At 68.3% G+C, this 56,712-nt stretch carries 48 protein-coding genes and 1 riboswitch (1 of these 49 only partly in view); of the genes, 12 read left to right on the top strand and 36 right to left on the bottom strand.

The features are described 5' to 3' along the window. Positions 1 to 299: 299 nt before the first annotated feature. From ACTCB7_RS04700 to ACTCB7_RS04715, 4 genes are read right to left on the bottom strand one after another with little or no spacing between them, the layout of a single operon-like run. Positions 300 to 3,161 carry an FAD-binding and (Fe-S)-binding domain-containing protein gene (locus tag ACTCB7_RS04700; protein WP_463005733.1) on the bottom strand — a complete coding sequence of 954 codons (2,862 nt, stop codon included), beginning with the start codon at positions 3,159 to 3,161 and terminating at the stop codon, positions 300 to 302. Next, complete coding sequence (locus ACTCB7_RS04705; RefSeq protein WP_163647820.1) at positions 3,158 to 3,838, bottom strand: LutC/YkgG family protein; 681 nt, start codon at positions 3,836 to 3,838, stop codon at positions 3,158 to 3,160. The genes ACTCB7_RS04700 and ACTCB7_RS04705 overlap by 4 nt, the downstream gene beginning before the upstream one ends. Next, complete coding sequence (locus ACTCB7_RS04710) at positions 3,835 to 5,277, bottom strand: LutB/LldF family L-lactate oxidation iron-sulfur protein (protein ID WP_463005734.1); 1,443 nt, start codon at positions 5,275 to 5,277, stop codon at positions 3,835 to 3,837. Before ACTCB7_RS04710 ends, ACTCB7_RS04705 begins: the two co-directional genes overlap by 4 nt. Further along, positions 5,274 to 6,029, bottom strand: a complete 756-nt coding sequence (locus tag ACTCB7_RS04715) for a (Fe-S)-binding protein (RefSeq protein WP_463005735.1) — start codon at positions 6,027 to 6,029, stop codon at positions 5,274 to 5,276. The genes ACTCB7_RS04710 and ACTCB7_RS04715 overlap by 4 nt, the downstream gene beginning before the upstream one ends. 370 nt (positions 6,030 to 6,399) lie before the next feature. Here ACTCB7_RS04715 and ACTCB7_RS04720 point away from each other — a divergent pair, with 370 nt between their 5' ends. From ACTCB7_RS04720 to ACTCB7_RS04730, 3 genes are read left to right on the top strand one after another with little or no spacing between them, the layout of a single operon-like run. After that, the gene (locus ACTCB7_RS04720) at positions 6,400 to 7,185 is read left to right on the top strand and encodes a GntR family transcriptional regulator (protein ID WP_463005736.1); all 786 of its coding nucleotides are present in this window, start codon (positions 6,400 to 6,402) and stop codon (positions 7,183 to 7,185) included. 23 nt (positions 7,186 to 7,208) lie between these two features. Beyond that, positions 7,209 to 9,473 carry an ATP-binding protein gene (locus ACTCB7_RS04725; RefSeq protein ID WP_463005737.1) on the top strand — a complete coding sequence of 755 codons (2,265 nt, stop codon included), beginning with the start codon at positions 7,209 to 7,211 and terminating at the stop codon, positions 9,471 to 9,473. Next, positions 9,466 to 10,851 (top strand): sigma-54-dependent transcriptional regulator, encoded by a 1,386-nt coding sequence (locus tag ACTCB7_RS04730; RefSeq protein ID WP_463005738.1) that lies wholly within the window; start codon positions 9,466 to 9,468, stop codon positions 10,849 to 10,851. Before ACTCB7_RS04725 ends, ACTCB7_RS04730 begins: the two co-directional genes overlap by 8 nt. Before the next feature lie 20 nt (positions 10,852 to 10,871). On the opposite strand, the gene ACTCB7_RS04735 is transcribed toward ACTCB7_RS04730, so the two are convergent. From ACTCB7_RS04735 to ACTCB7_RS04745, 3 genes are all read right to left on the bottom strand, one after another. Further along, entirely contained in the window at positions 10,872 to 11,543 is a 672-nt protein-coding gene (locus ACTCB7_RS04735) for a metal-dependent hydrolase (RefSeq protein ID WP_463005739.1), read from the bottom strand. Positions 11,544 to 11,662: 119 nt separating this feature from the next. After that, entirely contained in the window at positions 11,663 to 12,205 is a 543-nt protein-coding gene (locus tag ACTCB7_RS04740; RefSeq protein WP_463005740.1) for a gamma carbonic anhydrase family protein, read from the bottom strand. A gap of 21 nt (positions 12,206 to 12,226) precedes the next feature. Beyond that, entirely contained in the window at positions 12,227 to 13,567 is a 1,341-nt protein-coding gene (locus ACTCB7_RS04745; RefSeq protein WP_463005741.1) for a sodium-dependent transporter, read from the bottom strand. Positions 13,568 to 13,766: 199 nt separating this feature from the next. Between ACTCB7_RS04745 and prlC the strand changes: the two genes are divergently transcribed. Together prlC and ACTCB7_RS04755 are read left to right on the top strand one after the other, a co-directional pair. After that, positions 13,767 to 15,818 (top strand): oligopeptidase A, encoded by a 2,052-nt coding sequence (gene prlC, locus ACTCB7_RS04750; protein WP_463005742.1) that lies wholly within the window; start codon positions 13,767 to 13,769, stop codon positions 15,816 to 15,818. Positions 15,819 to 15,879: 61 nt separating this feature from the next. After that, entirely contained in the window at positions 15,880 to 16,122 is a 243-nt protein-coding gene (locus ACTCB7_RS04755) for a YheV family putative zinc ribbon protein (protein WP_224415946.1), read from the top strand. Between the two features lie 71 nt (positions 16,123 to 16,193). On the opposite strand, the gene ACTCB7_RS04760 is transcribed toward ACTCB7_RS04755, so the two are convergent. The 6 genes from ACTCB7_RS04760 to yddG all read right to left on the bottom strand — a co-directional run bounded on the left by ACTCB7_RS04760 (position 16,194) and on the right by yddG (position 22,399). Beyond that, positions 16,194 to 17,576, bottom strand: a complete 1,383-nt coding sequence (locus ACTCB7_RS04760) for a TRAP transporter large permease (protein ID WP_463005743.1) — start codon at positions 17,574 to 17,576, stop codon at positions 16,194 to 16,196. Beyond that, positions 17,573 to 18,133 carry a TRAP transporter small permease gene (locus tag ACTCB7_RS04765; protein ID WP_224415947.1) on the bottom strand — a complete coding sequence of 187 codons (561 nt, stop codon included), beginning with the start codon at positions 18,131 to 18,133 and terminating at the stop codon, positions 17,573 to 17,575. The genes ACTCB7_RS04760 and ACTCB7_RS04765 overlap by 4 nt, the downstream gene beginning before the upstream one ends. A gap of 65 nt (positions 18,134 to 18,198) precedes the next feature. Beyond that, complete coding sequence (locus ACTCB7_RS04770) at positions 18,199 to 19,197, bottom strand: TRAP transporter substrate-binding protein (RefSeq protein WP_463005744.1); 999 nt, start codon at positions 19,195 to 19,197, stop codon at positions 18,199 to 18,201. Positions 19,198 to 19,515: 318 nt separating this feature from the next. After that, complete coding sequence (gene metF, locus ACTCB7_RS04775) at positions 19,516 to 20,355, bottom strand: methylenetetrahydrofolate reductase [NAD(P)H] (RefSeq protein ID WP_463005745.1); 840 nt, start codon at positions 20,353 to 20,355, stop codon at positions 19,516 to 19,518. 149 nt (positions 20,356 to 20,504) lie between these two features. Next, positions 20,505 to 21,452: a cation diffusion facilitator family transporter gene (locus ACTCB7_RS04780; protein ID WP_463005746.1), complete on the bottom strand. Its 948-nt coding sequence runs from the start codon at positions 21,450 to 21,452 to the stop codon at positions 20,505 to 20,507. Positions 21,453 to 21,508: 56 nt separating this feature from the next. Then, positions 21,509 to 22,399 (bottom strand): aromatic amino acid exporter YddG, encoded by an 891-nt coding sequence (gene yddG / locus ACTCB7_RS04785; RefSeq protein ID WP_224415951.1) that lies wholly within the window; start codon positions 22,397 to 22,399, stop codon positions 21,509 to 21,511. A gap of 134 nt (positions 22,400 to 22,533) precedes the next feature. On the opposite strand from yddG, the gene ACTCB7_RS04790 reads away from it, so the two are divergent. Continuing rightward, complete coding sequence (locus ACTCB7_RS04790) at positions 22,534 to 23,466, top strand: AEC family transporter (RefSeq protein WP_224415952.1); 933 nt, start codon at positions 22,534 to 22,536, stop codon at positions 23,464 to 23,466. Here the strand turns inward: ACTCB7_RS04790 and ACTCB7_RS04795 are convergent. The 8 genes from ACTCB7_RS04795 to ACTCB7_RS04830 form a co-directional block, all read right to left on the bottom strand. Next, on the bottom strand, positions 23,463 to 24,194 hold the full coding sequence (locus ACTCB7_RS04795; RefSeq protein ID WP_224415953.1) for an AraC family transcriptional regulator: 732 nt from the start codon (positions 24,192 to 24,194) through the stop codon (positions 23,463 to 23,465). The two genes, ACTCB7_RS04790 and ACTCB7_RS04795, sit on opposite strands and share 4 nt — an antisense overlap. 54 nt (positions 24,195 to 24,248) lie before the next feature. Then, positions 24,249 to 25,070: a UDP-2,3-diacylglucosamine diphosphatase gene (locus ACTCB7_RS04800; protein WP_463005747.1), complete on the bottom strand. Its 822-nt coding sequence runs from the start codon at positions 25,068 to 25,070 to the stop codon at positions 24,249 to 24,251. A gap of 114 nt (positions 25,071 to 25,184) precedes the next feature. Continuing rightward, the gene (locus ACTCB7_RS04805; RefSeq protein ID WP_224415955.1) at positions 25,185 to 25,523 is read right to left on the bottom strand and encodes a cation transporter; all 339 of its coding nucleotides are present in this window, start codon (positions 25,521 to 25,523) and stop codon (positions 25,185 to 25,187) included. Positions 25,524 to 25,568: 45 nt separating this feature from the next. Then, positions 25,569 to 27,335: a DUF3141 domain-containing protein gene (locus ACTCB7_RS04810; protein WP_224415956.1), complete on the bottom strand. Its 1,767-nt coding sequence runs from the start codon at positions 27,333 to 27,335 to the stop codon at positions 25,569 to 25,571. Then, positions 27,328 to 27,555: a DUF2933 domain-containing protein gene (locus ACTCB7_RS04815; RefSeq protein ID WP_224415957.1), complete on the bottom strand. Its 228-nt coding sequence runs from the start codon at positions 27,553 to 27,555 to the stop codon at positions 27,328 to 27,330. Before ACTCB7_RS04815 ends, ACTCB7_RS04810 begins: the two co-directional genes overlap by 8 nt. Positions 27,556 to 27,557: 2 nt before the next feature. Continuing rightward, positions 27,558 to 29,873, bottom strand: a complete 2,316-nt coding sequence (locus ACTCB7_RS04820) for a copper-transporting P-type ATPase (protein ID WP_463005748.1) — start codon at positions 29,871 to 29,873, stop codon at positions 27,558 to 27,560. An 87-nt stretch (positions 29,874 to 29,960) separates the two neighbouring features. Then, positions 29,961 to 30,212, bottom strand: a complete 252-nt coding sequence (locus ACTCB7_RS04825; RefSeq protein ID WP_463005749.1) for an SHOCT domain-containing protein — start codon at positions 30,210 to 30,212, stop codon at positions 29,961 to 29,963. A 282-nt stretch (positions 30,213 to 30,494) separates the two neighbouring features. Further along, the gene (locus tag ACTCB7_RS04830; RefSeq protein WP_224415960.1) at positions 30,495 to 31,229 is read right to left on the bottom strand and encodes a DUF4396 domain-containing protein; all 735 of its coding nucleotides are present in this window, start codon (positions 31,227 to 31,229) and stop codon (positions 30,495 to 30,497) included. A gap of 182 nt (positions 31,230 to 31,411) precedes the next feature. Between ACTCB7_RS04830 and ACTCB7_RS04835 the strand changes: the two genes are divergently transcribed. Further along, positions 31,412 to 31,870 (top strand): hypothetical protein, encoded by a 459-nt coding sequence (locus tag ACTCB7_RS04835; protein WP_463005750.1) that lies wholly within the window; start codon positions 31,412 to 31,414, stop codon positions 31,868 to 31,870. Positions 31,871 to 31,879: 9 nt separating this feature from the next. On the opposite strand, the gene ACTCB7_RS04840 is transcribed toward ACTCB7_RS04835, so the two are convergent. From ACTCB7_RS04840 to metK, 4 genes are all read right to left on the bottom strand, one after another. Further along, on the bottom strand, positions 31,880 to 33,139 hold the full coding sequence (locus ACTCB7_RS04840; RefSeq protein WP_463005751.1) for a cation:proton antiporter: 1,260 nt from the start codon (positions 33,137 to 33,139) through the stop codon (positions 31,880 to 31,882). 105 nt (positions 33,140 to 33,244) lie between these two features. Continuing rightward, positions 33,245 to 34,648 (bottom strand): adenosylhomocysteinase, encoded by a 1,404-nt coding sequence (gene ahcY, locus ACTCB7_RS04845; protein ID WP_224415963.1) that lies wholly within the window; start codon positions 34,646 to 34,648, stop codon positions 33,245 to 33,247. 26 nt (positions 34,649 to 34,674) lie between these two features. After that, positions 34,675 to 34,757, bottom strand: a riboswitch (S-adenosyl-L-homocysteine riboswitch). Positions 34,758 to 34,948: 191 nt separating this feature from the next. Then, entirely contained in the window at positions 34,949 to 35,338 is a 390-nt protein-coding gene (locus tag ACTCB7_RS04850) for a hypothetical protein (RefSeq protein ID WP_463005752.1), read from the bottom strand. Positions 35,339 to 35,594: 256 nt separating this feature from the next. Continuing rightward, a complete protein-coding gene (gene metK / locus ACTCB7_RS04855; RefSeq protein WP_163647844.1) occupies positions 35,595 to 36,815 on the bottom strand; it encodes a methionine adenosyltransferase in 1,221 nt (406 codons plus the stop codon). A 532-nt stretch (positions 36,816 to 37,347) separates the two neighbouring features. Here metK and tkt point away from each other — a divergent pair. After that, positions 37,348 to 39,342: a transketolase gene (tkt, locus tag ACTCB7_RS04860; RefSeq protein ID WP_463005753.1), complete on the top strand. Its 1,995-nt coding sequence runs from the start codon at positions 37,348 to 37,350 to the stop codon at positions 39,340 to 39,342. 291 nt (positions 39,343 to 39,633) lie between these two features. Here tkt and ACTCB7_RS04865 read toward each other — a convergent pair whose 3' ends face one another. From ACTCB7_RS04865 to glnA, 10 genes are all read right to left on the bottom strand, one after another. Continuing rightward, a complete protein-coding gene (locus ACTCB7_RS04865) occupies positions 39,634 to 40,686 on the bottom strand; it encodes a class I fructose-bisphosphate aldolase (protein ID WP_163647846.1) in 1,053 nt (350 codons plus the stop codon). A 111-nt stretch (positions 40,687 to 40,797) separates the two neighbouring features. Beyond that, complete coding sequence (locus ACTCB7_RS04870) at positions 40,798 to 42,300, bottom strand: tripartite tricarboxylate transporter permease (RefSeq protein ID WP_224415967.1); 1,503 nt, start codon at positions 42,298 to 42,300, stop codon at positions 40,798 to 40,800. A gap of 13 nt (positions 42,301 to 42,313) precedes the next feature. Next, on the bottom strand, positions 42,314 to 42,775 hold the full coding sequence (locus ACTCB7_RS04875; RefSeq protein WP_463005754.1) for a tripartite tricarboxylate transporter TctB family protein: 462 nt from the start codon (positions 42,773 to 42,775) through the stop codon (positions 42,314 to 42,316). Positions 42,776 to 42,783: 8 nt separating this feature from the next. Beyond that, positions 42,784 to 43,779, bottom strand: a complete 996-nt coding sequence (locus ACTCB7_RS04880; protein WP_463005755.1) for a Bug family tripartite tricarboxylate transporter substrate binding protein — start codon at positions 43,777 to 43,779, stop codon at positions 42,784 to 42,786. Positions 43,780 to 43,801: 22 nt separating this feature from the next. Beyond that, positions 43,802 to 45,034, bottom strand: coding sequence for a CaiB/BaiF CoA transferase family protein (locus tag ACTCB7_RS04885; protein ID WP_463005756.1), 1,233 nt, complete (start codon positions 45,032 to 45,034; stop codon positions 43,802 to 43,804). Between the two features lie 5 nt (positions 45,035 to 45,039). Next, complete coding sequence (locus ACTCB7_RS04890) at positions 45,040 to 45,990, bottom strand: hydroxymethylglutaryl-CoA lyase (protein ID WP_463005757.1); 951 nt, start codon at positions 45,988 to 45,990, stop codon at positions 45,040 to 45,042. A gap of 274 nt (positions 45,991 to 46,264) precedes the next feature. Continuing rightward, a complete protein-coding gene (gene glnG / locus ACTCB7_RS04895) occupies positions 46,265 to 47,674 on the bottom strand; it encodes a nitrogen regulation protein NR(I) (protein WP_463005758.1) in 1,410 nt (469 codons plus the stop codon). An 85-nt stretch (positions 47,675 to 47,759) separates the two neighbouring features. After that, positions 47,760 to 48,803 (bottom strand): nitrogen regulation protein NR(II), encoded by a 1,044-nt coding sequence (gene glnL, locus ACTCB7_RS04900; protein ID WP_463005759.1) that lies wholly within the window; start codon positions 48,801 to 48,803, stop codon positions 47,760 to 47,762. A 192-nt stretch (positions 48,804 to 48,995) separates the two neighbouring features. Then, positions 48,996 to 49,592 (bottom strand): DUF4124 domain-containing protein, encoded by a 597-nt coding sequence (locus ACTCB7_RS04905; RefSeq protein WP_463005760.1) that lies wholly within the window; start codon positions 49,590 to 49,592, stop codon positions 48,996 to 48,998. A 130-nt stretch (positions 49,593 to 49,722) separates the two neighbouring features. Further along, entirely contained in the window at positions 49,723 to 51,132 is a 1,410-nt protein-coding gene (gene glnA, locus ACTCB7_RS04910) for a glutamate--ammonia ligase (protein WP_463005761.1), read from the bottom strand. A 559-nt stretch (positions 51,133 to 51,691) separates the two neighbouring features. On the opposite strand from glnA, the gene ACTCB7_RS04915 reads away from it, so the two are divergent. Both ACTCB7_RS04915 and ACTCB7_RS04920 read left to right on the top strand, forming a co-directional pair. Beyond that, positions 51,692 to 52,252 (top strand): glycosyltransferase family A protein, encoded by a 561-nt coding sequence (locus tag ACTCB7_RS04915; RefSeq protein ID WP_463005762.1) that lies wholly within the window; start codon positions 51,692 to 51,694, stop codon positions 52,250 to 52,252. Between the two features lie 81 nt (positions 52,253 to 52,333). Then, complete coding sequence (locus tag ACTCB7_RS04920; protein WP_463005763.1) at positions 52,334 to 53,323, top strand: polysaccharide deacetylase family protein; 990 nt, start codon at positions 52,334 to 52,336, stop codon at positions 53,321 to 53,323. 10 nt (positions 53,324 to 53,333) lie between these two features. Here the strand turns inward: ACTCB7_RS04920 and ACTCB7_RS04925 are convergent, their stop codons facing one another. Next, positions 53,334 to 53,954 carry a Spy/CpxP family protein refolding chaperone gene (locus ACTCB7_RS04925; RefSeq protein ID WP_463005764.1) on the bottom strand — a complete coding sequence of 207 codons (621 nt, stop codon included), beginning with the start codon at positions 53,952 to 53,954 and terminating at the stop codon, positions 53,334 to 53,336. A 179-nt stretch (positions 53,955 to 54,133) separates the two neighbouring features. Here ACTCB7_RS04925 and typA point away from each other — a divergent pair, with 179 nt between their 5' ends. Together typA and ACTCB7_RS04935 are read left to right on the top strand one after the other, a co-directional pair. Continuing rightward, positions 54,134 to 55,960 carry a translational GTPase TypA gene (typA, locus tag ACTCB7_RS04930; RefSeq protein ID WP_463005765.1) on the top strand — a complete coding sequence of 609 codons (1,827 nt, stop codon included), beginning with the start codon at positions 54,134 to 54,136 and terminating at the stop codon, positions 55,958 to 55,960. Between the two features lie 220 nt (positions 55,961 to 56,180). Further along, positions 56,181 to 56,712, top strand: partial view of an OmpW/AlkL family protein gene (locus ACTCB7_RS04935; RefSeq protein ID WP_463005766.1) — the 5' portion only. It continues 95 nt past the right edge of the window; only the first 532 of its 627 coding nucleotides appear in the window; it begins with the start codon at positions 56,181 to 56,183; the stop codon falls past the right edge of the window.

Below are 56,712 nucleotides of genomic sequence, written 5' to 3' on the forward strand. Positions count from 1 at the left end.
CCCGACGTGTCAAGCGGCGTTTTTCGTCGTGGCGATCGGTGAAAACCGATCCCGCGGCGGCCGCCGGCCTGCCGAATCGTGGGAGAGCATTCTAGGCGTTTCGAAGCGCTCTGGCAAGGGCGATTTTCATCGCCGCCTTCCAGAAACCTTCGAGGAAACAACCACTTGCTTCTCCTCTCCACCGCCGGCGACGTGTCCCGTCGTCGGCAGCGGATGCGTACTTTACGGATCACAACGGCGGGATGCAAGCCCTTTCTTGCGACCAGGGTCGAAAAAAATCGACCACCCCGCCACACGTCCTATTCTGCCGCGCTTTCCGCCGCCTCCCGCGGGCGCCCGACCTCGTCGACCAGCGACAGGATCGAACGGTAGGGAATGCCGCCGTGGGCCGCCAGGCCGATCTCGCAGGTCCTCGAGTTGGAGTAGCCCACCTCGCAGCCGGCGACCGCCTCGGCCAGCCCCGTCAGCGCCGAGGCATTGAGCTCCGGCACCTGCAGGCCCTTGTCACCGGCGAAGCCGCAGCAGGTGATCTCCGGCGGCACCACCACCTCCTCGGCACAGGCCCGGGCCAGGGCGATGAAGGTGTCGGCCAGCCCCATGCGCGTACTCGAGCAGGTGACATGCACGGCGACACGCGCCTTCTTGGGCGTGATGGCAAGCCGCGGCAGCACCTGGTCATGCACAAAGCCCACCGGCTCGTGCAGCGCGAGACGCGCATCCAGGGTTTCCTGCATGCGCAGCGTGCAGGGGCTGGTGTCACAGAGAACCGGATAGCGGCCGTTCTCGCTGGCGGCCAGCAGGGCGGCGTTGAGTTCACCCGCCTTGCGGTCGGCTTCCGCGAACTGCCCCTTGGACTGAAATGCCATGCCGCAGCACTGCCCGCCCAGCGATTCCGGCAGGATGACCTCGAAACCCGCCTTGTCGAGCAGCGACAGCGTCACCTCCATCACCGAGCGCGTCTCGTCATCGCCTCGCGAGCGACCGAACACCCGTGTCGCACACGAGGGCAGATAGACCACTCGGGGCGCCCCCGGCTTCTCGCGGCGCGGCCGGTCGAGCACGCGCACCGGTGCCGCGTCCGGCAGCGTCGGCAGCCACTGCGGCAGGCGCTGTCCGCTGGCCCGCCGCAGCGTGCCGGTGAACCGTGTCATCGCCGGCGTACCCAGTAGCCCATGCGTCATGTCGGCGGCCTTAAGCGCCCCGCGGGCCAGCTGCGTCACGCCATTGAAATGGGCACCGAGACGATGCGCCATCCCCGCCTTGCCGGCCTGGTGGTCGTGCCGCCACGCCCGCACCAAATCGCCAGTATTGATGCCCACCGGGCACTGGGTCGCACACAGCCCGTCGGCCGCACAGGTATCGATGCCGTCGTAGACATACCCCTCGCGCAGCGTTGCCAGCCGTTCGCGGGCCTCGGCGTCGGCCTGCTCGCCCAGGGCCTCGAGCCGGGCCATCTCGCGACGCACGACGATCCGCTGGCGCGGCGTCAGCGTCAGGGCCCGCGACGGGCACACCGACTCGCAGAAGCCGCACTCGATACAGGTATCGACAATCGGGTCGGCGGCCGGCAGCGGCTTGAGGTTCTCCAGATGCAAGGTCGGGTTGCGACTCAGGATCACCTCGGGGTTGAGCAGGTTCCCGGGGTCGAACAGTGCCTTGATCGCCCACATCAGGGCATAGGCCTCGGTGCCCCACTCGCGCTCGACGAAGGGCGCCATGTTGCGCCCGGTACCGTGTTCGGCCTTGAGCGAGCCGCCATACTCGACCGCCACGAGCTGCGCCACGTCCTCCATCAGCGCCCGGTAGCGCTCGGTCTCGCCCGGCTTCTCGAACCCCTGGGGGAAGACGAAGTGCAGGTTGCCCTCCAGCGCATGACCGAAAAGGATCGCCTGAGCGTAGCCGTGGCGGCGGAACACTTCGGTGAGCGCCAGCACGCCTTCGTCGAGACGCTCGACCGGGAAGGCGACATCCTCGATCACCACCGTGGTGCCGACCTCACGCACGGCCCCCACCGCCGGAAACAGCCCCTTGCGGATCTTCCAGTAGAGGGCGTACTGCGCCGGGTCGCGGGTGAAGACCACCGGCTCCAGCGTGGCCACCCCCTGCAGGGCCGCCTGCACCGCCTCGATGCGCGCGGCCAGCTGCCCGGCATCGTCGCCGCGCACATCGACGAGCAGTGCCGCGGCTCCCTCGGGCAGGGTCGCCAGCGCCTCCGGCATGCCGGGCTGGTCGGCCACCGAGCGCAGCGCCGCCCGGTCCATCAGCTCCACCGCCGAGACCGGCGTGGCCTTGAGCGCGATGGTCGCCCGGCAGGTGGTCGCCATGTCGGGGAAGAAGATCAGCGCCGCCGCCTTCTCGGGCTCGTCGGGCACGGTGTCGTAGGTGATGGCGCTGATGAAGCCCAGCGTGCCCTCGGAGCCGATCATCAGGCGCGTCAGGATATCCAGGCCGTCGCGGTAGTCGACCAGGCTGTTGAGCGCATAGCCGGTGGTGTTCTTCAGCCGGTACTTGTGACGGATCTTCTCGGCGAGGGCCGTATTGGCCCGCGTCTCGCGCCCCAGCCGCTCCAGCTCGTCGAGCAGCTTGTCGTGCGAATCCCTGAAGGCCGCCACGCTGTCCGGGTCGGCGGTATCCAGGCAGGTGCCGTCGGCCAGCACCACTCGCAGGTCGCGCAGGGTGCGATAGCTGTTCTGCGCCGTGCCGCAGCACATGCCCGAGGCGTTGTTGGCGGCGATGCCGCCGATCATGCAGCTGCCGATCGACGCCGGGTCGGGACCGATCTTGCGCCCGTACGGCGCCAGCAGCTGATTGGCCCGGGCGCCGATGATTCCCGGTTGCAGGCGGATCGCTCGCCCCGCGTCGAGAATCGCGTACTCGCGCCAGCCCTGGTTGAGCTGGATCAGCACCGAATCACCGACGGCCTGGCCGGACAGCGAGGTGCCCGCGGCGCGAAACGTCATCGGCAGCCCGCGCTCCCGGCAGGCGCGCATCACGACACCCAGCTCCGCCTCGTCGAGAGGGCGCACCACCAACTGCGGAATCAGCCGGTAGAAGCTGGCATCGGAACCATAGGCCAGCAGGCGCAGCGGATCATGGATCAGGCGCTCGTCGGGCAGCGTTTCGCGCAGCGCCTCGAGCAGGTCACGATAGGCCGGCGTCATGCGTCCGCCTGCCCGGGGGCGTCAGCATGGCGCACGATCACCACCAGTTCGCGAGGGCCGTGGACCCCGTAGGCCAGCGTCTGCTCGATGTCCGCGGTCTTGCTGGGCCCGGAGATCAGCAGCGCATTGGTGGGCATGCCCTGCGCCCAGCCGTGAGCCTCGACCACGTCGAAGAAGGTGTCCTCGATGGTCTCGGCGTCCAGCACGGCGATGTGCAGCGGCGGCACCAGGCTCAGCCGGCGCGGCTCGTCGGGGGTCGGCCACAGCCACAGGCTGCCGGTCTCGGCGATGGCACCCCGGGTCGAGGTCAGGCCGGCCTCCAGCGTCTCGAACTGCTCGCGACTCCAGGCCGCAATATCACGGTCGGCATCGACCAGCATCACGCCGCCGTCGGCCAGCGCCGCCCGCGCCTCGACGGCGACCGGGTGTTCGCGCCCCACACCGAGTCGGGTCACGCCCTTGTCGCGCAGGACGGCGGCCAGGGCCTGCGTCCATTCGCCCCGCGCGGCGTGATGCACCTCGCCGTGCACCGCGGTGATCATCGACTCGAAACGCGCCAGCCGCTCGGCGGGCGTCCAGCCGCGCCCGGTCATCACCGAGAAGTCGCTCTCGGGCGCACTCAGCGCCCCGTCGGCACGTTCGCGCAGGCGCTTGAGAATGGTCTCGCGGGCACTCATGACTCGCTCTCCCCGGTGGTGTCGTGGTCCTGGCGATGGCGCTTGACCAACGCATGCAGCGTGGTCGATGCCGGCTTCGGTGCGGTGCGGTAGTCGGTCCAGGGACGCAGCGTCGACGGCGCCAGCCCGCGCAGCTTGCCGGCCATGCCGGTACCGGCCCGCCAGGCCCCGGGATGGGTGGCCAGCCACTGCCAGCTCTTCCAGGCGAACACCTCCTTGCGGTTGCGCTTGACCCCGGCCCCCGGCACGTTGCCGCGCCCCTCGCCGACCGACTCCTTGCGCAGCCGCACCAGCAGATCGGGAATCGGAATCTTCACCGGACACACCTCGCCGCAGGCCCCGCACAGGCTCGACGCGCTGGGCAGGTCGCGGGTCGCCTCCAGGCCCATCAGGTGCGGCATCAGGATCTTGCCGATCGGCCCCGGATAGGTGGTGCCGTAGGTATGCCCGCCCACCCGGGTGTAGACCGGACAGTGGTTCATGCACGCCCCGCAGCGGATGCAGCGCAGGGTGTCGAGCAGCTCGTCGTCCTGGTAGATGGCCGAGCGCCCGTTGTCGACCAGCACCAGGTGGACCTCCTCGGGCCCATCATGCTCGTCCGCCCGGCGCGGCCCGGAGATCATGTTGAAGTAGGTGGTCACCGGCTGGCCGGTCGCCGAACGGGTCAGCAGCGCATAGAGCGGCGGCACGTCGCGCAGCTGCTCGACCACCTTCTCGATGCCGGTCACCGCGATGTGCACCGGCGGCACCGTGGTGGTCATGCGGCCGTTGCCCTCGTTCTCGACCAGGCACAGCGTGCCGGTCTCGGCGACCGCGAAGTTGACCCCCGAGATCCCCACGTCGGCGGCCATGAAGCGCTCGCGCAGCTGGGCACGCGCCGCCGCGGTCATGGCGTCCACGTCGCGGGTACGCTCGGTGCCGGTCTTGTCGTGGAGGATGTCCGAGATCTCGTCGGTGTTGAGGTGGATCGCCGGCATGATGATGTGCGAGGGCGTCTGCTCGTTGAGCTGCACGAGGTACTCGCCGAGATCCGACTCCAGCGCCTCGATGCCCGCCGCCTCGAGATGCGCATTGAGGTGCATCTCCTCGGAGACCATCGACTTGCCCTTGATCACCGCCTTCGCCTCGCGCGCCTGGCAGATCTCGCGGACGATGCGGCAGGCCTCGTCACCGTCGCCGGCCCAGTGCACGCGGATGCCGTTGGCCTGGCAGTTGGCCTCGAGCTGCTCGAGCAGGTCCGGCAGGCGGGACAGCGCGCGCAGGCGAATGTTGGCGCCCAGCTCGCGCAGCGTCTCCACGTCCCACTCGCTGAAGACGCTGCGCCGCTTGTCCATCAGCCCGTCCATGGCGCGCCGGAAATTGCTGCGGATCTGCGGGTTGCCCAGCGCGTCATGCGCCTGGCGATGGAAGGCCTGCGGGGTATAGGTCTGAACGCTCATGAGGTGCGCCTCCACAGATAGCTGGCGATGTGTTCGCCACGCACCGGGCGCTGCTGCTGCTCGAGGTGGCCGTCGATGTTCATCAGGCAGCCGCAGTCCGAGGTCACGAAGTGCTCGGCGCCGGCCTCCTCGATGGCGCGCGCCTTGTCGTCGACCATCGCCCCCGAGACTTCCGGGTGGCGTACCGCGAAGGTCCCGCCGAAGCCGCAGCACTCCGCCGCGCGCGCCTGCTCGACCAGCTCCACGTGCTCGAGCTGGCCGAGCAGCGCCGGGCCGGTGTCGGCCACCCCCATCTCGCGTCGGGCACTGCACGAGGTGTGCATCGCCACGCGCTGCGGCTCGCCGCGATCGGTCAGCGTCACATGGCAGACATGCACCAGGAACTCGGTCAGCTCGAAGATCCGCCCGGCCAGCTCGCGGGCCTGCGCCTCGCGCCCGGTGCCGGCGAACAGCTGCGGGTAATGGGTACGCATCATCCCGCCGCACGACCCGGAGGGCACGATCACCGGCCACGGCTCGGGGAACAGGTCGAGCTGCGCGGCCGCCACCGCCCGGGCCTCGTCATGGTAGCCGGAGGTGTAGGCCGGCTGGCCGCAACAGGTCTGGTCGTCGGGAAACACCACCTCGATGCCCTCCCGCTCGAGCAGGCGGATGCCGTCGAGCCCGGCGCCGGGATAGAAGAGATCGATCAGACAGGTGCCATAGAAGTACACCTTGTCCGGCCTGGGGGGGTATTGCTTGAGTGGCGTCATGTCCTCTCCTCGAGCCAGTTGCGTCGCGACCCGGGCACCGCGCCGCGCTGGCGCCGAGCTCTAATTGGTAAAACCAATTGACAATTGATGTTGGGGAACCTTATGGGCAAGGTTAGGCGAGAGTCAAACGTCAGCGTAACAAACTCGCCGTCCGACGCTTTAGACTTTGGTATTGCCTGCCCGAGCGGCAACGGCAACTTGTTGTCATACCACTGAAATCCCCTGTCTCCAGCGAGGTTGCGAGCGCCCGGCATCTCGCTAGAATTGGTAAAACCAATTTGACATTAGCCGCCCCGTCACGCCTTTGACACAATCTGTCGACCGCTCGCGACAGGGCGGGCCCAGCCACCCGGTATCCCGAGAACACGTCATGGTCTATCAGCCGGTCCGACAACCGCGTATCGCCGACGTCATCACCGAACGCCTCGAGTCGATGATCCTCGAGGGCAGCCTGGCGCCGGGCCAGCGACTGCCGTCGGAACGCGAACTGGCCGAGCGCTTCGGCGTGTCGCGCCCCTCGCTGCGCGAGGCGATCCAGAAGCTCTCGGCCCGCGGCCTGCTGAGCAGCCGTCAGGGCGGCGGCACCTTCGTCAGCGAGGAACTCAAGAGCGGCTATAGCGACCCGCTGCTGGAGATGCTCTCGCGCCACGGCGAGTTCCATCTCGACCTGCTCGAGTTCCGCGACGCCCTGGAAGGCATCGCCGCCTATTACGCGGCCCTGCGCTCCACCCCGGCCGACAAGGAACTGCTGATCCGGCGCTTCGAGGAGCTCCAGGCCAGCTACGCCGAGCCGGCGCTGCAGGACGACCCCAATCGCGAGGCCAAGGCCGACGCCGCCTTCCACCTGGCGATCGCCGAGGCAGGGCACAACGTGCTGCTGCTGCATACCATCCGCGGCATCTTCCACCTGCTGGAGAAGAGCATCGTCTCCAACCTGGCGCACCTGTTCGAGAAGCCGGGTTCCCGCGAGCAGCTGATGACCCAGCACCGCGCGCTGCTCGATGCCATCCTCGAGGGCCGTCCGGAGGACGCCCGCCTGCTGGCCCACGAGCACCTGGTGTTCGTCGAGGAAGGGCTGCTCGAACTGGAGCGCGCCGAGACCCGCGCCCAGCGTGCCCTGCGCCGCGCCCAGGCCCTGCCCGAACGCGGCGACTGATTCCACGAGCCCGAGGAGCGCCCATGCAGGCCACCCGCTTGCCCAGACGCTGGCGTCGACTGTTGCTGCTGCTGGTCCCGCTGGGGCTGGCCCTGAGCGTCTGGCAGGTCTCGCTGCTGGCCCGCGAGGAAGCGCTCGATGCCCTGTACGCCGAGGGTCGCAACGAGCTGCGGCTGTCCGCCGCCGGCGTCTCCGCCTACCTGTCGCGCCACGACTACCTGCCGCACCTGCTGGCCAGCCGCGAGGCCGTGCGCTACGCCGTCACCCACCCCGACGATCCGGCGGCGGTGATGCGCCTCAACCGCCTGTTCGACGACTTCCGCGGCATTGCCGATGTCTCCGACATCTACCTGCTCGACGCCACCGGCACCACGCTCGCCGCCAGCAACTGGAACCTGCCGCACAGCTTCGTCGGCCAGAACTACGGCTTTCGTCCCTACTTCCTCGACGCCATGCAGGGGCGGATGGGGCGCTTCTACGGCCTGGGCACGCAATCCGGCGAGCGCGGCTACTACTTCTCGGCGCCGGTGCGCGTCACCGATGCCCGGGGCGGGCATATCGCCGGGGTGCTGGTGGTCAAAGTGCTGGTCGCGCCGCTGGAGGCCAACTGGACGAGCCTCAACGGCGAACTGCTGGTCAGCGACGAACACGGCGTGGTGTTCATGGCCAGCTCGCCGGGGCTGCGCCTGGCCAGCCTGCGTCCGCTGCAGGCCGGCGAGCGCGAGCGCCTGAACGCCACGCGCCGCTACGACGGCGCCCACCTGCCGCTCCTGGACCTGACTCGCCTGGGCCGGCGCCGCGACGGCTCGCGCCTGATGACCTTTGCCGCCGGCCCGCTGGAGGGGGAGCGCTTCCTCTCGGTGACCCGCGAGCTGCCGGCCCTGAACTGGCAGATGCGCATGCTCAAGCCGCTGCACTCCCTGGAAAGCGCCCAGTGGCAGGCCGGCATGCTGGCCGCCGGGCTCTACGGCGTGGTGATCCTCGCCGGCGGCATCGGCTGGCAGCGCTGGCGCCTGCGCCGGGAGCGCGAGCTGTTCGCCAGTCGCGAGCGTCGGGCCCTGGCCGAGGGGCAGGCCCGGGTGCGCGGCATCATCGACCGCACCCGCGCCGGCCTGCTGGTGCTCGACGAGCATGCCGCCCTGACCTACCTCAACCCCACCGCCCAAGCGCTGTTCGGCCAGACGCCGCAGAGCGTCGAGGGGCGCCACCTCACCGAGCTGCTCGCGCCGGCCGATGCGCGCAGCATCGCCGCCCTGCGCCACGCCCGCCAGTCGCCGGCCATCGAGGTGCTGGCCCTGCGCCCCGGCGGCGACGGCATTCCCCTGGAGCTCACCGTCAGCCGGCTGGTCAGCCCCCACGGCCAGCGCTGGCTGGCCACGGTGTTCGACATCAGCGAACGCAAGGCCCAGGAACACGCCCTGGCCCGCGCCCGCGACCAGCTGGAGCAACGAGTCGCCGAGCGCACCCGCGATCTGCTGGCCTCCAACCAGCGGCTGTCCTCGGAGATCGACGAGCGCAAGCGCGCCGAGGCCAGTCTGCGCCAGACCCAGGACGAGCTGGTCCAGGCCGCCAAGCTGGCGGTCCTCGGCCAGATGGCGGCGGGCATCAACCACGAGCTCAATCAGCCGCTGGCGGCGATCCGCGCCTACGCCGAGAATGCCCGGACCTTCATCGAGCGCGGCCGCCACGAGACCGCCGACGCCAACCTCGAGCAGATCGTCGAGCTCACCGCACGGATGGCCGAGATCAGCGCCCAGCTCAAGCAGTTCTCGCGCAGAAGCGGCGACAACCTGGCCCCCGTCTCCGTGCAGGCGAGCTTCGGCTACGCCCTGCGCCTGTACCGCTCGCGGCTGGTCGATGCCGGGGTGACGATCACCCGTGACTGGCCGCCCGGCGATGTCTGGGTGCATGCCGACCTGGTGCGCCTCGAGCAGGTGCTGGTCAACCTGATCGGCAACGCCCTGCAGGCGATGAGCGAGACGCCCGAGCCGCACCTGTGGCTGCGCATCCGGCCCGGCGAGACGGTGCGCATCGAGGTGCGCGACAATGGTCCGGGCATCGCCGAGGATCACCTCGGCCGGGTCTTCGAGCCCTTCTTCACCACCAAGGCCACCGGCAAGGGGCTGGGCCTGGGGCTGTCGATCTCGGCGCGCATCATCGACGACCTGGGCGGCCAGCTCGACGCCGGCAACGTCGCGTCCGGCGGCGCCTGCTTCACCATCACCCTGCCGGCCTGTGCCGCGCCGGCCACCGCCGAGCCGCCCCCCGAGGAGGAACGCCATGCATGAGTCGGACGCCACCCCGGTGCTGATCGTCGACGACGAGGAACACCTGCGCATCACCGCCGGCCAGACCCTGGAGCTGGCCGGCTATCAGCCGCAGGCGGTCGGCGACGCCGAGTCCGCGCTGGCCCGGCTCGAGGCCGACTTCCCCGGCGTGGTGGTCAGCGACATCCGCATGCCCGGCATGGACGGTCTGGCGCTGCTGCGCGAAGTGCGCCGCCGCGACCCCGACCTGCCGGTGATCCTGATCACCGGCCACGGCGACATCTCCACGGCGGTGGAGGCGATGCGCGAGGGTGCCTGGGACTTCCTCGAGAAGCCCTTCGCCGGGGAGCGGCTCACCGACGTGGTGCGCCGCGCCGTCGAAAAGCGCCGGCTGAGCCTCGAGAACCGCCGCCTCAAGGCCGAACTGGAGGCCCAGCGCGCCGCCCCCGGCCCCCGCATCGTCGGCCGCACCCCGGCCATGCAGCACCTGACCACCATGCTCCAGCGCATCAGCCAGGTGGAAACCGACGTGCTGCTGTTCGGCGAGACGGGCGTGGGCAAGGACCTGGTCGCGCGCTCGCTGCACGAGCGCAGCCGGCGCGGCGGCCAGCCGTTCGTCGCCATCAACTGCGGGGCGGTGCCGGAGAACATCATCGAATCCGAGCTGTTCGGCCACGAGAAGGGCGCCTTCACCGGCGCGGTGGAACGGCGCATCGGCAAGTTCGAGCACGCCAGCGGCGGCAGCGTGTTCCTCGACGAGATCGAGTCGATGCCGCTGTCGCTGCAGGTCAAGCTGCTGCGCGTGCTGCAGGAACGCAGCATCGAGCGGCTGGGCTCGAATCGCGCCGTGCCCCTGGACATCCGGGTGATCGCCGCCACCAAGGTGGACCTCAGGGCGGCAGCCGAACGCGGCGAATTCCGCGAGGACCTCTACTACCGGCTCAACGTGGTGACCCTGCCGATCCCGCCGCTGCGCGAGCGCCGCGAGGACGTGCCGCTGCTCTTCCAGCATTTCGCGGTGGTCGCCGCCAATCGCAGCGGGCTCGAGGCACCGCCGCTGGACGCCGCCGGCGTCTCGGTGCTGATGGCCCACGACTGGCCGGGCAACGTGCGCGAGCTGCGCAACCTCGCCGAGCGCTTCGTGCTGCTGGGCGCGGCCGACGATTACCGGCTCGATCGCCTGCTGGAGGGCCACGACGGCGGTGCCACCGCGCTGACCCTGCCCCGCCAGGTCGAGCTGTTCGAGAAGAGCCTGATCAGTCAGGCGCTCGCCACGCATCACGGCCGGGTCAGCACCGTCTGCGCGCACCTGGGCCTGCCGCGCAAGACCCTCTACGACAAGCTCAGGAAGTACGACCTGCCCGCCGAGGACTATCGCCAGCGCCCGGGCGCCGACTGAGCGGGCTTACTGCCGCACGCTCATTGCCACAGTCGGGTGCTGTGGGCCAGCAGGTCGAGCAGGGTCTGCCAGGGCGGCAGCCAGGGCGCCAGCCCGGCCGCCAGCAGCAGCATGACCATCGAGTTGCCCGGCTCCCGATAGTCGAACAGCTTCATCGCCGTGCCGAAGGAGCGCTTGAGCCGCGAGCCGACCAGGTCGACGCTGTAGAGCTCGTCGAGCAGCAGGTGGATAATGCCCCCCACCACCAGGGCCACGCCCTGCGCCCAGGCCTGCCAGGCCGGCTGGGCGAGCCATTGATAGCTCAGCGCGGTGGTGGTCAGCCCGCACAGGCCCATCGCCAGCAGCGAGTGCCAGATGCCGCGGTGCACGCTGAAGCGCCGGAAGATCGCCCCGGCGCCGTAGCGCACCGCGACATACAGCCCGCCGCAGCCGACCAGCAGCATCGCCGGGCTGACCCGCCCCTGCAGCCAGCAGGCGCCGGCGACCACCGCCAGCAGGGCGAAGAGGTTGAAGATCAGGCGAATGGCCCGGGAATGGTCGGAGTCGATGTCCGGCAGGATGCCGCCGAAGGCGGTCAGTGCAGCCAGCGAGGCGCCCTCGGGGGGCGTCCACAGGGTCGCCTGCCAGCCGCCGACGGCCAGCAGCGCGCCACCGGCCACGGCCACGCTGAAATGAGTCTTGAAGTCGGCCACGCGCCGCCACCTGCGAATGACTGGATGTAAATCCAGATTATCGCGCACGGCACCTCGGAAAAACAATCAGTTGAGCGCGAGAAACCGGCCCCCGGAGCGCCGTCCGGAGGCCCGGGCCGTCAGGCGGGATCGGTTGCGGCGAGGTACTCGTCCTTCAGCGTGACGTAGTTGCCGGCGGTATAGGTGAAGAACTGCCGCTCGGCCTCCTTCAGGGGGCGCAGCGACCGGGCCGGGTTGCCGGCGTAGACGTGCCCGCTTTCCAGGCGCTTGCCGGGCGTGACCACCGCGCCGGCGGCGATGATCACCTCGTCCTCGACCACGGCGCCATCCATGATGGTGGCATTCATGCCCACCAGCACCCGGTCGCCCACGGTGCAGCCGTGCAGGATCGCCTTGTGACCGATGGTCACGTCGTCGCCGATGCTCAGCGGGTAGCCGCCGGGGTTGTAGTCGCTGGCGTGGGTGATGTGCAGCACGCTGCCATCCTGAATGCTGACCCGCGCACCGACGCGGATGCGGTGCATGTCGCCGCGCACCACCGCCATCGGCCACACCGAGCAGTCGTCGCCCAGCGTCACGTCGCCCAGCACCACGCAGTCCGGGTCGATGTAGACGCGCTCGCCGAGCTGCGGCGTGTAGCCGCGAAAGGTTCTCAGGTTCATGATTCGTCACCTCCTCGCGATTCAGAACAGTCCCGACAGCAGTACCACCACCACCAGCGGAATGGAAACGTAGCGCACCAGGGCGCGCCAGGTGCGGAAGCCGCCCGGCCCGGCATCCAGGGCACGCTCGGCGGCCTCGGCGGACATCACCCAGGCCGCGAAGATGGCGATCAGCAGCCCGCCCACGGGCAGGAAGAAATCGGTGGGCACGGTGGTCACCAGATCGAAGAAGTTCATCTCGCCGATCCAGTGCACGTCGGCCATGGTCGAGAACGACAGCACCGACAGCAGGCCCACGGCCCAGACCGCGATGCCCACCAGCGCCGCCGAGCGGCCGCGCTTGAGCCCGGCGCCCTGCAGGGTGGCGACCATCGGCTCGGCGAGGTTGATCGACGAGGTCCAGGTGGCCAGCAGCAGCAGCAGGAAGAACACCGCCAGCCACAGCGAGCCGCCGGGCAGTTCGGCGAAGGCGATCGGCAGGGTGACGAACATCAGCCCCGGGCCCTCGCCGGGGTCCAGGCCCTGCGAGAACACCACCGAAAAGATGGCGATGCCCGAGAGCAGCGCCACCAGCACGTCGAGCACCGCCACCGCGGCCACCGCCCGCGGCAGGCTCTGGTGATCCGGCATGTAGGCGCCGTAGGCCATCAGCGCACAGGCGCCCACCGCCAGGGTGAAGAAGGCATGGCCCATGGCGTTGAGCACCACCGACAGCGTGATCGCCGAGGCATCGGGGGTGAACAGCCAGGCCATCGCCGTGCCGAAGCCGTGCGTGGTGGTGGCGTAGACGGCCAGCACGATCAGCAGCAGATAGAGCAGCGGCATCAGCAGGTTGTTGAGCTTCTCGAGTCCGCCGGAGATGCCCGCGGCGACCACCGACATGGTCAGCAGCATGAACAGGGTATGGTTGAAGGTCATGCGCAGCGGGTCGGCGAGGAAGTCGTTGAAGTTGGCGCCGATCGCCTGCGGCGTGCCGCCGGCGAAGTTGCCGTTGATCGACTCCACCAGGTACTCGATCGACCAGCCGGAGACCACCGAGTAGAACGACAGGATGAAGAACACGGTGATCACCCCGAACACGCCGAGCCAGCGCCAGTGCGGCGAGGCCCCGGCGGCCCGCGCCAGGTGGCCGAGCGACTGCATGGGGCTGCGCCGTCCGGCGCGGCCGATGAGGATCTCGGCCATCATCACCGGCAGCCCCAGCAGCACCACGAAGGCGATGTAGAGCAGCAGGAAGGCCGAGCCGCCGTTCTCGCCGGTCATGTAGGGGAAGCGCCAGATATTGCCCAGTCCCACCGCGGCGCCGGTGACCGCCAGTATGAATGCACGCCGGCTGCTCCAGCGCTCCAGTGTCTCTTTCATCGCTCGTGTCCCTTGTTGTCCCGCCACGGGCGCCGGCGCGGCCTGCCGTGCCGACGGCGCTCGAAAGCCGCAAGCCTAGCAGGGGCGGCGCGGCACGGGAATGGCGCCGCCCGGGCGATCGTCGATGCGGCGTTGAAACCCGCCGGGTGCGGCCGCATCTAACAAACAGTTCCCCTTCTTGCAGACGAGGCCACCGCGCATGTCCCGCAACCCCTTGCTCGAGACCCACACCCTGCCGCCCTTCGCCGAGATCCGGCCGGAACACGTGGTGCCGGCGATCGAGCGGATCCTCGACGAGAACCGTGACGCCATCGATCGGCTCGCCGCCCGGGCGGAGCGCGAGACGCCCATCTGGGAGAGCCTCGCCGCGCCCCTGGAAGCGCTCAACGACCGCCTGTCCCAGGCCTGGTCGCCGGTCTCGCACTTGAACGGCACGATGAACAACCCCGAGCTGCGCGAGGCCTACCAGGCCTGCCTGGCCAGGCTCTCCGAATACGGCACCTGGCTGGGCCAGCACGAGGGGCTGTTCCGCGCCTACCAGTCCCTCAGGGACTCGCCGGCCTGGGCCGAGCTCGATGCCGCCCAGCAGCGCTCGGTCGACAACACCCTGCGCGACTTCCGGCTCGCCGGCGTCGATCTGCCGGCCGACGCCAAGCGGCGCTACGGCGAGATCCAGGCCCGGCTCTCCGAGCTGTCCAACACCTTCGCCAACCAGGTGCTCGACGCCACCCAGGCCTGGCACAAGGACGTCACCGACGCCAACGCCCTCGACGGCCTGCCGCAGAGCGCCCTGGACACCCTCAGGGCCAACGCCGAGGCCAAGGGCGTCGACGGCTATCGCATCACCCTCGACTTCCCCAGCTTCTTCCCGGTGATCTCCTACGCCAGCGACCGCGAGCTGCGCCGCGAGATCTACACCGCCTTCGTCACCCGCGCCTCGGACGTCGGCCCCGATGCCGGCGAGTTCGACAACGCACCGGTCATCGAGGAGATCCTCGCCCTGCGCCAGGAACTGGCCACGCTGCTCGGCTTTGCCACCTATGCCGACTACTCGCTGGCCACCAAGATGGCCGAGTCGCCGCGCCAGGTGCTCGACTTCCTCGCCGACCTCGCCGAGCGCGCCCACCCCCAGGCGCAGGAGGAGTTCAACGAGCTCGAGGCCTTCGCCCGGGAGTCGCTCGGCCTCGAGAGCCTCGAGCCGTGGGATGTCGGCTACGCCAGCGAGAAGCTGCGCGAGGCGCGCTACGCCATCTCGCCGGAACAGCTGCGCCCCTACTTCCCGGCGCCGCAGGTGATCGACGGGCTGTTCCGCGTCACCGGGCGGCTCTATGGCCTGCGCTTCGTCGAGGACGAGACGGCCCCGCGCTACCATCCGGACGTGCGCTACTACACGATCCACGACGGTGACACGCCGATCGCCGGCTTCTACCTCGACCTCTATGCCCGCGAGGGCAAGCACGGCGGCGCCTGGATGGACGAGTGCCGGGTGCGCCGCCAGCGCGAGGACGGCAGCCTGCAGCTGCCGGTGGCCTACCTGACCTGCAACTTCACCCGGCCGGTGGGCGAGCGGCCCGCGCTGCTCACCCACGACGAGGTGCTGACGCTGTTCCACGAGTTCGGTCACGGCCTGCACCACATGCTCACCCGGCAGACCGTCGCCGACGTCTCCGGCATCAACGGCGTGGCCTGGGATGCGGTCGAGCTGCCCAGCCAGTTCATGGAAAACTTCTGCTGGGAGCGCGAGGGGCTGGACATGATCGCCGCCCACGTCGATACCGGCGAGCGCCTGCCCGACACGCTGCTCGACAGGCTGCAGGCGGCGCGCAACTTCCAGTCGGCGATGGGCATGCTGCGCCAGCTGGAGTTCTCGCTGTTCGACTTCCGCCTCCACCACGAACTCGACGCCCCCTCGGCGGCCGACGTCCAGGCGCTGCTCGACGACGTGCGCGATCGCTACTCGGTGGTGCCGCGGGTCGACTTCAACCGCTTCCAGAACAGCTTCAGCCACATCTTCGCCGGCGGCTACGCGGCCGGCTACTACAGCTACAAGTGGGCGGAGGTGCTCTCCGCCGATGCCTACAGCGCCTTCGAGGAAGCCGGTATCTTCGATCCCGAAACCGGTGCCCGCTTCCGCTACCATATCCTCGAGGCCGGCGGCTCGCGGGATGCGGCAGAGCTGTTCAAGGCCTTCCGCGGCCGCGATCCCAGCGTCGACGCGCTGCTGCGCCACAGCGGCATCCGCGCCGCCTGACACCGCCCGCCACCATCCACCCGCGCCCCCGGCTCGCCGGGGGCTCGTCACAGGAGGGCCCATGGCCATCCAGAAACGCTTCATCGCCGGGGCGATCTGCCCACGCTGCGCCGCCATGGACAAGATCCGCACCTGGGAACAGCACGGCATCCGCTACCGGGACTGCGTGGCCTGCGATTTCTTCGAGCAGCTGCCCATCGAGGACGAGACCGCGCCGGAGCTCACCACCCGGGTCAACCAGCCGCGCGAGGAGGAGCAAGACAACAGCGTGACCCCGGTGCGCATCCTCGACCCCAAGGGCTGAGCGCGGGCTCCCCCCGAACGCAAAAACCCCGCCTTTCGGCGGGGTTTCTGTTTCATCTCGGGGCGTCGCGTTCACGACAGCAGGTTGGGCAGCCACAGCGAGATCGCCGGGATGTAGGTGATGGCGATCAGGAACAGCAGCAACAGGCACAGCCACGGCAGCGCCGCCTTGATCACCCAGCCGATCGAGCGGTTGGTGATCCCCGCGGTGACGAACAGGTTGAGTCCCACCGGTGGCGTGAGCATGCCGATCTCCATGTTGACCACCATGATGATGCCCAAGTGGATGGGGTCGATGCCCAGCTGCATGGCGATCGGGAACAGGATCGGCGCCATGATCAGCAGGATCGCCGACGGCTCCATGAAGTTGCCCGCCGCCAGCAGCAGCAGGTTGACGACGATCAGGAACCCCCACGCCGGCAGGCCCCAGGAGACGATCGCCTCGGCGATGTGATGGGGAATGCGCTCGGTGGTCAGCACGTGGGCGAAGAGCATGGCGTTGGCGATGATGAACAGCAGCATCATCGACACCTTGGCGCCATCCAGCACCACCTCGCGCACCTCGCGGTTGACGAACGAGCCGACCAGCGCCAGCGGCGTCTGCCACAGGTTGCGCACGGCCGCCGCGGCCAGGTTCTCGTCGGGGCGCTTCCAGGGAATGCCCTTGAGCGGGCCCATGTCGCGGTAGCCGATCACCGCCACCAGCCAGGCGTAGATCGCGGCGATCGCCGCCGCCTCGGTGGGGCTGGCCACGCCGCCGTAGATCGAGCCCAGCACCAGCAGGATCAACAGCAGCCCGGCCGTGGCCTTGCCGCCGGAGCGCAGCAGCGCGCCGAACCCCGGGAACGGCTGGGCGGGCAGCTTCATGCGCCGCGCCGAGATATAGATGGCCAGCATCAGGATCGAGCCCATCATCAGCCCGGGGATCAGGCCGGCCATGAACATCTTGGCCGCCGAGACCTCGGTGGCCGCCGAGTAGACCAGCATGACGATCGACGGCGGAATCAGGATGCCCAGCGTGCCGGCGTTGGCGATCGCCCCGGCGGCATAGGACTCCGGGTAGCCCTGACGGACCATGCCGGCGATGACGATCGAACCGATCGCCGCCACCGTGGCCGGCGAGGAGCCGGAGACCGCGGCGAACAGCATGCAGGCCAGCACCGAGGCCATCGCCAGGCCGCCCTTGACGTGGCCCACCGCGTCGGTCGCGAAGTTGATCAGCCGCCGCGCCACCCCGCCGGTGGAAAGGAAGGCGCTCGACAGGATGAAGAAGGGAATCGCCAGCAGCGTGTAGTGATTCGAGACCGACTCGAACAGCTTGATGGCGATCGAGCCCAGCGAATCATTGGAGAACAGCAGGATCGTGGTCACGCTGGAGAAGCCCAGCGCGAAGGCAATCGGCATGCCCAGGAAGATGGCGCCGAACAGCAGGATGAACAGGGTCGCGATGGTCATGAGCGGCCCTCCTTGTCATGGGGCTCGTCGGCGGCGCCCTCTTCGGCGAGACGCAGGCTCTCCTCGCCCTCGTCGGAGAAGCCGAAGCCGTCGGCCTCATCCTTGATCACGCGCCAGCCGAGCTCGAGAAAGCGCAGCACCAGAAGGCCCAGGCCGATCGGCAGGATCAGGGTCGCCTGCCACTTGGGTATGGGGATGTCCTGCAGCTCGATGCCGATCATCTTGGTCAGCGACAGGTACTGGTAGCTGCCGACCAGCAGCAGGCCGCAGTAGGTCAGGCACACCGCCAGGGCGACGAGGGTGACGATGCGGCGTCCGCCGCGCGGCAGCTTCTTGACCAGCACGTCGACGCCGATGTGGGCGCCGTGCTTGATCCCCCAGGAGGCGCCGAACAGCACGAACCAGCCCGACAGGTAGAGCGAGGCCTCCTGCGCCCAGCTGATCCCCTCGGCCAGCACGAAGCGATAGAACACCTCGACACCCACCAGCAGCACCATGGCCACCAGCAGCGCCGAGAAGATCGCCTCCTCCAGCTTGTTGAGCCAACGTACAATCATGGTCTTTCCTCATGGAGACAACGACGGCGCCCCGGGGGGCGCCGTCGCCGGATGCCTCGGGCCGATCAGCCCTCGTTGTTGGCGGCCCGGGCGGCGTCGATCACGTCCTGGCCGATCTCGTCGGAGAACTGGTCCCACACCGGCTTCATGGCGTCGACCCACTGCTGACGCTGTTCCGGCGTCAGGTCGATGATCTCGGACTTGCCGGAGTCGATGATCGCCTGCTTGGCGTCCTGGTTCTCCTTGGCGGCGATGTCGTTGCCGTAGGCGATCGCCTGGTCGAGCGCCTTCTTGACCACCGGGCGCACGTCGTCGGGCAGGCCGTTCCAGAAGCGCGCCGAGGAGACCACCATGTAGTCCAGCAGGCCGTGGTTGGACTCGGTGATGTAGGGCTGCACCTCGTAGAACTTCTGCGAGTAGATGTTGGAGTAGGTGTTCTCCTGGCCGTCGATGGCGTCGGTCTGCAGCAGCATGAAGACCTCGGAGAACGGCTTCTTCAGCGGCGCGGCGTCGACCGCCTCGAACTGCGCCTCGAGCACGTCGGAGGTCATGATGCGGAACTTCTTGCCGGCGGCGTCGGAGGGCACGCGCAGCGGCTCGGAGGCGGAGAGCTGCTTCATGCCGTTATGCAGGTAGCCCAGACCGATCAGGCCCTTGGGCTCCAGCGAGGTCAGCAGCTTCTGGCCGGTCTCGCTGCTCTGGAAACGCTCCACGGCGTCCATGTCCTTGAACAGGAACGGCAGGTCGAAGACCTGGAGCTGCTTGGTGTACTTCTGGAACTTGGACAGGGCCGGCGCGGCGAGCTGGACGTCGCCGAGCAGCATGGCCTCGAGCACCTGGTCATCGCCGTAGAGCTGCGAGTTGGGATACACCTCGACGTCGACCTGATCGCCGACCGAGCTCTCCTCGACCAGTTCCTTGAACTTCTCGGCCATCTGCCCCTTCGGCGTGTTCGGGGCCACCACGTGGGAGAACTTGATGGTGATCGGGTCGGCCATGGCGCTGCCGGCCATCATGACACCGGCGGCGAGGGCGGTCAGGGAAGCGAGCTTGAGCGTGCGCATGTTGTATTGGCTCCTTGCGGCTATTGTTGCGATTGTCGTGTCGGGCCGCCGCAGCGACCTGTCGCCCAACCCCTTGGCAATCGCTGTGCCAATTCCGCAAAAACCAGATATTACAATGACATGGACACAAACAGGCTGACTTTACCGAAGGCGTTATCACGTCATGCGTGCGAAGATCCACACAGCTCATTCAGGCTTTTGTGCGGGAACCCGCACACTTTTATCGCTCCGCGCACTCACCCCCGCAAACGAACACCCACAAACGAAAAAACCCCACCGTAGGGGTGGGGTCCGTGAATCACGCATACCGCATGGCCGTCAGGCGAGGTTGTCGAGGATGCGCAGCGCCGGGGTGGCCTGGTTGAGCGTGTAGAAGTGCAGCCCCGGGGCGCCGCCGTCGAGCAGCCGCTGACAAAGCCGGGACACCACCTCCTCGCCGAAGGCCTGGATGCTCTCGCTGTCGTCGCCGTAGGCCTCGAGCTGCTTGCGGATCCAGCGCGGGATCTCGGCCCCGCAGGCATCCGAGAAGCGCGCCAGCTTGGTGTAGTTGGTGATCGGCATGATGCCCGGCACGATCGGCTTGTCGACCCCCAGGGCCCGCGCCCGCTCGGCGAAGTGGAAATACGCCTCGGCACTGAAGAAGTACTGGGTGATGGCCAGATCGGCACCGGCCTGCATCTTGCGCGCGAAGTTCTGCAGGTCGTGCTCGAGACTCGGCGCCTGCGGATGGGCCTCGGGGTAGGCGGCCACCGCGATCTCGAAATGATCGCCGGTCTCGGCACGGATGAACTCGACCAGCTCGTTGGCGTAGCGCAGCTCGCCGACGCCGCCCATGCCCGAGGGCAGGTCACCGCGCAGCGCCACCAGGCTGTCGATGCCGTCGGCGCGGTAGCGCTCGAGCAACTCGCGCACCTGGGCCTTTTCGCTGCCGATGCACGACAGGTGCGGTGCGGTGCTGATGCCGCCGTCGCGGACGCGCTGTACCGTTTCATGCGTCCGCGCCTGGGTCGACCCGCCGGCGCCGTAGGTCACCGAGAAGAAGCGCGGCTTGCGCTCGGCCAGGGCATCCCGGGCAGCCATGAGCTTCTCCCGCCCGGCATCGGTATTGGGGGGAAAGAATTCGAAGCTGATGCCCAGCGGATGCTCGTGTGCGCTCATCGGTCAACCCTTGTCGTTTCCATGCGTGCAGAATGCCCGCATTGTGCCCGCCGGGCTTGCCGACGACCAATGAAAGTTTCGAGGTCGATCATGAAGCCCGGTCATGTTGCCGGCTCGCCCTCGGCACTGGCCATGAGCGCGGGTCATGATCACGCCGGCGACGGCGTCTGGCAGTCACCGCCGGTCAGGCAGGCCCGCCCCTCGAGCTGCAGCGTGGCATGATGGATGCCGAAGCGCTCGTGCAGCCGGGCGTAGGCCTCGCGCAGCACACGATCATTGTCCGCCTCGGCGTCCACAACCAGATGCAGGCTGAGCAGCGGGTCCTGGGGCGTCAGCCCCCAGAGGTGCACGTCATGGACGTCGCTGACCCCTTCCACCGAGGCCAGCGCCTCGTGGATCTCGGCGATCTCGACCCCGTCCGGGGTGCCCTCGAGCAGGGTATGGGCACTGCGCCGAACGATCTTCCAGGCCCCGCGCAGGATCAGCGCCGCGGCAAGCAGCGACAGCAGCGGGTCGGCGACGTCCCAGCCGGTGAACATGATCACCAGCGAGGCGACGATCGCCGCCACCGAACCGAGCAGGTCGCCCATCACGTGCAGGATGGCGCCACGCAGGTTGATGTTGTCGCGGTCGCCGGCATGCAGGATGGCGAACCCCCCGAGGTTGACCAGCAGCCCCAGCACGGCGACGCCCATCATGGTTCCGGCCATGACGTCCACCGGGGCATAGAAGCGCTTGATGGCGGCGATCACGATGCCCACGCCGATCGCCAGCAGGGTCAGGCCGTTGACGAAGGCCGCCAGCACCTGGAAGCGCTGGTAGCCGAAGGTGCGGCGGGCGTCCGGCGCGCGCCGCCCGAGGCGGAAGGCGAACAGCGCCAGCCCCAGCGAGGCGGCGTCGCTGACCATGTGCCCGGCATCGGCCAGCAGCGCCAGCGACCCGGACCACCAGCCACCGATGACCTCGGCCAGCATGAAGCCGGCGGTCAGCCACATCGCCAGGCGCACCCGGCGTTCGCTGTCGGCGGTCACGGTGGGCGCATGGTCGTGGTCATGATCGTGATCATGGCCGTGATGGTGAGCGTGATCGTGCGCCATGAAGGGCTCCTGTTGCCGAATGGACCCTGATTACCGCACCTGTAGTGGCTACAGGGTCAAGCGGGACGCCGCCGCCCCAGCCAGCCGCTGCCCACCAGCATGCCCAGCGTGATCAGTCCCGCCGCCAGCGCCAGCCACGACGTCGGCGCGGCGTAACCAGCGACGATCAGCACCACAGTCGACAGCAGCGGCGTGAAATAGGCCAGCAGTCCGAGCAGCCGCAGGTTGCCGTGCTTGACGCCCACATCCCAGGTGAAGAAGGCGCTGCCCACCGGCCCCAGTCCCAGGCCGACCACGCCCAGCCAGCCGAGCCCCTGGGGCCAGCGCGACGGCTCGAACAGCGCGTGGCAGAGCGCAGCGAGCAGCGCGGTGACCAGGCAGAAGCCGCCCACCGCGGCGGTCGGTACCGCACGCTGGGTGCGCAACAGTACCGAATAGCCGCTCCACAGGAAGGCGCAGGCGAAGGCCGCCGCATACCCCAGCACGCTGCCGGCCGCCGACACGTCGCCGCCCACCAGCAGTGCCGCACCGGCAAAGCCCAGCAGGCCGCCGACCACGTGGTTGGCGCGCAGCCGCTCGCCCGGCAGCAGGGCGACGAAAATCACGATCAGCAGCGGCCACAGGTAGCTGATCAACCCGGCGTTGGCGGGCGGCGCGTTCTGCTGGGCGACGAAGTACAGCGCGTGATAGCCGAACAGGCCGCCGACGCCCAGCGCCCAGACCCTCGGCGGCTGGCGCAGCGGCGCGATCAGCGATTGCCCGCGCACGCCCAGCCAGACGGCGAAGCAGACGAAGGCGATGGCGAATGCCAGGGCGGTGAGCAGAAACGGCGGCACCGGCCCGGCCAGCTGGGTCAGCGTGGCCAGCAGCGCCCAGTTGAGCACGGTGGTGGCGCCGATCGCCGTGGCGCGGGGATCGGCGGTGGGCGTCTCGTGACGCGTGGTCATGGCAGCGACTCCCATAAAGACGGATGACGGAGACGCCCAGTCTGCCGCCCCGCGGCGGGGCCGGCTTGTCGATTCCTGACCTGTTGCCGGCCGCCGCGAGCGGGCATCATGGCGCTTTTGCCCGGGAGATCGCGATGACCGCACAGGCCGACCTCACCCAACCGCTGTGGATGCTGCTGGCCTTCGTCGGCCTGGGCTGGCTCGTCGCCCGGCGGCTCGGTGTCGACCCGCGCCCCATCGCCACCCTGCTGATCTACGTGATCGCCCCGCTGACCTTCTTCCGCGGCCTGGTGCAGGGCGACCCCGGCCCCGCCGACCTGCTGCTGACCGCCGGGCTGTTCAGCCTGGCCAGCCTCATCGCCGTGACCGTCCACCGCCTGGCGCGCCCCTGGTTCGCCCCGCCCGAGGCCGCGGTGCTGGCCTTCTCCGCCGGCACCGGCAACACCGGCTACTTCGGCCTGCCGCTGGCGCTGGTACTGCTGCCGCCCGAGGGCGTGGCCCAGTACCTGTTCTGCCTGCTGGGCATCACCCTCTACGAGTTCACGGTGGGTTTCTACCTGAGCGCCCGGGGGCGCTTCTCGGTGCGCGAAAGCCTCTCGCGCATCGTGCGCCTGCCGCTGATCTACACCTTCGCCGCCGCCCTGCTGGTCAACGCCCTGGCGGTGCCGCTACCCGAGGCGCTGCTCGACGGCCTCGACCACTTCAAGTCCAGCTACACCGTGCTGGGCATGATGATCATCGGCATGACGCTGGGACGGGTAACGCTCGCCGCGGTCGATTCGCGCTTCATCGCCGCCTGCGTGCTGGCGCGCTTCGTCCTGTGGCCGCTGCTCAGCCTGCTGGCCGTGTGGCTGCTGCAGGCCACGCTGGGCATCAATGCCACCCTCGCCACCGCCCTGCTGCTGCTGGGCGTGGTGCCGATGGCCGCCAATGTGGTGGTCATCGCCATGGAGCTCGACATCCCGCCCGCCAAGGGCGCCGTCGCCGTGCTGCTCACCACCCTGGCCGCCCCGCTGGTGATCCCGGCCTGGCTCGACGCGCTGCTTGCTCTTGCGGGGCTACGCTAGCCCGACGCGCGATCCGACGAGGCCCGGCGCCATTCGCCGGGCGGGCGGCCGACATGACGGCGGAAGACCCGCGAGAAGTGCGCCGCGTCGGCGAAGCCACAGGCCAGGGCGATCTCGGTGAGCGAGGCACGAGGATCGCGCAGCCGCTCACGGGCACGGGCGAGCCGCTGTGCGGTCAACCACACATGCGGTGATTGCCCGGTCAGGGCGCGGAACTGGCGGGCGAAGGCCGCCTCGGCGAGATGACAGCGTGCCGCCATCTCGGCGACGCGCCAGGGATGGGCGAGATCGGCGCGGATCGCCGGTAACAGACGCAACAGACGCAAGCGAGGCTCCGCCACGCCACGTCCGCCCGTAGCCAATACGGCATCCAGCCAACCGGCCAGCACCGACGGCGCCTGTCCTCCGAGCCCACGCCCCTGCTCGACCAGCGCCCGGGGCAGACGCCGCGCCGGCCGCGACACCAGCGCCTCCAGCCCCAGCGACTGGCACCAGGCCACCGGCAGGTCGAGCACCAGCACCCGGTTGTCGCCCGGCGCCAGATAATGGTGAATGTCGCCGGTGGCCACCGGCGCCAGCACCCCTGGCGCGACGCGCGTGGCGCGCCCCGCCGCCTCGAGCTCGACGTGGCCGTCGAGCCCCAGCAGCAACTGGTGGAATTCATGGCGATCGCTCAGCACGCGATCGGGATAGTCGCGCGCCTCGACCAGCGGGGCTGTGATGGCCACCCGGGGCTCCCGTTATCGACGCTGGCTCGCCAGTGTGCCACAGATCCGGTCGTCTCAGGCGTTGACCAGCACCCCCGGCGTAGGCGGCGGTGCCGGCACCACATGCGGCTCGGTGGCCAGCGTGCGCCCCTGCCAGTCGACCAGCCGCAGGCGGCCATCGGGCAGCTCGGCCAGCGCCGTGCAGTGTTCCACCCAGTCGCCGTCGTTGGCATAGAGCACGCCGTAGCCCGCCCGGAACCCGGCCTGATGGATATGCCCGCCGATGTAGCCGTCCAGCCCCTCGCGCCAGGCCTGATGCAGCGCGGCCTGCTCGAACTGGGCGATGTAGCGCCGGGCGCTGCCGAGGCGCCGCTTGAGGGCACTGGCCAGCGACCAGTAGGGCAGCCCCAGGGTGCGCCGCAGGCCGTTGCACCAGCGGTTGAGACGCAGCACGAACTGGTGCATGCCGTCGCCCAGCGCCAGCAGCCAGGGCGCGATGCGCACATGGGTATCGAACTCGTCGCCGTGGCTGACCAGAAAGCGTCGGCCGTCGGCCAGCTCGTGAATCCAGCGCCGCTCGATGCGCACATTGTGGATGCGCAACCCGCTCAGGCGCCGGAAGGCCGCGTCATGGTTGCCGGGAATGTAGATCACCTCGCAGCCGCCGCGTGCCAGACGCAGGATGCGCGCCACCAGCTGCTGCTGGGCGGGCGGCAGCACCGCCCGCCGGCGCATGGCGATCAAATCGACCACATCGCCGACCAGATACAGCCGCTCGGGACGTACACGGCGCAGCAGTCGGCCAAGCAGTGCCGCCTGGCAGTCCGGCGTGCCGAGATGCACATCGGAGATGAACAGGGTGCGGCAGGTATCGACGATCTCGGACGGGGTGCTCATGGAACGGCCTCCTGACAAGCGCGGCCCCATGCTCCGCGATGCCCATGACCGTTGCGTGGCACCCCGATGATGATTCGGTGACGATACCTCCTGCCGTGCCACCCAGCGGCGGGATCAGTGGCAGCTCCAGGGCTCCTGGCTGGCGTTGTCCTTGATGTTCTGGTCGACGAAGCGGTAGTGGTTTTCCCTGACCCGCTCCCACCAGCCGTTGCTGACCGTGATGGCGTGGCGCGACAGGATCGCCCGGATGTGATCGAGACACAGCCGCGTCGCGTCGTAGGCCACGTCGAGCCGCCGCTTGCGCGGCAGGTAGGTGACGCTCTCGAGACCGAACAGGGCATCGATCTCGCCGATGGCCGCCTGCAGGGCCGACTCGCTGCAGGGCCTGAGCCTGAGCTTGCGGGTCACCAGGTTGGCCTCGGAGACACCGAGGCGGCGTTCCTTGTCCGACATGCAGAACCTCCTCTCGTATCTGGAAAAAAGTTGGAAATTGACGGCCTATCGGCCCGGATCCGAGTTGTCCCGCCGCTGCCCCGGTGCCAACCACCACCCGCCGTAGAGCGCCTGAAACAGTGTTTCGCAGGCCGCATCGCGGAGTTCGCCCGCCAGGGTCAGCGACTGCGTGACCGCCTCGTCGAGACACGCCTCCCCTTGCCGCCAGGGGTTGTCCTGCGCGACGGGCAGTGGATGTGCCGCGGCCTGCTCGGCCAGCCACTCGATGCCGGCCATCCAGGGTGCAAAGCGCGCCGAAAACAGCAGCCGGCTGGTCCGCGCCGGGTGCAGCTGGCGCCCTGTCTCGGCCAGCCAGGGATTGACCGCCAGGCGTACCCAGGGCCCCACGAAGGTTTCGTAGAGGGCGACGTTGTGTTCCGAGAGCTCGCGCACCCGCTCGAACGCCGGCGACTGGGCGGGACAGTCCATGTCCTCCACACGCCGCTCCTCGAAGTGCACCTGAAAATGCGGCTTGTGGCAGTCGGGGTCGCCGGTGGGATTGTCGATGTGCATCTCGTAGAGCCCCGGGGCGAGTTCCTGGAGTTCCTGGAGACTCTCGAGAATCGCGCGGTGCTCCAGGCGGGCGACGCGGGCGGAGACGAATATCCCCAGGTGGCCGACATGCGGGTCGATCAGGTAGACGATGCGCTGGCCGGCGGCCTTGAGCGCCTCGGTGGTCGGGTACACCGCCGGAATCCAGTCGAGCGCCTGAGCAGGGGGCGTGATGTTGTCGCCCGCGGAAGCGAAGATGACCAGCGGGTTGCGGATGTAGCGCAGGTCGACGTGGCAACCGGGGCACAGCCGGACCTCGCCACGCTCCAGCTTGTCGCCGATGAACAGGTTCTCGACGATGGCCGTGATCTCGGCCTTGCTCAGCAGGTAGAAGCCGGTCCACCAGCGCTCGAAATCGAGAAAGCGCTCCCGCTCGCCCTCGATATCCGCGAACAGCCGGTAGTCCTTCTCCCAGAGCGTATTCGCCGGCTTGAGGGCCTCGAAGTTGCTGACCAGATGGGCGCCGTCGAAACGGCCGTCGCCGAGGTCCGCCGCCAGATGGGTCAGCCAGGCGCCGCCCAGCAACCCGCCGGCCAGCCGCATGGGATTGACCCCGGAGGCGCCGGCCCAGTAGGACAGCGGCGAGCCGTTGAGCACGGCCGGCCCGGTCAGGCCCTCACAGTCGGCACACAGCAGCGCGATGGCCCAGCCGGCCTGGCAGTTGCCGTAGAGTACCGGCGGCTGGCCCGGGTGACGCTCGGCCAGCGTCTCGACGAAACGCCGCAGGACATGCAGCACGTCCGCCAGCGTCTGGCCCGGGACGGGCTCGGGGAAGAAGGTCACGAAGTAGACCGGATGCCCCTCGCGCAGCGCCATGCCCACCTCGGAATCGCGCTTGAAACCGCCGATCCCCGGCCCATGGCCGGCACGGGGGTCGACGATCATGACCGGCGGCTTGTGCACGTCGAGACAGTCCGCCAGGCAGGCGTCCCCGATCCGGGTGATGCGCAGCAGGGCGTAATTGGCCGGACGCGCCAGCCGACGGCCATCGAGGAGCGTCTCGTAGTCGAAGTCGAGCAGCGGCGGCTTGCCCATGCGCTCGTGCTCGAGCATGTTGTCCGCCCGCTGACGCAGCGTATCCAGATACCGCACGCCGCGCTGCCAGAGGTCGACCTGATAGGCGGCAAGCGCCATCAGCGGGTTGTCCGATGTCCCGGCAGCGGGCACGGCAGCACGCGGCGACGCCGCCGCCGGGCTCACCACCGGCAGAGGGCTATTCATCGTCCGCCCCCTTGTCCTTCGCGCCGTGATGATGCCCGCCATGCATCAGCAGGTGCATGAGCGGGCAGGCCAGCAGCAGCAACCAGGGCGCCGCGCTCAGGAACAGCGCCTTGTGCGTGTCCCAGAGCAGGGTGACGACGACCAGCCCCACCAGGCCGGCCACGAGGGCGATCTGCAGCCGTGTCGGGCGGCGATCCAGCCAATGCCTGTCATGTGCCATGCTCAGATCTCCTTTCGCCGCAGTCGCAGGGAGTTGGCCACCACCGATACCGAGCTGAACGACATCGCCGCCGCGGCGATGATCGGCGACAGCAGGATGCCGAAGGCCGGATAGAGCACACCGGCGGCGACCGGCACGCCCACGCTGTTGTAGACGAAGGCGAAGAACAGGTTCTGCTTGATGTTGCGCAGGGTGGCGCGGCTGAGCCGGCGAGCGCGCACGATGCCACGCAGGTCGCCCTTGACCAGCGTCACCCCGGCACTTTCCATGGCCACGTCGGTACCGGTGCCCATGGCGATGCCGACCTGGGCCTGGGCCAGCGCCGGGGCATCGTTGATGCCGTCGCCGGCCATGGCCACGAAGCGCCCCTCGGCCTGCAGCGCCTTGACCTTCTCGGCCTTCTGTTCGGGCAGCACCCCGGCAATCACCTCGTCGATGCCCAGCTGACCGGCGACCGCCTGCGCCGTGGTCCGGCTGTCGCCGGTCAGCATGACGATGCGGATGCCCTCGCCGTGCAGCGCCTCGATCGCTTCCCGGGTCGTCGCCTTGATCGGGTCGGCGACGGCGACCAGTCCGGCGGGTCGGCCGTCGACGGCGACAAACATCGCGGTCTTGCCCTCGCCGCGCAGCGCCTCGGCACGCTCGGCAAGCGAGTCGGCCTCGATCCCCTCGGCCTCCATCAGGGCGCGGTTGCCCAGCGCCACCGACCGATCGCCGACCCGGCCCTTGACGCCCTGCCCGGTCACCGACTCGAAATCGGTGTAGCGCTCGGGAACAATGTCGCGCTCCGCCGCCCCCTGGACGATCGCCGTCGCCAGCGGATGCTCGCTGCCGCGCTCCAGGGTGGCGGCCAGGCGCAGGACCTCGTTCTCCGCGAAGCCCTCGCCGGCGATCACGTCCTGCAGCCGCGGGCGCCCCTCGGTCAGCGTGCCGGTCTTGTCGACGATCAGGGTGTCGACCTGGCGCAGGGTCTGGATCGCCTCGGCGTTCTTGAACAGCACCCCGGCCGAGGCCCCCTTGCCGCTGGCCACCATGATCGACATCGGCGTGGCCAGCCCCAGCGCGCAGGGGCAGGCGATGATCAGCACCGCCACGGCGTTGATCAGCGCATAGGCCATCGCCGGCTCGGGCCCCCACAGCGCCCAGACCGCGAAGGTCACCACGGCGGCCAGCACCACGGTGGGCACGAAGTAGCCGGCGACCACGTCCACCAGGTTCTGGATAGGCGCCCGGCTGCGGCTGGCATCGGCGACCATCTGCACGATCTGCGACAGCAGGGTGTCGCTGCCGACTCGCTGCGCCTCGATGACCAGCGAGCCGGTGCCGTTGATGGTCGCGCCGATGACCTTCTCGCCCTCGGCCTTCTCGACGGGCATGGGCTCGCCGGTGATCATCGATTCGTCCACCGCGGAGCTGCCCTCGACCACCACGCCGTCCACCGGCACCTTCTCGCCGGGGCGCACGCGCAGGCGATCGCCGATCTGGATCTGTTCCAGCGGCACGTCGGTCTCGCTGCCATCGTCGGCAATGCGCCGCGCGGTCTTGGGGGCCAACCCCAGCAGCGCCTTGATCGCGCTGTTGGTCTGACTGCGTGCACGCAGTTCCATGACCTGGCCGAGCAATACCAGCGCGACGATCACCGCGGCGGCCTCGAAGTAGACCCCCACCTGCCCCGTCGCGTCGCGGAAGGAGGGCGGAAAGAGCTGCGGGAACAGCGTGGCGACCAGGCTGTAGAGATAGGCGACCCCGACGCCCAGCGCGATCAGGGTGAACATGTTGGGATTCCAGCCGAGCACCGAGCGGTAGCCACGCACGAAGAACGGCCAGCCGCACCACACCACCACCGGCGTCGACAGGACCAGTTCCAGCCAGATGCGCACCTCGTGCGGAATCCAGGCCTCCAGCGACAGGCCGGGCACATGCTGGCCCATCGCCAGCACGAAGACCGGCGTCGCCAAGGCCAGGGCGACCCACAGGCGCCGGGTCATGTCGATCAGCTCGGGATTCTTCTCCTCCTCGGCGGTGACCTGGCGCGGTTCCAGGGCCATGCCGCATTTCGGGCAGCTCCCCGGTTCGTCACGGACGATCTCGGGGTGCATCGGGCAGGTCCACTCGGTGCGGGTGGCCGGCGCCTGGGGTGCCACCGGCTCCAGCGCCATGCCGCACTTCGGGCATTCGCCCGGGGCGTCGCTTTGCACCTCGGGATGCATCGGGCAGGTGTAACCGCCCGGCTCGGCATCCTTGGGCGTATCCGGCGGTGCCTCTTGAGCCCGGGAGGCATGGGGCGAAGCGTGAACGGCGTGGTGTTTCGGGGGCATGAGACCACCTCCTGCCTGGGTGGAAGAACGCAACGAAAGACGCCTCGCCGCCCCGGCACGAAGCCGACCACCGGCGAGGGCGAGACGTCACTCCGACAGGTCGCGCTTGCGTGCCTCGAATTCCTGGTGATCGATCTCCCCTCGGGCATAGCGTTCGCGAAGAAGCTCCATGGCATCCTTGTGTGTCGAATGCGCGCGGGTGCGGCTGCCGGCAAGGCGCATGACCAGCATCACGATCAGCGCGATCACCAGCCCCCAGAAAATCAGCATCATGATGCCGCCGAAGAGCATGTGCCCCCAGCCGCCACCACTCATGTATCCCAGCATGTCATGCCACATGGCTGCCTCCCCGTATGTTGCTGGTCCACCCTGCCACGTCGACCGTCTCGACCATCAGGGCAGGTTGCTGAACAGCGTAAGACTTGCAGGTTACCCAAGGGTCAAGTATCGACGCTGGCGAGAGGCGGTATCCCGACGGACCCATGACCCCGGTCAACGAAAGTCGCCTGTCGCCCCTTCTTGACTCGATCGTCCCGGTCTTCGACACGCGCCGCCGCACCACGAAAAAGGGCCCGCAACAAGCGGGCCCTTCCATGACGCGTTTGACGCGACGAGTCTCGATTACATGGCTTCCTTGACGCCGCGCTGGATCAGCCACCAGTTGACCGGATAGGCGGTGAGGAAGCCGAAGCCCATGGCGATCTGCATCATGAACCAGAAGTGGATGGAGTTGACGTGCAGCTTCTCGCCGAACACCACGGCAAACAGATAGAAGTGGGCGAAGGCCATGAAGCCGTACATGCCCACCTGCCAGGCGGTCAGCGACAGGGTGTCGGCCTTGACCGCCTGAACGAGTGCCTTGCCCGGCGAGATATCCTGCATCGGCTTGATCGAGTAGTACTGGAAGGCGATGCCGAACAGGTAGGCCAGGATGTAATCGAACACCCAGACGGCGAAGATCTTGTCCTCGAAGATGCCCTTCCAGCCCAGCCAGACGGCAATGGTCGGCATAAGGAAGGCCGCCCACTCGGCAACGATATCACCCAGCGAGCAACCACTGCCGCAATGCAGCGTGCCCTTGACCACCTTGACCGGGAATGGCGTGTCGCGCTTGTGCGGCGGCGTCTCGCCCTCCTTCATGGCCGGATGGGCGATCTCGTCGGCAGCCAGCCGGCCGTACTTGCGATAAACGTACAGTATCGGCAGGTGGCCGAACAGCGCACAGGCCGGCCACACCACGTTCATGATGGTCATGTGCTGCGGATGTCGGCGCAAATCGCCGATCACGTAGAGGGCACTGGCAAAGCCCAGCAGCACGGAAATCCAGGCCAGTATGGTCAACCAGTCGGGAATCATGACGGGACTCCTTTCCACGACGATGATGAATGGGATACGCAATCCTTACCCAAGGTAGACCCCTTGCCCGGCAACAGGGCAAGCCGGTGTGCGCAATCCGCAAGCTTGACGCGCATCAAGCTCGCCGCCCCGACTTGGCCCATAATGAAGGCATCGCCATCTCGCCGATGTGGAGGGTCACGATGCGTGTCGAAACCCTGGAGGATGCCCTGGAGTGGGCGCGACGCACCCATGTCCGGCTGGCCGGTCAGATCGAGCGTGACCTGGGCAAGGTCACCGACGAGCGTTCACGCATGCTGCTCGACTACCTGGCCAAGCACGAGCGCACGCTGGGCGAGACGCTGGAAATGACGCGTCACGACGCCTCGCCGGCGGCCCTGCACACCTGGTGCTACGAATATTTCGAGAATGCACCGAGCCACCCCGAGAGCCACGAAGCGAGCGATTTCCGCGAGCTGGCGCCGGACGCCATCATGCGCAAGGTGCTGGCCGAGCACGAGCATATCGGCGACCTGTTCCGCTACCTGCGCGACCAGGTCGAGACCCCCACCGCCCACGAGCTGATCGACAGCCTGGTCTCCCTCGAGGAGCACGAGACCATGCGTCTGGTCCGCGACGCGGAGCGGATGGAGGACCTGTAGGGCGCCCCTTCAAGAAGGCATCGGGCGTGACGCGCCCGCCTTCCCCAGCAAGCGGGTGACCAGCCGGCCGATGGTCGGCCCCTGGACGAGGATCGAGAACAGCACCACCAGGTAGGTCGCGGTCAGCAATACATCGCGCGCCTCGCCCTCCGGCAGGGCCAGCGCCAGGGCCACCGAGATGCCGCCGCGCAGCCCGCCCCAGGTGAGGATGCGCGTCGAGCCGCGGCGAAAGCCGAGGCGTTCGCGCAGCAGCACGACCGGCACCCCGACGGTGAGAAAGCGCACCGCCAGGACGGCCGCCACCAGGCCGCCCCCCACCCACAGGTAGGCCGGCTCGAAGGGGATCAGCAGCACCTCGAGGCCGATCAGCACGAACAGCAGGGTATTGAGGATCTCGTCGACCAGTTCCCAGAACGCGTCCAGGTAGCGGCGGGTGGTCGCCGACATGGCGCTGTGGCGCGCCTTGTTGCCCACCAGCAGGCCGGCGACGACCATGGCGATGGGCCCGGAGACATGCAGCTGCCGGGCCAGGGCGTAACCGCCCAGCACCACCGCCAGCGAGATCAGCACCTCGATGCGGTAGTCGTCGATGCCGCGCATCGTCACATAGGCGAGGCCGCCGACGGCCAGCCCCAGCAGCGCCCCGCCGCCGGCCTCCTGCAGGAACAGCGTGCCGGCGTGGGCCGCCGTCAGCGTCGTCTCGCCGGTGAGGCCGCCCAGCAGCAGCGTGAACACCACCACCGCGACGCCGTCGTTGAACAGCGACTCGCCGACGATGCGCAGCTCCAGATCCTCCGGCGCCCCGGCCCGACGCAGGATGCCCAGCACGGCGATCGGGTCGGTCGGCGCGATCAGCGCCCCGAACACCAGGCACGCCAGCCACGGCACCGCCAGGCCGAACAGCATGCACAGCCCCTTGGCCGCGGCACCGATCGCCAGGGTCGAGACCGCCACCCCCAGCGTCGCCAGGAAGCCGATCGACCAGCGGTAGCGGCGCAGCGCCGCCAGATCGACATGCAGGGCGCCGGCGAACAGCAGCAGCGAGAGCATGCCGTCCATCAGCAGCCGGGTGAAGTCGATCCGCGACAGCCAGGCCTCGGCCTCGGTGTGGACGGCCGGCAGCCCCAGCCAGGCCGCGCCCTGCAGGGCCCCCGACAGCACCAGGGCGATGGCCATGACCCCGATGGGGCTGGGCAGGCCGACGACGCGATGATTGAGCCACGCCAGCGCCGCCGTCAGCGAGACCACGATCGCGATGAGATCCAGCATGAGATGTCCTCGACGTTTCCTGGCCAGGGAGCCTGGTGGCCCGGCCACGAAAACGCCGCCCCGGGAACGGGGCGGCGTCGGTTGAGCGCCCGAAGCCGGGCGGGCTCAGTAGCGGTAGGCGTCCGGCTTGTAGGGGCCGTCGACCGCCACCCCGGTGTAGCGGGACTGGTCCTCGGTCATGCGCGTGACCACGCCGCCGAAGCCCTCGACCATGTAGCGGGCCACTTCCTCGTCCAGCGCCTTGGGCAGCACGCTGACGCTCAGCCCGCCGGCCTTGGCGTCGTCGGTGAGCTCGGCGAACTTGTGCTCGAAGAGGTGGATCTGCGCCAGCACCTGGTTGGCGAAGGAACCGTCCATGATGCGTGACGGGTGGCCGGTGGCGTTGCCCAGGTTCACCAGGCGCCCCTCGGAGAGCAGGATCAGGTAGTCGTCGCTGGTCGGGTCGAAGTCGTCCGGATCGCTGTCGCGATAGATCTTGTGGACCTGCGGCTTGACCTCTTCCCAGTGCCACTGGCGACGCATGTAGGCGGTGTCGATCTCGCTGTCGAAGTGGCCGATGTTGCACACCACCGCGCCCTTCTTGAGCGCCTTGAGCATCGGCGCATCGCAGGCGTTGATGTTGCCGGTGCAGGTCACCACCAGATCGATGCGCCCGAGCAGGTCGCGGTCGATGCTCTCGACGCCCCGATTGACGCCGTCGACGTAGGGCGAGACCACCTCGTAGCCGTCCATGCAGGCCTGCATGGCGCAGATCGGGTCGATCTCGCTGACCTTGACGATCATGCCCTCCTGACGCAGCGAGGCCGCCGAGCCCTTGCCCACGTCGCCGTAGCCGACCACCAGCGCCTGCTTGCCGGCCATCAGGTGGTCGAGCCCGCGCTTGATGGCATCGTTGAGACTGTGGCGGCAGCCGTACTTGTTGTCGTTCTTGGACTTGGTGACGGCATCGTTGACGTTGATCGCCGGCACCCTGAGCGTGCCCTCGCGCAGCATCTCCTGCAGGCGGTGCACGCCGGTGGTGGTTTCCTCGGAAATGCCGTGGATGGCCTCGAGCAGCTCCGGGCGCTTGTCGTGGAGCAGGGCGGTCAGGTCGCCGCCGTCGTCGAGCACCAGATTGGGCGTCCAGCCGTCCGGGCCTTCCACCGTCTGCTCGATGCACCACCAGAACTCCTCCTCGGTTTCGCCCTTCCAGGCGAACACCGGGATGCCGGCGGCGGCGATCGCCGCGGCGGCATGATCCTGGGTGGAAAAGATGTTGCAGGAGGACCAGCGCACGCTGGCGCCGAGCTCGATCAGGGTCTCGATCAGCACCGCGGTCTGGATGGTCATGTGGATGCAGCCGGCGATACGGGCGCCCGCCAGCGGCTGCTGATCGCGATACTTGGCGCGGATCTTCATCAGCGCCGGCATTTCGGTCTCGGCGATGCGAATCTCGCGACGCCCCCACTCGGCCAGGTCGATGTCGGCGACCCGGTGGTCCGGCAGGGTGGCGGATTGCGCGTTGGCCATTGCTGTCATCGTCTTACTCCATTCCGGGGGAATGGGCGCCGTTGCGATTGACGACCGCCTGCCCGAGCCTCGCGCATGGGCCTCATGCGCTGCAGCGCCCCTCGGACGGCAGCTTCACGACTCCGGTCCGGCGAAGGACCGTGCTGGCAGTTCACTACAGGATGGCAGGGTTTGCAATCACGGAGCCGACACCCTCATGTCGCAAACATGCATGTCGCCCACCGCGTCGACGGCACAGAAAAACCGGGGGCAACCGTAGCGGCTGCCCCGGGGAACGACGGGCAACGTCCCCGCCGTCATTTACTGGTGGGTGTCGCCCTTGTCGCTGCCGGCCTCGCCGGTACCGGTTTCCTTGGTCGTCGAGCCATCACCGCCGGATCCGCTCTGCATCTCGCCGGTGGTGCCGCTTGCGTCGCCCGAGTCATTATCCATGTCCATGTTGTCGCTGGACTGGGTCATGTCGCCCTCCTGACCGCCTTCCGACGAGGCCGCCTGCGAGGTGCTGGAGGTCTCGTTCGACTCGGTCGCGGCGCCGTTCGTCGAGTCTGACGGCGCAGTCTCCGATGTCTCGGTGGCCGTGGACGACTGCCCACCTTCACCGGCCGTATCGTCGCTGTCATCGCCGCAGCCGGTCAGCAGCACGGCGGAGAGAGCCAGCGCGGCAATCCAGGGTATCTTGCGATCTAGCATGGTCGAATCCTCATTCCGTGGATAAACGAACCCTTCATTGTCATTCCCTGATGGACCTGTTGTTCTCTCAGCGTAGACGGCCCCTGCCCGTTTCCCCAAACCGCGAGTGCGAGTCCCGGGCCCGGGCAGGCACGGCCTTCTCGAACACTGTTCGACATCGCATGATGGCATGGGTTCCCCTTGCGGCGCCAGCCCGACGCAAGATGCCCCGCACGGGGCGGGGCATCGAGGGAAGGCGGTCGCTGGTGGCGCCGGCTCAGAGGTCGGCGGCAGCGCGCAGCGCCTCGGCACGGTCGAGCTTCTCCCACGGGAAGGCGGTGAAGGTCTCGTGCTGGGTCTCGCCGTTGACGTCGGTCCAGGTATAGGTGTGCTCGAACGGCTCGCGACCGAAGTGGCCGTAGGAGGCGGTCAGCTGATACATGGGATGCTGCAGGTCGAGCATGCGGGTGATCGCGTAGGGACGCAGGTCGAAGTGCTCGCGCACCAGCTCGATGATCCTGTCGTCGCTGATCCGGCCGGTGCCGAAGGTGTTGATCGACACAGAGGTCGGCTCGGGAACCCCGATCGCGTAGGAGACCTGGATCTCGCACTTGTCGGCCAGCCCGGCGGCGACCACGTTCTTGGCCACGTAGCGCCCGGCATAGGCGGCGCTGCGGTCGACCTTGGAGGGGTCCTTGCCGGAGAAGGCGCCGCCGCCATGGCGCGCCATGCCGCCGTAGGTGTCGACGATGATCTTGCGCCCGGTGAGCCCGCAGTCGCCGACCGGCCCGCCGATCACGAACTTGCCGGTGGGGTTGATGTGGTACTTGGTGGACGACGTCAGCCACTCGGCCGGCAGCACCTGCTCGATGATCTCGCGGCGCACCATCTTGCGCAGGTCGTCCTGGTCGATCTCCGGGTCATGCTGGGTCGAGAGCACCACCGCGTCCACCGCCACCGGCTTGCCGTCCTCGCCGTAGCGGAAGGTCACCTGGCTCTTGGCGTCCGGGCGCAGCCACGGCAGCATGCCGTTCTTGCGCAGCTCCGACTGACGCTCGACCAGCCGGTGCGCGTAGTGGATCGGCGCCGGCATGTAGGACTCGGTCTCGTTGGTCGCGTAGCCGAACATCAGCCCCTGGTCCCCGGCGCCCTGATCCTCGGGCTTGGTGCGGTCGACGCCCTGGGCGATGTCCACGCTCTGCTTGCCGATCAGGTTGAGCACACCGCAGGTCTCGCCGTCGAAGCCGACATCCGAGGAATCGTAGCCGATGTCCAGGATCACCTTGCGCACCAGGTCCTCGAGGTCGACCCAGGCGCTGGTGGTGATCTCGCCGGCGACGATCGCCACCCCCGTCTTGACCATGGTTTCGCAGGCCACGCGTGCCTGCTTGTCGCGGGCGATGATGGCGTCCAGCACCGCGTCGGAAATCTGGTCGGCGATCTTGTCCGGATGCCCTTCGGACACGGATTCGGATGTGAACAGGGAGTATTCGCTCATGACGTGCTCGACCCTCTCTTAGGCTGTCCGTTAGCGTCAGATGATGAAGGGTGACTTGCTGCGGCGTCACGCCCCTGAGACGACAGGGCGGCAACGTGCGACCTTCCGGCACGGCGACGACACCGCCGGGCCCGGGGGTCCCGAGTCTACACGCTGCCCGACCGGCTGCCTAGCGAGGCCCCGCCACGCGGGCCCGGGGCAAGCGCAGATAGCGGCATGCTCAGGCTGAACCGGCAACAGGTCTACGAGGGGCGCTATAAACCCATCCATGGGCGCTACTTTGGCCATCCATGGCCAAAAACCCCCTCTAGGACCTGTTCCCGGTCCCTCGTCCTGAAGAACGTCGATAGCCCCGCCACACGGGCCGTGGCGATTTGATGGCAGGCGGCTTCTCGGCGACAATACGGCGCTGATTTCCGCGCGTCGCCCGCCCGGCGGCGCGCTCCAGCCAATCAGGAAGAGGTACGCGGCCACCCGACCCTCACGCACAGCCGCGACCGCTGCCCATTTGCCGCAGGCGAGGAGCTAGAGAATGCCGTCCCGTTTCGAGTTGGCGAATGCCATCCGCGCGCTGTCCATGGACGCCGTGCAGAAGGCCAAGTCAGGCCACCCCGGTGCCCCCATGGGCATGGCCGACATCGCCGAGGTGCTGTGGAACGATTACCTCAAGCACAATCCGGCCAACCCGCACTGGGCCGACCGCGACCGCTTCGTGCTGTCCAACGGACACGGCTCGATGCTGCTCTATTCGCTGCTCCATCTGTCCGGCTACGACGTCACCCTGCAGGACCTGCAGAACTTCCGTCAGCTGCACTCGCGCACACCGGGCCACCCGGAACTGGGCTACACCCCGGGCGTGGAGACCACCACCGGCCCGCTCGGCCAGGGTTTGGCCAACGCCGTGGGCATGGCGATCGCCGAGCGCACCCTGGCGGCGCAGTTCAACCGCCCAGGCCATACCGTGATCGACCACCACACCTACGTATTCCTGGGTGACGGCTGCCTGATGGAAGGCATTTCCCACGAGGCCTGCTCGCTGGCCGGCACCCAGGGTCTGGGCAAGCTGGTCGCCTTCTACGACGACAATGGCATCTCCATCGACGGCGAGGTCGAGGGCTGGTTCACCGACGATACCGCCAAGCGCTTCGAGGCCTACGGCTGGCACGTGGTGCCCAACGTCGACGGCCACAAGCCCGAGGAGATCAAGGCTGCCATCGAGATGGCACGCACTCACGACGACCGCCCCAGCCTGATCATCTGCAAGACGGTCATCGGCTTCGGCGCCCCCAACAAGCAGGGCACCGAGTCCTGCCACGGCGCGCCGCTGGGCGACGACGAGATCGCCGCGGCGCGCCAGCAGCTGGACTGGCCGCATGCGCCCTTCCATGTCCCGGAAACGCTCTACAGCGCCTGGGACGCCACCGAGCGCGGCGCCGAGCGCGAGGCCGACTGGAACACCCGCTTCGAGCGCTACCAGGCCGAGTATCCGGAACTCGCCAGGGAGCTCAGCCGCCGCCTCAAGGGCGAACTGCCCAGCCCGCTGTCCAGCGAAAAGCTCATCCAGGACACACAGGAAAAGGCCGAGACCCTTGCCAGTCGCAAGGCCTCGCTGGCCTGCCTCAACGAGCTCGGCCCGCAGCTGCCCGAACTGCTCGGCGGCAGCGCCGACCTGGCCCCCTCCAACCTGACCTTCTGGAAGGGCGCCCGCGCCATCAACCGCGACCATCACGACGGCAACTACCTGCACTACGGGGTACGCGAGTTCGGCATGGGCGCAATCATGAACGGCATCAGCGCCCACGGCGGCTTCATCCCCTACGGCGCCACCTTCCTGACGTTCATGGAGTACATGCACAACGCGGTACGCATGGCCGCGCTGATGAACCGCCAGGCGATCTACGTGTTCACTCACGACTCCATCGGCCTGGGCGAGGACGGCCCCACCCACCAGCCGATCGAGCAGTTGAGCGCACTGCGCTCGACGCCCAACCTGTCGACCTGGCGCCCGTGCGACGCCACCGAGACCGCCGCCGCCTGGCATTCCGCCCTGCATCGCCGCGGCGCCCCCACAGCCCTGGTACTGTCCCGCCAGAATCTCGCCGCCCAGCAGCGCGACAAGCAGCAGCTGGCCGACATCCAGCGCGGCGGTTACGTCCTCAAGGACAGCGACGACCCGGCCGAAGCAGTACTCATCGCCACCGGCTCCGAGGTCGATCTGGCGATACAGGCCGCCGACGCCCTCGAGGCCAAGGGCAAGGCCATCCGCGTGGTGTCGATGCCGTCGACCGACACCTTCGACGCCCAGCCGCAGAGCTACCGCGACAGCGTGCTGCCGCCGGCCCAGCGCAAGCGGCTGGCCATCGAGGCCAGCCACCGTGTCTACTGGTACAAGTACGTGGGTCTGGATGGCCGCATCATCGGCATGAACAGCTTCGGCGAGTCCGCTCCGGCGGGCGACCTGTTCAAGTACTACGGCTTCACCGTCGACAACATTGTCGCCGAGGTCGAGGCGCTGCTCGCGGAATAAAGACGGACTTCCAGAACCCGGTGCAGAGTGCCGGGGGCAAGGCGAAGAGAGGGTCCTTTGCCATGGCCGGAAAATGTTCCTTTCCATTCCGGCATTTCCGCCATCCATGGCGGTCAGATGGCAAAGGTAGCGCCCAAGGAAGGGTTCACAGCGCCCTCGTAACGCCTTGCCACCGGGAACGCCTGCTTCGTTTGTCAGGTTGGAAAGCAACGCAACAGGGGGGCACGGCCATCAGCCGTGCCCCCCTGTTGTTTCAGGCCCACTGTTTCAGGCCACTGAACCGCGGGTGCGTCAGGCCACGGTCACGTCCTTCGCCAGATAGACGTCCTGAATGGCGTTGAGCAGCTCGACGCCCTCCTTCATCGGCTTCTGGAACGCCTTGCGACCGGAGATCAGGCCCATGCCGCCGGCACGCTTGTTGATCACCGCGGTGCGCACCGCCTCGCCGAGGTCGGAGTGCCCCTTGGAGCCGCCGCCCGAGTTGATCAGCCCGATGCGCCCCATGTAGCAGTTGGCCACCTGATAGCGCGCCAGGTCGATGGGGTTCTCGGAGGTCAGCTCATCGTAGACCTTGTCATGGGTGTGGCCGAAGCCCACCGCCCGGTAGCCGGCATTGGTCTCGGCCAGCTTCTGCTTGACGATGTCCGCCTTGAGGGTGGCCGCCAGATGGATCGCCTGGCCGGTCAGGTCCGAGGCCACGTGATAGTCGGTGCCATCCTTCTTGAACGCCGGGTTGCGCAGGTAGGCCCACAGCACCGTGACCATGCCCAGTTCATGGGCACGCTCGAAGGCCTCGCTGATCTCCTCGATCTGACGCCGGCTTTCCGGCGAGCCGAAGTAGATGGTCGCGCCGACCGCCACGCAGCCCATGGCGTGCGCCTGCTCGACCTGGGCGAACAGCGTCTGGTCGTAGAGCGCCGGGTAGGTCAGCGTCTCGTTGTGGTTGAGCTTGAGCATCATCGGGATCTTGTGGGCATAGCGCCGCGCCACCGATGACAGCACCCCCAGCGTCGAGGCCACGCAGTTGCAGCCGCCCTCGATCGCCAGCTCGATGATGTTGGCCGGGTCGAAGTAGAGCGGGTTGGGCGCGAAGGAGGCGCCGGCGGAGTGCTCGATACCCTGGTCGACCGGCAGGATGCTCACGTAGCCGGTGCCGCCCAGCCGGCCGTGATTGAAGATCGACTGGAGGTTGCGCAGCACGTGCGGGCTGCGATCGGTATCGGTCATCACCCGATCGATGAAATCCGGCCCCGGCAGGTGCAGGGTGTCCCGGGGAAAGCCCCGGCAGGTATGGTTGAGCAGGCTGTCAGCCTCGTCACCCAGCAGCTTGGCGATATCCGTCATGATCTTGCGCTCCTCCCTAGAGAGTGGTCCTTGCAATACCCGCGATCGCGGGGTCCATCCGCCCATCTTGACGTCTCGCGCGAGCGCTTTCCAGTCTGGAAGGCCCGGCGGTCACCCCGCATCGGGCGTTCGCCGGACCCACCAGGCGTAGACCAGCCCGGCCACCATCAGGGTGGCGGCGAAGGCATAAATGCCCACCGAGATGCCGCTGCCGACCAGGATGCTCCAGTCGCCGCCGGAAATCGCCAGGGCACGGCGCAGGTTGAACTCCATCTCCCCGCCCAGCAGCAGCCCCAGCACCACCGGCACGGCCGGCATGTGCAGCTTGCGCAGCCCATAGCCCAGCACGCCGAAGGCCAGCATGACGTAGAGATCGAAGGGGCTGTTGTTGAGCGAGTAAACGCCCACGAACGCCACCAGGATCACCACCGGCATCAGCAGCCACGAGGGCGCCCGCAGCACCCGGGCAAACAGCCCGACCAGCGGCACGTTGAGCACCAGCAGCATGACGTTGCCGATGAACAGCGCCGCCACCAGTCCCCACACCATGTCGGGCTGCTGATCGAACAGCAACGGCCCCGGCGTGATGTTCATGGACAGCAGCAGCGCCAGCAGGATGGCCGTGGTCCCGCTGCCCGGAATGCCCAGCGACAGCATGGGAATCAGCGCACCGCCGGCGGCGGCATTGTTGCCGGCCTCGGGGGCCGCCACGCCCCGCGGGTCGCCGTTGCCGAAATCACCCTGGCGCCCCAGCCAGCGCTTCTCCAGCGTGTAGGAGAGAAAACTGCCCAGCGAGGCCCCGGCGCCCGGCAGCACCCCGGCGATGAAGCCGATCAGCGAGCCGCGGGCGATGGTCGCCTTGCACGCCCCGGCGCGGCGCATGCCGGGGATCGCCGAGCCCAGCTCGCGGCTGGCGCCGGTGGTCTGGTGGCGATCCTCGAGGAACAGCAGGCATTCCGAGATGGCGAACAGCCCCACCAGCGCGGCGATGAAGTCGATGCCGTCGTACAGCTCGTACCAGCCGAAGGTGTAGCGTGACACCCCGCTCGCCGGGTCGAGCCCCACGGTGCCCAGCAGCAGGCCCAGGCAGGCGGCCAGCAGGCTCTTGGTGAAGCTGCCGCTGGTCACGCCGCCGATGGTGGCGAAGGCCAGCATGAACAGCGCGAAGTACTCGGCGGGGCCGAAGCGGATGGCAAACCCCACCAGCAGCGGCGCGAAGAGTGTCAGACCGATGGTCGCCACGGTGGCGCCGACGAAGGAGGCCACGGCGGACAGACCCAGCGCCTCGCCGCCGCGCCCCTTGAGGGCCATCGGATAGCCGTCGAGGGTGGTCATCATCGCCGGCTCGTCGCCGGGGATGTTGAGCACGATCGAGCTGATGCGCCCACCGTACATGGTGCCGTAATAGACGCTCACCAGCAGGATCAGCGCAGCGGTGGGCGACAGGCCGAAGTTGAACGCCAGGGGGATCAGCAGCGCCACGCCGTTGACCGGCCCCAACCCCGGCAGGGCCCCGATCAGCGTACCCACGGCACAGCCGATCAGTGCCAGGAACAGGTTCTGGGGTTCGAGAGCGACCGCGAACCCGTGCAGCAGAAAGCCGAGAATATCCATGTCATGCCCGCTCTCAGACGCCAAGCCCGGGGATGTCGGGCAACGGAATGCCCAGCGCGAACTCGAACAGCAGATACAGGATGACGGTCAGCGACGCGCCGCTGGCCAGGGCCTGCCGCCAGGCAGCATCGAACAGGCGCATCAACAGCACGCTGCCGACCAGCGTCGCCGGCAGGAAGCCCCAGGGTTCGAGAAAGGTGGCGTAGCCGCCCAGCAGCACCAGCAGCCCGGCCTGGCGCAGCAGCGCCGCGCGCCCGGGCCAGCGCGCATTGATGCCGGGGCGAATCAGCAGGTACAGCGCGAGCAGCCCCAGGGGGACGCAGACCAACCGCGGAAACACATCCGGCCCCACCGCCTGGCGAAAGCCGGTCACGAAGGTCCGGGCATGCCACCAGGCCGCCACCGCCAGCAGCACGAGCACGGCCCCGGCGATGCGATCGCCGAGGGCCGAGGCGTGAGACGAGGGGGGAGACACGTCCGCCGTCACTGGATGACCCCGATCTCCCGGGAGATGCTTTCGACCTTGTCGGCCGTGTCACGCACGAAGGTGTTGAACTCGTCGCCGCCGCGCCACAGCGGCACCAGGCCGTTGCGCTCGGCGACCTGCTTCCACTCCGGCGAATCGTAGAGCGTCTTCAGGGTGTCGACCATCGACTGGTAGTCGGCATCCGAGACATCACCGCCGGTATAGAAGCCGCGCCAGTTGTAGCCGGTCACGTCATAGCCCTGGGACACCGCCGTGGGCAGATCCTCGAAGGGCGGCGCCAGCGGCTTGTCGGCGAGCACGGCCAGCACCCGGACATCGCCCGACTTGATGAAGCCCGCGATCTCGCCCAGGTCCGTGGACACGGCGTCGACGTGCCCGCCCATCATCTGGGTCACGGCGGGGCCGCCGCCATCGAACTGCACCCAGCGCACGCTGCCGATCTGGTCATCGGGCAGTCCCGCCGCCTCGGCGAGCATCAGCGCACGGATATGGTCCCAGCCACCGACCCCGCTGGAACCGGCCATGACCACCGAGGAAGGGTCGTCGACCATCGCCTCGAGCAGGCCGTCGAGGGACTGGTAGGGGCTGTCGTCATCGACCAGCACCACGCCCACGTCGGTGCCCAGCATGCCCAGCCAGCGCATGGTATCGACGCCGCCGGGGTAGCGCCCCTGGGCGATCTGGGTGATCCCCACGGTGCTGGTGGCCACGATCAGGTCGCTGTCGTCGGCGCGCTTGCCGGCGACGTTGGAAAACGCCACCGCCCCGACCCCGCCGGGCATGTTGACCACCTTCACGGGGTTGTCGACCAGGTCGAGATCGTAGAGCAGCTTGCCGACACTGCGGCAGGTGAAGTCCCAGCCGCCGCCCGGGTCGGCCGGGGCAATGCACTCGCTGATGGGCAGCGCCTGGCTCGGCGTGCTGACGCTCAGGCCCAGCCCGAGCAGGGCCGCGGCGGCGACGGTGTGGAGAGATCGTGGAGAGATAGCCATATTGTTGTTCCTTGTGTCGGTGTCATCTCGTGGACGCTGGAATGTCGAGGGCTCCGATCACGCCCTCGTCGTGCAGTGCCTGGATTGCCGCTTCATCAAGCCCCAGCCCGGCCAGAATCTCGCGGGTGTGTTCCCCCAGGGCCGGCACATGACGGTAGATCGCGGCCGGCGCCTCGCTCATCTTCACCGGGAAGCCGGTGGTCGGCACCCGGCCGTGTTCGCCCTGGTCGAGCTCCAGACGCATCTGCTGGGCCTGAACCTGCGGATCGTCGAAGGTCTCGCGCAGGCTGTGGACGCGCCCGCAGGGCACCCCGGCCGCGTTGAGGTGATCGATCCATTCGGTCACGCGGCGCGTGCCGATGACCGCGTTGAGCCGTTCGCGCAATTCCTCGCGATGGGCCATGCGCCGGGCATTGTCGGCGAAGCGCGAATCCTCCAGCAGCTCGAGGCAGCCCAGCGCCCGCAGCAGGCGCTCGACCATGGCATCGTTGCTGGGCGCGATCGCCACGTCGCCGTCACTGGCCTTGAACAGGCCGTAGGGGTAGACCATCGGGTGGTCGTTGCCGGTGCGCGCCGGCACCTTGTCGGTGGCGAAATACTCGGCGGCGAGGTAGCCCATCATGCTGATCAGGCCGTTGGTCAGGGCGGTCTCGACGATGTCGCCCTGGCCGGTGCGTTCGCGGCGCACCAGCGCGGCACAGATACCGAAGGCCAAGTTCTGGCTGGCGACCATGTCGCTGAGCGGCGGCGCGGCGCGCATGGGCTCGCCATCGGCCGGACCGTTGACGCTCATGAAGCCGCTCATGGCCTGGGCGATGAAGTCGTAGGCCGGGCGGTCGCGATACGGCCCCTCGGAACCGAAGCCGTTGATGCGCCCCACTACCAGCCGCGGAAAACGCTCGCGCAGCGTGGCGTCGTCCAGTCCTATCTTGCCCAGCACACCGGGACGAAAGTTCTCGACCAGCACATCGGCATCCTCGAGCAGCCGCCAGAGGATCGCCTTGCCGCGTTCGCTGCGCAGGTCCAGCGTCAGCGAGCGCTTGTTGCGGTTGAACTGGGCGAAGTACCAGCTGAACCCCTTGACCTTGTTGCCCTGGGAGCGCACCACGTCGCCGCGCTGCGGCGGCTCGATCTTGATGACGTCGGCGCCGTGATCGCCGAGCATCTGGGTACAGAAGGGGCCGGAGATCACCCGAGTGAGGTCGATGACGCGAATGCCCTCGAGGGAGCCGGCGGTTGTCCGGGATGCCTCCATGATGCCTACCCCCGGGCCGTGGCGACGCTGCCGCCGTCGCTGAGCGCAAGCCGCGGGCCGGCCCTGGAGACCTGCGCGGGCAGCGCCCGCCCCATCAGCCGCGAGGCAAGTCCGGACGCCTCGATCAGGGTCGGCAGGTCGATGCCGGTGTCGATGCCCATCTCGGTGAGCAGATAGACCAGATCCTCGCTGGCGATGTTGCCGGTGGCCCCCGGCGCGAAGGGACAGCCGCCCAGCCCGCCGATAGAACTCTCGTAGCGGCTGACGCCGAGCGACAGCCCCTGCATCACGTTGGCCAGGCCGATGCCGCGGGTGTTGTGGAAGTGCAGGGTCGGCGACAGGGAAGGCGCCACCTCGCGCAGGTGGCGAATGCGTTCCGTGACCAGCGGCGGCGTCGCCATCCCGGTGGTGTCGCCCAGCGAGACATGGCGTGCGCCGAGATCGGCGAAGGCACGAGCGATGTCGCCGACCGCGGCGACATCGACATTGCCTTCGAAGGGGCAGCCGAAAGCCGTGGCGATGGCGCCGCGCAGCTCGACGCCACTGCCGTCGAGAAGGCGTGCCACGTCCGCGAAGCCCGCCAGTGAGGCGGCGATGTCGCGATTGACGTTCTTGGCGTTGTGGGTCTGCGAGGCCGACACGAACAGCACCACCGAGTCGACGCCGGCGGAAAGCGCGCGCTCGGCGCCGCGCACGTTGGGGACCAGCGCCGACCAGTGCACGCCCCGGACATCGTCCAGCGCCGCCACCAGTTCCGCCGCATCGGCCAGCGCGGGGACGGCCCGCGGGCTGACGAACGAGGTCAGCTCGAACTCGCGGACGCCGGCCGCCACCAGCGCACGCACCAGCGCCACCTTGTCCTCGGTACTCAGATGTTTCGCTTCGTTCTGCAGGCCATCGCGGAGCCCGACCTCGGTGACATTCACCCGAGAGGGCATCGGCGGGTACTGATCCATGGCAGGCGCGACCTCGTGAAACCGGATTGCCGTTGGTTACACGAGCCTACCCTTGCCAAGCCGCGTCGCAAAAGCGCGACTTTGGTCGTTCGTGACAGCCCCGGAACCCTGGACTACGCCACGCTGCCCGCCACCCTGTTCTCACACCTCGCCGCTCACTCCTCGGCCAGTGCCGGCAGCAGTACCTTCAGCTTGCCGGACCTGGTAAAGAGCGGGTGTTGCGCCCCCAGACCAGCCGTTCCAACTTCTACGGATGAGACGGCGACGTCGCTGTTCACTCCTCGGCCAGCGCCGGCAACAGCACCTTCAATTTCCGGGTCAGGGTGTTGCGCCCCCAGCCCAGCAGCTCGGCGGCCTCACCCTTGCGCCCGCCGGTGTGCTTGAGCGCGGTCTCGATGAGGATGCGCTCGAAGTCCGGCACCGCCTCTTCCAGCAGGTGGGTGTGGCCGGCGGCCAGGGCGCGGTCGGCCCACTCGCGGAAGGCACCACGCCAGTCGCCGCCGGCGGCTTCGGTACCCTCGACGTCGCGCAGCTCCGGCGGCAGGTCGTCGACGAGTACCTCGCGGCCCGAGGCCATCACCGTCAGCCAGCGGCAGGTGTTCTCGAGCTGACGCACGTTGCCGGGCCAGGCCAGCCGGGTGAGATGCTGCTCGGCCTCGCGGGTCAGCACCTTGGGTTCGGTGGCCAGTTCCCTGGCGGCTTCGGCGAGGAAGTGCTGGGCCAGCCGCGGGATGTCCTCGCGCCGTTCGGCGAGCCGCGGCAGATGCACGCGAATCACGTTGAGACGATGGAACAGGTCCTCGCGGAAGCGGCCGTCCTCGACCAGTTTCTCAAGGTTCTGGTGGGTGGCAGCGATGATCCGCACGTCGACCTTGACCGGGGTGTGGCCGCCGACACGATAGAACTCGCCGTCGGCCAGCACGCGCAGCAGGCGGGTCTGGGTATCGGGCGGCATGTCGCCGATCTCGTCGAGGAACAGCGTGCCGCCGTCGGCCTGCTCGAAGCGCCCGCGGCGCTGCGCCGAGGCGCCGGTGAAGGCGCCCTTCTCGTGACCGAACAGCTCGGACTCCATCAGGTCCTTGGGGATCGCCGCCATGTTCAGGGCGATGAACGGGTTCGCCTTGCGCGGGCTGTGCTGGTGCAGCGCCTGGGCGACCCGTTCCTTGCCGGTCCCCGACTCGCCGTTGATCAGCACGGTGATGTGCGACTGCGAGAGCCGCCCGATGGCGCGGAACACCTCCTGCATCGCCGGCGCCTCACCGATGATCTCGGCAGTCAGCCCCTCCGGCGCGCTGGCCGGCGCCTGGCGCTCGCGAGCATGCGCCACGGCGCGGCGCACCAGCGCCAGCGCCTCATCGACATCGAAGGGCTTGGGCAGGTACTCGAAGGCGCCACCCTGGTAGGAAGCCACCGCGCTGTCCAGGTCGGAATGCGCGGTCATCACGATCACCGGCAGGTCCGGATGACTCTCGCGCAGCCGTGCCATCAGGTCCAGGCCATCCAGCCCCGGCATGCGGATATCGGTGAGCAGCACGTCCGGCGGCTGGCGCAGCAGGCTTTCCAGCGCGGTGTCGGCGCGGTCGAAGCTGGTCACGTCCAGGTCGGGCTGGGCCAGGGCGCGCTCCAGCACCCAGCGAATGGCACGGTCGTCGTCGACGATGACGATACGAGCGGCGTCGGTCATAAAGCCCTCCAGCGGGTAACAGTGGGGGCGCCTCCGGCGCAGGTCACGAGAGGCGCACCGGCGGCGCGATGGGACGCCGGCCGGTTCATGCGGAACACGCCAGCGGGATCAGCAGGCGGAATTCCGTGCAACCGGGCTGCGAGTCGCACTCGACCAGTCCCTGGTGCTGGTGCAGGATCGACTGGGCGATCGACAACCCCAGCCCGCTGCCCTCGGCACGTCCCGAGACCATCGGATAGAACAGCGTCTCCTGGAGCGCGGGGGGAATCCCGGGGCCGTTGTCGATCACCGCCACCTCACAGACCAGCCGATGGCGCTCGGCGCCCAGGGTGAACTGGCGCCGGGCCCGGGTACGCAGCGTCAGGCGTGGCGCGTCGACGGCGCTCTCCTCCAGGGCCTGCACGGCGTTGCGGGCGACGTTGAGCACCGCCTGGATCAGCTGCGCCTCGTCGCCGTGCAGGTCCGGCAGGCTGGGGTCGTAGTCGCGTGCATAATCGACCCGCGGGTGCTCGGCCTCGAGCAGCGCCCGTACCCGCTCGAGTACCTTGTGGATGTTGAGCGGCTCGTGCCCGGCGGGGCGATTGGGGCCGAGCATGCGGTCGACCAGGTCACGCAGACGGTCGGCTTCCTCGACGATCACCCGGGTAAACTCGGCCAGCTGCGGGTCCGGCAGGTCGCGCTCGAGCAGCTGGGCGGCACCGCGGATGCCGCCCAGCGGATTCTTGATCTCGTGGGCCAGCCCCCGCGAGAGCACCTTGATGGTCTCCTGACGGGTGATCAGCGCCTCCTCCCGGGAGATACGTATCAGCCGGTCGCGGGGCTCGATCTCGAGCAGCAACTCCCGGTCCGACAGCGGCGTGGCCGTGAAGTCCACCGTGACCGGTTCCGTCCCGGCGGGCAGCAGTACGGCCTCACGCTGGGTAAAGGGATGCCGGGCCTCCAGCGCCTTGGTCAGCACCGCCGCGATGGCGCCGCCGTCGCCTTCCAGACAGTCCAGGCGTGTGCCCCTGACCCGGCTCTCGCTGACCGCCAGCAGCGCCTCGGCGGCCGGGTTCAGCCAGCGTACGCGCAGGGCGTCGTCCAGATAGACGACGGCGGTGGTCAGGTTCTCCAGCAGGCGTTGATACATGGGCGCTCTCCCGTGCGGGATGTGTCACGACAAGGACTGCAAGAAGCGCGCCATGCCGGGAAACCCGGCATTCAGCGGGATGAACGCCGATGGCGCGCCCCTTGACGCACCATTATGGTGCATTTGCTCGTGCAGGGCTGTGCCAAGGTGGCGAAATCGGTGTGTCGAGTGTGGTGAACAGCAAGCCGCCGCTCAGGGCGACCGGGCGGGATTGTTGGGGTTGGCAGGCAGATGGACGCTGGCGCGCTGCACGTAGAGGGTCACCGGCGCACTGCGATGGCGCACCCGGCCCTGGGCGTCGAGCAGCTCCGCCTGCAGGGTGTGCTCGCCACGCACCAGATCCGTGAGCATGAACACGCGCGCGTGCAGCGCCGACTGGCTGACCCGGCCATCGACGAGCAGGCGGACCTTGTGGTCCGGCCGCAGGGCGGGCTCGATGGCCAGCGCCACCTGCACGTTGCCGGCGGCGCCGGTAGGCAGCGTCTCGCCATCCTCGGGCTGTTCGATGCGGAAGGTGGTGTAGGGCATGAACGGCGTGTCGGCACTCGCCGGTTGCCGGGCCGTTTCGCGCTCGACATCACGCGCCGCGGGTTCGCGCACGGGGGCGGATGGCAGCACGCTCAGCGGCTCCAGCTCGACACGCTCGCCCTGTTCCACCGGTCGGTCGGTGAAGACCGCATTGCCCTGGGCATCGGTGGTGCGATAGACGCTGGCCGCCGAAACGACGCTCGGTGCCGCACCCGCTACTAGGCAGACGGCCAGCAGCATGGCCGGCAGGCAGCGGTTCATGGGAGCCCTCCTTGATGGCGTGACGACACGGCCGCGTGTCTCGTCCGAGTGTAACGCAAACAAAGAGCCCGCCGATTGGCGGGCTCCATGTCGCGACACGCCCGGCGCACCGCGCCGGCCGGAGGCGGGATCAGCAGCTGTAGTAGAGGTCGAACTCCACCGGATGCGTCGCCATGCGCAGGCGCTGGACGTCTTCTTCCTTGAGCTCGATGTAGGCATCGATCATGTCGTCGGTGAACACGCCGCCTTCGGTGAGGAAGGCCCGGTCGTTGTCCAGGGCTTCCAGGGCCTGATCGAGGCTGTTGGCCACGGTCGGCACCTGCTTGCCCTCTTCCGGCGGCAGGTCGTAGAGGTTCTTGTCCATCGCGTCGCCGGGATGGATCTTGTTCTTGATGCCGTCGATGCCCGCCATCAGCATCGCCGCGAACGCCAGGTAGGGGTTGGCGGTCGGGTCGGGGAAGCGAGCCTCGACGCGCTTGCCCTTGGGGCTGGCGGTGTAGGGGATGCGGATCGACGCGGAACGGTTGCGCGCGCTGTAGGCGAGCATGACCGGCGCCTCGAAGCCCGGCACCAGACGCTTGTAGGAGTTGGTGGAGGCGTTGGTGAAGGCGTTCAGGGCCCGCGCGTGCTTGATGATGCCGCCGATGTAGTACAGCGCCATCTCGGACAGGCCGGCGTACTCGTCACCGGCGAACTGGTTGGTGCCGTCCTTCCAGAAGGACTGGTGGACGTGCATGCCGGAGCCGTTGTCGCCGACGATCGGCTTGGGCATGAAGGTCGCGGTCTTGCCGTAGGCGTGGGCCACGTTGTGGACCACGTACTTCAGCTGCTGGACCTCGTCGGCCTTCTTGACCAGGGTGTTGAACTTCACGCCGATCTCGTTCTGGCCGGCGTTGGACACCTCGTGGTGATGGACTTCCACCGCCTGGCCGATCGCCTCCAGGGTGTTGCACATCGCGCTGCGGATGTCGTGGAAGCTGTCCACCGGCGGTACCGGGAAGTAGCCGCCCTTGACCCGCGGGCGGTGACCCAGGTTGCCGCCTTCCACGCTGGTGGAATCGGTGGCCCAGGCGCCTTCCTCGGAGGTGATCTTGTACATCGCACCCTGGAGGTCGGTCTTCCAGTGCACCTCGTCGAAGATGAAGAATTCCGGCTCCGGGCCGAAGAAGGCAGTATCGCCCAGGCCGGTGGACTGCAGGTAGGCCTCGGCGCGCTTGGCGATGGAGCGCGGGTCGCGCTCGTAGCCCTGCATGGTGGCCGGCTCGATGATGTCGCAGCGCAGCACCAGGGTGGCGTCCTCGGTGAACGGGTCGAGGAAGCCGGAGCCGTCCTCCGGGCGCAGGATCATGTCGGACTCGTTGATGCCCTTCCAGCCTTCGATGGAGGAGCCATCGAACATCTGGCCGTTCTCGAAGAACTCTTCATCGACGGCGCCGGCCGGAATCGTGACGTGCTGCTCCTTGCCCTTGGTGTCGGTGAAGCGCAGGTCCACCCACTTGACGTCGTGTTCTTCGATCAGGGCGAGTGTCTTCTCAGACATGATGTCCTCCACAAATGAGCCGATAGCTCGAATCGATGGCTTGCGTGTCCAGCGTCGTTGTAGCACGCCGCTTCAGGATTGCCCATGACGTGCCGTTCTGGCAAACGAAATGCAGACACCGTGCCAAAATGGCGCACCATTTATCGCTATCGTCGCAAGCCAATGAAATTCCGCCATAAAAGGCGACGCTGACAGTCTCGCCGAATAATGAAAGCGGTGATCCCAGTGTGGTCGGCATTTTTCACCGTCGACCTAATGCACCACAAAAGGTCATCAATTTTCATTGATGCACCATATCAGTGCATGCGCCTAAGATGGCGAAAACCCGGACGATCAATGGAGCATCTCAACCATCGACGGAGGGAAAAACCACCCGCGAATCGCCACAAAATCAGCAGGCTGCAAGTTGATACCCTTTGAAACCACCGGCTACGCTTTATTACAAACAACGCGCGGGACGGCAGGGCACGCTGACAAACCACTACCGAGCGCCAAGGGCGCGGTGCTTCGGGCGGCCGGCGACACGGCAACCGGTCGGCACCGTCACTGGACCGCCATTATGCATTCCTACAGTGTCATCCTTGACGCCCGCCGCGGTCATGCACGCCTGGGGCGCTGCCTGGCCGGCCTCGCGCGGGACTTCGGCCAGACGCCCACCCGTCACGAGATCTGGCTGCTCGTCGACAAGTCTCGCAGTCGCATCGAGCGGCTGGCCGAGGCACACGGCGCCCGGCTGCTGTTGCTGCCCGACCGGCCCCGAGGCCAGCGCCTCAATATCGTGGCCAATCGCAGCCAGGCCGACGTGCTGGCGTTTCTCGATCCGGCGACCGACCCACCCCCGGGCTGGCTGGCCCTGGTCGACCAGGCCCTGGCGTCGCAGTGGGACGTCGTCGCGCTGATCAGCGACGGCTGGCTCACCACTCACTGGCTGGCACGCCTGCCGGGCGGTGGCGGGCGGATTCGGCTGCTGGCGATGCGCCACAGCTGGTTCGAACGGGTCGGCGGCTTCGACCCGGATCTGGAAGGCACGGCCGAACGCGACCTGCTGGCCCGCCTGCGCGCCTGCCATGCCAGCGTGCTGCAGCGGCGCATGGGAGACGGCCAGCGCTCGGCAGGATGAGCGGTGCCGATGCCGGGGCTTGGGATAGACTGAGGGAACACGGAGGTGTCGCGCGCCGGACGCGCGGGGAGGGAAAACGCCATGAACGGCCTGGATATGGCTCAGGACCTGGCCTGCCGTCTGCGCGGCCACTGGCGGCGCAGCCAGGCGGAGCCCCTGTGGGGACGCAGCGCGATCCTCGTGCTGCCCCGCGTGCTGCCCAGCGATGCCGAGGCCCGGCTGCCGCATCGCGCCGCGTGGTGTCTGGGGCGCGAGAGCCTGGAGCGGCTGCTGCTCAACCTCAGCGACATCGCCCGGCTGGTCTGCCTGGGCACGGCGCTGCAGCCCCATCATGACCCGCAGGCCCGCATCACCCTGACCTTCGACGCCGGCTGGCGCAGCACCCTGGACGTGGCCATGCCGCTGCTCGCGCACTACGCCATCCCCGCCAGCGTGTTCCTGAGTACCGGATGGCTGCGTCATCCGCGCGGCAGCTGGCGCCTCACCATCGGCGAAGGCCTGTGGGAAGGGCGCGACGCCCGGCGCATCCACGACACGCTGGCCGATGCGGGCCTGCCCCGGCCACCCCTGCCACCGGCGAGCCCCGACACCGCCTACAGCCGCGCCCTGGCCCGCTACCTGACCCAGCTCGAAGGGCTGGACGCACGCCGCCTCGCCGCCGTGGCCGACTACCTGCACAACGAGCTGGGCCACGCGCCCCACAACCTCGACCCCTTCAGCATCCGCCGGCTGGAACACGAAGGGCTGGTGCGTTTCGGCGGGCGCGGCGTGGGTCTGAGCGACCTGGAACCGCTCGACGATGACGCCGTACGCCGCCAGGTGAAGGGCGCCCGCCGGGAACTCGCCCGGCTGTGTCGCGAGCCGCTGCCGATCTTCGCCTACCCCGACCGGCAGCCTTCCCCGCGCCTGCAGCGGCTCGTCAGCCAGTGCGGCGTCAGCCTGGCGCTGGCCGGGCAGGGTGGCTGGCTGTCGCCACGCAGCGACCCGCTTGCCCTGCCCCGCATCCCGCTGACCCAGCCGCTGGCGCAGAGCCCCGGGCGGCTGTTCGACTACCTGCTCGGACAGCTGTGAGCCCGAACACTCACGGCGACTGGTCCTGCTGGTTCTGCTCCATCATCTGGTAGAGCTGTTCGTGCATTTGCCGGGCGTTCTCCTGCATCTGGCGCCGCAGGCGGAAGATCTCCGCATAGACCTTGCCGGCCTGTTCCGGGTCCGCCTTGTCGTCCAGCGACAGCTCCCGCAGTCGCAGGCGCTGCTCCATCATCTTTTCCATCAGCGGCTGCTGCTCCTTGAAGAAGTCGCGCTGGATCTGGCGCAGCTCCTCGCGCTGGGGCCCCTGCAGCCACGCCGGATTGCCCATCATGCCGTGGCCGTACCAGCCGCCGGCCTCATCGTCATCGTCGTCCATCATGCCCGGGCCATAGCCCGCGCCATAACCGCCCATCATGCCCGGGCCCATGCCCGCGCCGTAGCCACCCATCATGCCCGGACCCATGCCCGCGCCGTAGCCGCCCATCATGCCGGGCCCCATGCCCGCGCCGTAGCCGCCCATCATGCCCGAGCCGTATCCACCGCCCCCCATCATGCCCGGCCCATAGCCGCCATGATCGAAGCGGCCGCCCTCGTTACCGTGGGCCAGTGCCAGGCCGGAGCCCAGTCCCAGCGACGCGGCCAGCAAGCCGCCCCAGAGCCATGCTTTCATCGATAACCTCCTCGCGAGTCGTCTCGAAAACGTGCCTCTCCAGACTAGAAAGAAGGGCGCCATGACGGCTTGACGGGGGTCAAGACAGCGACAAAGTGGTCGAAAGCCGCGGCGAATGGTGGCAGGGGCCGGGGGCTAGCCACTATAATGCGCCCCTTATTTCCCTGCAGGATCCCGTCGTGATCGAGAAACTTCGCAACATAGCCATCATCGCTCACGTCGACCACGGCAAAACCACCCTGGTCGACAAGCTCCTCCAGCAGTCCGGCACCCTGGACCGCAAGGCCGAGGGGCAGGAGCGCATCATGGACTCCAACGACCAGGAAAAGGAACGCGGTATCACTATCCTGGCCAAGAACACGGCGATCCGCTGGCAGGCACCCGACGACGAGGTCTATCACATCAACATCGTCGACACCCCGGGACACGCCGACTTCGGCGGCGAGGTGGAGCGCGTGATGTCGATGGTCGACTCGGTCCTGCTGCTGGTCGATGCCGTCGATGGCCCCATGCCGCAGACTCGCTTCGTCACCCAGAAGGCCTTCGATCAGGGCCTGAAACCGATCGTCGTGGTCAACAAGATCGACCGCCCCGGCGCCCGCCCCGACTGGGTGATCGACCAGATCTTCGACCTGTTCGACAACCTCGGCGCCTCCGACGAGCAGCTCGACTTCCCGATCATCTACTGCTCGGCGCTCAACGGCATCGCCGGCCATGAGCCGGACGCCCTCGCCGACGACATGACGCCGATGTTCCAGTCGATCATCGACATCGTCGAGCCGCCCAAGGTCGAGCTCGACGGCCCCTTCCAGATGCAGATCTCGGCGCTCGACTACTCCAGCTACGTCGGCGTCATCGGCCTGGGCCGCATCAAGCGCGGCAGCGTCAGCCCCAACCAGCAGGTCACGGTACTCACCAAGGAGGGCAAGAGCCGCCGCGGCAAGATCGGCCAGGTGATGACTCACATGGGCCTCGAGCGGGTGCAGACCGAGCAGGCGGAAGCCGGCGACATCATCTGCATCACCGGTATCGAGGATCTGGCGATCTCCGACACCCTGTGCGACCCGAACGCCGTCGAGGCGCTGCCGGCACTGACCGTCGACGAGCCCACCGTGTCGATGACCTTCCAGGTCAACGACTCGCCGTTCGCCGGCAAGGACGGCAAGTTCGTCACCAGCCGCAACATTCGCGACCGCCTCGAGCAGGAGCTGATCCACAACGTCGCGCTGCGCGTCGAGCAGGGCGAGTCGCCCGAGAAGTTCACCGTCTCCGGCCGCGGCGAGCTGCACCTCTCGGTGCTGATCGAGACCATGCGTCGCGAGGGCTACGAGCTGGCCGTGGGCCGTCCGGAAGTCATCATCAAGGAGATCGACGGCGTTCAGCAGGAGCCGTACGAAGAGGTCATCATCGACTGCGAGGAGCAGCACCAGGGCGCGGTGATGGAAGAGCTCGGCTACCGCAAGGGCGAGATGACCAACATGAACCCCGACGGCAAGGGGCGCGTGCGGCTCGACTTCATCATCCCCGCACGCGGGCTGATCGGTTTCCGCGGCCAGTTCCTGACCCTGACCTCGGGCACCGGCATCCTCACCAGCCGCTTCGACCACTACGGCGCGCTCAAGCCCGACGCCGCCATCGAACGGCGCAACGGCGTGCTGGTGTCGATGGTACCCGGCAAGGCCCTGGCCTACGCCCTCTACGCCCTGCAGGACCGCGGCAAGCTGATCATCGAGCACGGCACCGAGGTCTACGAAGGCATGCTGGTGGGCATCAACAACCGCGCCGACGACATGGTGGTCAACCCCACCAAGGCCAAGAAGCTCGACAACATGCGCGCCTCCGGCAACGACGAGAACATCGTCCTCACCCCGCCGGTGCGCTTCACCCTCGAGCAGGCGATCGAGTTCATCGACGACGACGAGCTCGTCGAGATCACGCCCAACCACATTCGTCTGCGCAAGAAACTGTTGACCGAGAACGAGCGCAAGCGCGCCCGCAAGAAGTAAGCACCACCTGCCTCACGACGAACCCGCCGGCGCCTCGCCCCGGCGGGTTTTTCGTTTCTTGATCTGCAACAGGTTTCGAAATCGTCCGGCGCACGACCGGGCCCGAAACTTGTCCCAGCGCAAATATCCACACAAATCGAAGGGCTATTGTTGCGGGGTTCATCCCGGCGGCGCGCCGTATCGCGCCGCCATGATCCACCGCTGTTCAGGAGACTCCGAGATGCGCACCCCTGCCCTGCTTTCCGCCGCCCTGCTCACCGGCGGCCTGATGACCAGCGCCACCGCCCTCGCCTACGGCCAGGGCGACCTGTTCACCCGCTTCGGTGTCGCCAAGGTCGACCCCAAGAGCGACAACGGCAACTTCAGCGACCTGGGGCTGGATGTCGACGTCGGCGACGACAGCGCCTTCGCCTTCACCCTCGGCTACCGCTTCACCGACACGCTGGGTATCGAGCTGCTCGCCGCCCAACCCTTCGAGCACGAGATCGCGCTCAACGGCGACAACCTCGCCTCCACCAAGCACCTGCCGCCGACCCTGACGCTGCAGTACTACCCGCTGGGCGGCACCGCCTCGCGCGTGCAGCCCTATCTCGGCGCCGGCATCAACTACACCCACTTCTCCGACGAGAGCCTCGATGTCGGCACGCTCAACCTCGACGACTCCTGGGGCGCCGCCGCCCAGGTCGGCGTCGACCTGCTGATCAACGAGCACTGGGCGCTCAACGCCGCCGCCTGGTACCTCGACATCGACA

The sequence above is a fragment of the Modicisalibacter sp. genome, assembly GCF_055145905.1.

Excerpts from the sequence above, each read along its gene's own strand:
- ACTCB7_RS04700 (WP_463005733.1), bottom strand. The coding sequence starts at position 3,161 with ATGACGCCGGCCTATCGTGACCTGCTCGAGGCGCTGCGCGAAACGCTG.
- ACTCB7_RS04705 (WP_163647820.1), bottom strand. The coding sequence starts at position 3,838 with ATGAGTGCCCGCGAGACCATTCTCAAGCGCCTGCGCGAACGTGCCGAC.
- ACTCB7_RS04710 (WP_463005734.1), bottom strand. The coding sequence starts at position 5,277 with ATGAGCGTTCAGACCTATACCCCGCAGGCCTTCCATCGCCAGGCGCAT.
- ACTCB7_RS04715 (WP_463005735.1), bottom strand. The coding sequence starts at position 6,029 with ATGACGCCACTCAAGCAATACCCCCCCAGGCCGGACAAGGTGTACTTC.
- ACTCB7_RS04720 (WP_463005736.1), top strand. The coding sequence starts at position 6,400 with ATGGTCTATCAGCCGGTCCGACAACCGCGTATCGCCGACGTCATCACC.
- ACTCB7_RS04725 (WP_463005737.1), top strand. The coding sequence starts at position 7,209 with ATGCAGGCCACCCGCTTGCCCAGACGCTGGCGTCGACTGTTGCTGCTG.
- ACTCB7_RS04730 (WP_463005738.1), top strand. The coding sequence starts at position 9,466 with ATGCATGAGTCGGACGCCACCCCGGTGCTGATCGTCGACGACGAGGAA.
- ACTCB7_RS04740 (WP_463005740.1), bottom strand. The coding sequence starts at position 12,205 with ATGAACCTGAGAACCTTTCGCGGCTACACGCCGCAGCTCGGCGAGCGC.
- ACTCB7_RS04745 (WP_463005741.1), bottom strand. The coding sequence starts at position 13,567 with ATGAAAGAGACACTGGAGCGCTGGAGCAGCCGGCGTGCATTCATACTG.
- prlC (WP_463005742.1), top strand. The coding sequence starts at position 13,767 with ATGTCCCGCAACCCCTTGCTCGAGACCCACACCCTGCCGCCCTTCGCC.
- ACTCB7_RS04755 (WP_224415946.1), top strand. The coding sequence starts at position 15,880 with ATGGCCATCCAGAAACGCTTCATCGCCGGGGCGATCTGCCCACGCTGC.
- ACTCB7_RS04760 (WP_463005743.1), bottom strand. The coding sequence starts at position 17,576 with ATGACCATCGCGACCCTGTTCATCCTGCTGTTCGGCGCCATCTTCCTG.
- ACTCB7_RS04765 (WP_224415947.1), bottom strand. The coding sequence starts at position 18,133 with ATGATTGTACGTTGGCTCAACAAGCTGGAGGAGGCGATCTTCTCGGCG.
- ACTCB7_RS04770 (WP_463005744.1), bottom strand. The coding sequence starts at position 19,197 with ATGCGCACGCTCAAGCTCGCTTCCCTGACCGCCCTCGCCGCCGGTGTC.
- metF (WP_463005745.1), bottom strand. The coding sequence starts at position 20,355 with ATGAGCGCACACGAGCATCCGCTGGGCATCAGCTTCGAATTCTTTCCC.
- ACTCB7_RS04780 (WP_463005746.1), bottom strand. The coding sequence starts at position 21,452 with ATGGCGCACGATCACGCTCACCATCACGGCCATGATCACGATCATGAC.
- yddG (WP_224415951.1), bottom strand. The coding sequence starts at position 22,399 with ATGACCACGCGTCACGAGACGCCCACCGCCGATCCCCGCGCCACGGCG.
- ACTCB7_RS04790 (WP_224415952.1), top strand. The coding sequence starts at position 22,534 with ATGACCGCACAGGCCGACCTCACCCAACCGCTGTGGATGCTGCTGGCC.
- ACTCB7_RS04800 (WP_463005747.1), bottom strand. The coding sequence starts at position 25,070 with ATGAGCACCCCGTCCGAGATCGTCGATACCTGCCGCACCCTGTTCATC.
- ACTCB7_RS04805 (WP_224415955.1), bottom strand. The coding sequence starts at position 25,523 with ATGTCGGACAAGGAACGCCGCCTCGGTGTCTCCGAGGCCAACCTGGTG.
- ACTCB7_RS04810 (WP_224415956.1), bottom strand. The coding sequence starts at position 27,335 with ATGAATAGCCCTCTGCCGGTGGTGAGCCCGGCGGCGGCGTCGCCGCGT.
- ACTCB7_RS04815 (WP_224415957.1), bottom strand. The coding sequence starts at position 27,555 with ATGGCACATGACAGGCATTGGCTGGATCGCCGCCCGACACGGCTGCAG.
- ACTCB7_RS04820 (WP_463005748.1), bottom strand. The coding sequence starts at position 29,873 with ATGCCCCCGAAACACCACGCCGTTCACGCTTCGCCCCATGCCTCCCGG.
- ACTCB7_RS04825 (WP_463005749.1), bottom strand. The coding sequence starts at position 30,212 with ATGTGGCATGACATGCTGGGATACATGAGTGGTGGCGGCTGGGGGCAC.
- ACTCB7_RS04830 (WP_224415960.1), bottom strand. The coding sequence starts at position 31,229 with ATGATTCCCGACTGGTTGACCATACTGGCCTGGATTTCCGTGCTGCTG.
- ACTCB7_RS04835 (WP_463005750.1), top strand. The coding sequence starts at position 31,412 with ATGCGTGTCGAAACCCTGGAGGATGCCCTGGAGTGGGCGCGACGCACC.
- ACTCB7_RS04840 (WP_463005751.1), bottom strand. The coding sequence starts at position 33,139 with ATGCTGGATCTCATCGCGATCGTGGTCTCGCTGACGGCGGCGCTGGCG.
- ahcY (WP_224415963.1), bottom strand. The coding sequence starts at position 34,648 with ATGGCCAACGCGCAATCCGCCACCCTGCCGGACCACCGGGTCGCCGAC.
- ACTCB7_RS04850 (WP_463005752.1), bottom strand. The coding sequence starts at position 35,338 with ATGCTAGATCGCAAGATACCCTGGATTGCCGCGCTGGCTCTCTCCGCC.
- metK (WP_163647844.1), bottom strand. The coding sequence starts at position 36,815 with ATGAGCGAATACTCCCTGTTCACATCCGAATCCGTGTCCGAAGGGCAT.
- tkt (WP_463005753.1), top strand. The coding sequence starts at position 37,348 with ATGCCGTCCCGTTTCGAGTTGGCGAATGCCATCCGCGCGCTGTCCATG.
- ACTCB7_RS04865 (WP_163647846.1), bottom strand. The coding sequence starts at position 40,686 with ATGACGGATATCGCCAAGCTGCTGGGTGACGAGGCTGACAGCCTGCTC.
- ACTCB7_RS04870 (WP_224415967.1), bottom strand. The coding sequence starts at position 42,300 with ATGGATATTCTCGGCTTTCTGCTGCACGGGTTCGCGGTCGCTCTCGAA.
- ACTCB7_RS04880 (WP_463005755.1), bottom strand. The coding sequence starts at position 43,779 with ATGGCTATCTCTCCACGATCTCTCCACACCGTCGCCGCCGCGGCCCTG.
- ACTCB7_RS04885 (WP_463005756.1), bottom strand. The coding sequence starts at position 45,034 with ATGGAGGCATCCCGGACAACCGCCGGCTCCCTCGAGGGCATTCGCGTC.
- ACTCB7_RS04890 (WP_463005757.1), bottom strand. The coding sequence starts at position 45,990 with ATGGATCAGTACCCGCCGATGCCCTCTCGGGTGAATGTCACCGAGGTC.
- glnG (WP_463005758.1), bottom strand. The coding sequence starts at position 47,674 with ATGACCGACGCCGCTCGTATCGTCATCGTCGACGACGACCGTGCCATT.
- glnL (WP_463005759.1), bottom strand. The coding sequence starts at position 48,803 with ATGTATCAACGCCTGCTGGAGAACCTGACCACCGCCGTCGTCTATCTG.
- ACTCB7_RS04905 (WP_463005760.1), bottom strand. The coding sequence starts at position 49,592 with ATGAACCGCTGCCTGCCGGCCATGCTGCTGGCCGTCTGCCTAGTAGCG.
- glnA (WP_463005761.1), bottom strand. The coding sequence starts at position 51,132 with ATGTCTGAGAAGACACTCGCCCTGATCGAAGAACACGACGTCAAGTGG.
- ACTCB7_RS04915 (WP_463005762.1), top strand. The coding sequence starts at position 51,692 with ATGCATTCCTACAGTGTCATCCTTGACGCCCGCCGCGGTCATGCACGC.
- ACTCB7_RS04920 (WP_463005763.1), top strand. The coding sequence starts at position 52,334 with ATGAACGGCCTGGATATGGCTCAGGACCTGGCCTGCCGTCTGCGCGGC.
- ACTCB7_RS04925 (WP_463005764.1), bottom strand. The coding sequence starts at position 53,954 with ATGAAAGCATGGCTCTGGGGCGGCTTGCTGGCCGCGTCGCTGGGACTG.